The sequence below is a fragment of the Flavobacterium covae genome (genome assembly GCF_001534645.1).
GTDB lineage: Bacteria > Bacteroidota > Bacteroidia > Flavobacteriales > Flavobacteriaceae > Flavobacterium > Flavobacterium covae.
Map to the genome: position 1 here is coordinate 685,343 of NZ_CP013992.1, position 57,671 is coordinate 743,013.

The 57,671-nt window shown below is 30.5% G+C and carries 55 protein-coding genes (2 of these 55 running past the window's edge); 53 read left to right on the plus strand and 2 right to left on the minus strand.

Translation table 11 applies throughout. From position 1 onward, the window contains the following. From AWN65_RS02945 to AWN65_RS03015, 15 genes are all read left to right on the plus strand, one after another. Positions 1–1,442 carry the 3' portion of a SulP family inorganic anion transporter gene (locus AWN65_RS02945; RefSeq protein ID WP_060383806.1) on the plus strand. Its footprint begins 160 nt before the window's first position, so the window shows 1,442 of its 1,602 coding nt (coding positions 161–1,602); its start codon lies off the left edge, out of view; the stop codon is at positions 1,440–1,442. A 6-nt stretch (positions 1,443–1,448) separates the two neighbouring features. Beyond that, entirely contained in the window at positions 1,449–2,132 is a 684-nt protein-coding gene (locus AWN65_RS02950; protein WP_060381794.1) for a carbonic anhydrase family protein, read from the plus strand. A gap of 5 nt (positions 2,133–2,137) precedes the next feature. Next, positions 2,138–2,773, plus strand: coding sequence for a carbonate dehydratase (gene can / locus AWN65_RS02955; RefSeq protein WP_014166455.1), 636 nt, complete (start codon positions 2,138–2,140; stop codon positions 2,771–2,773). An 86-nt stretch (positions 2,774–2,859) separates the two neighbouring features. Then, entirely contained in the window at positions 2,860–3,537 is a 678-nt protein-coding gene (locus AWN65_RS02960) for a DedA family protein (RefSeq protein ID WP_060383807.1), read from the plus strand. A gap of 45 nt (positions 3,538–3,582) precedes the next feature. Further along, positions 3,583–3,975: a hypothetical protein gene (locus tag AWN65_RS02965; RefSeq protein ID WP_014166453.1), complete on the plus strand. Its 393-nt coding sequence runs from the start codon at positions 3,583–3,585 to the stop codon at positions 3,973–3,975. Between the two features lie 61 nt (positions 3,976–4,036). After that, positions 4,037–6,526, plus strand: coding sequence for a YbcC family protein (locus tag AWN65_RS02970; protein ID WP_060381795.1), 2,490 nt, complete (start codon positions 4,037–4,039; stop codon positions 6,524–6,526). 11 nt (positions 6,527–6,537) lie between these two features. Further along, positions 6,538–8,409: a proton-conducting transporter transmembrane domain-containing protein gene (locus AWN65_RS02975; RefSeq protein WP_060381796.1), complete on the plus strand. Its 1,872-nt coding sequence runs from the start codon at positions 6,538–6,540 to the stop codon at positions 8,407–8,409. Between the two features lie 21 nt (positions 8,410–8,430). Beyond that, positions 8,431–10,035 carry a SulP family inorganic anion transporter gene (locus tag AWN65_RS02980; protein ID WP_060381797.1) on the plus strand — a complete coding sequence of 535 codons (1,605 nt, stop codon included), beginning with the start codon at positions 8,431–8,433 and terminating at the stop codon, positions 10,033–10,035. Continuing rightward, positions 10,029–10,796 (plus strand): DUF2490 domain-containing protein, encoded by a 768-nt coding sequence (locus tag AWN65_RS02985; protein WP_060381798.1) that lies wholly within the window; start codon positions 10,029–10,031, stop codon positions 10,794–10,796. The genes AWN65_RS02980 and AWN65_RS02985 overlap by 7 nt, the downstream gene beginning before the upstream one ends. Before the next feature lie 64 nt (positions 10,797–10,860). After that, positions 10,861–12,114, plus strand: a complete 1,254-nt coding sequence (locus tag AWN65_RS02990; RefSeq protein ID WP_060381799.1) for a TolC family protein — start codon at positions 10,861–10,863, stop codon at positions 12,112–12,114. 9 nt (positions 12,115–12,123) lie between these two features. Further along, positions 12,124–13,215: an efflux RND transporter periplasmic adaptor subunit gene (locus AWN65_RS02995; RefSeq protein ID WP_060381800.1), complete on the plus strand. Its 1,092-nt coding sequence runs from the start codon at positions 12,124–12,126 to the stop codon at positions 13,213–13,215. Beyond that, entirely contained in the window at positions 13,215–14,555 is a 1,341-nt protein-coding gene (locus AWN65_RS03000; RefSeq protein WP_060381801.1) for a carbohydrate porin, read from the plus strand. The genes AWN65_RS02995 and AWN65_RS03000 overlap by 1 nt, the downstream gene beginning before the upstream one ends. An 11-nt stretch (positions 14,556–14,566) precedes the next feature. Further along, positions 14,567–17,665 carry an efflux RND transporter permease subunit gene (locus AWN65_RS03005; RefSeq protein ID WP_060381802.1) on the plus strand — a complete coding sequence of 1,033 codons (3,099 nt, stop codon included), beginning with the start codon at positions 14,567–14,569 and terminating at the stop codon, positions 17,663–17,665. 144 nt (positions 17,666–17,809) lie between these two features. After that, on the plus strand, positions 17,810–19,459 hold the full coding sequence (locus tag AWN65_RS03010) for a hypothetical protein (protein WP_060381803.1): 1,650 nt from the start codon (positions 17,810–17,812) through the stop codon (positions 19,457–19,459). A gap of 28 nt (positions 19,460–19,487) precedes the next feature. Then, positions 19,488–20,246, plus strand: a complete 759-nt coding sequence (locus AWN65_RS03015; RefSeq protein ID WP_060381804.1) for a hypothetical protein — start codon at positions 19,488–19,490, stop codon at positions 20,244–20,246. A gap of 34 nt (positions 20,247–20,280) precedes the next feature. Here AWN65_RS03015 and AWN65_RS03020 read toward each other — a convergent pair whose 3' ends face one another. After that, the gene (locus tag AWN65_RS03020) at positions 20,281–21,537 is read right to left on the minus strand and encodes an NAD(P)/FAD-dependent oxidoreductase (RefSeq protein ID WP_060381805.1); all 1,257 of its coding nucleotides are present in this window, start codon (positions 21,535–21,537) and stop codon (positions 20,281–20,283) included. A gap of 106 nt (positions 21,538–21,643) precedes the next feature. Here AWN65_RS03020 and AWN65_RS03025 point away from each other — a divergent pair, with 106 nt between their 5' ends. From AWN65_RS03025 to AWN65_RS03210, 38 genes are all read left to right on the plus strand, one after another. Next, a complete protein-coding gene (locus tag AWN65_RS03025; RefSeq protein ID WP_060381806.1) occupies positions 21,644–23,161 on the plus strand; it encodes an HAL/PAL/TAL family ammonia-lyase in 1,518 nt (505 codons plus the stop codon). A gap of 207 nt (positions 23,162–23,368) precedes the next feature. Beyond that, a complete protein-coding gene (fabG, locus tag AWN65_RS03030) occupies positions 23,369–24,100 on the plus strand; it encodes a 3-oxoacyl-ACP reductase FabG (protein WP_060381807.1) in 732 nt (243 codons plus the stop codon). An 18-nt stretch (positions 24,101–24,118) separates the two neighbouring features. Continuing rightward, complete coding sequence (locus AWN65_RS03035) at positions 24,119–25,342, plus strand: beta-ketoacyl-[acyl-carrier-protein] synthase family protein (protein WP_060381808.1); 1,224 nt, start codon at positions 24,119–24,121, stop codon at positions 25,340–25,342. 1 nt (position 25,343) lies between these two features. Further along, entirely contained in the window at positions 25,344–25,592 is a 249-nt protein-coding gene (locus AWN65_RS03040) for an acyl carrier protein (RefSeq protein WP_060381809.1), read from the plus strand. A 6-nt stretch (positions 25,593–25,598) separates the two neighbouring features. After that, on the plus strand, positions 25,599–26,477 hold the full coding sequence (locus AWN65_RS03045; protein ID WP_060383808.1) for an LpxL/LpxP family acyltransferase: 879 nt from the start codon (positions 25,599–25,601) through the stop codon (positions 26,475–26,477). Between the two features lie 15 nt (positions 26,478–26,492). After that, positions 26,493–27,392: a hypothetical protein gene (locus AWN65_RS03050; RefSeq protein WP_060381810.1), complete on the plus strand. Its 900-nt coding sequence runs from the start codon at positions 26,493–26,495 to the stop codon at positions 27,390–27,392. A 4-nt stretch (positions 27,393–27,396) separates the two neighbouring features. After that, the gene (locus AWN65_RS03055) at positions 27,397–28,530 is read left to right on the plus strand and encodes a beta-ketoacyl-ACP synthase III (protein ID WP_060381811.1); all 1,134 of its coding nucleotides are present in this window, start codon (positions 27,397–27,399) and stop codon (positions 28,528–28,530) included. Beyond that, a complete protein-coding gene (locus AWN65_RS03060) occupies positions 28,530–28,976 on the plus strand; it encodes a hypothetical protein (RefSeq protein ID WP_081078386.1) in 447 nt (148 codons plus the stop codon). Before AWN65_RS03055 ends, AWN65_RS03060 begins: the two co-directional genes overlap by 1 nt. Then, positions 28,969–29,433 (plus strand): hypothetical protein, encoded by a 465-nt coding sequence (locus AWN65_RS03065; protein WP_060381812.1) that lies wholly within the window; start codon positions 28,969–28,971, stop codon positions 29,431–29,433. Before AWN65_RS03060 ends, AWN65_RS03065 begins: the two co-directional genes overlap by 8 nt. Before the next feature lie 2 nt (positions 29,434–29,435). Then, entirely contained in the window at positions 29,436–29,840 is a 405-nt protein-coding gene (locus AWN65_RS03070; RefSeq protein WP_060381813.1) for a hypothetical protein, read from the plus strand. Next, a complete protein-coding gene (locus AWN65_RS03075) occupies positions 29,840–30,835 on the plus strand; it encodes a BtrH N-terminal domain-containing protein (protein WP_060381814.1) in 996 nt (331 codons plus the stop codon). The genes AWN65_RS03070 and AWN65_RS03075 overlap by 1 nt, the downstream gene beginning before the upstream one ends. Positions 30,836–30,838: 3 nt before the next feature. Then, positions 30,839–31,594, plus strand: coding sequence for an ABC transporter ATP-binding protein (locus tag AWN65_RS03080; protein ID WP_060381815.1), 756 nt, complete (start codon positions 30,839–30,841; stop codon positions 31,592–31,594). A gap of 7 nt (positions 31,595–31,601) precedes the next feature. Further along, positions 31,602–32,867, plus strand: a complete 1,266-nt coding sequence (locus AWN65_RS03085) for an ABC transporter permease (protein WP_235588340.1) — start codon at positions 31,602–31,604, stop codon at positions 32,865–32,867. After that, complete coding sequence (locus tag AWN65_RS03090) at positions 32,842–33,291, plus strand: acyl-CoA thioesterase (RefSeq protein ID WP_060381817.1); 450 nt, start codon at positions 32,842–32,844, stop codon at positions 33,289–33,291. Before AWN65_RS03085 ends, AWN65_RS03090 begins: the two co-directional genes overlap by 26 nt. Before the next feature lies 1 nt (position 33,292). Next, the gene (locus tag AWN65_RS03095; protein ID WP_060381818.1) at positions 33,293–34,408 is read left to right on the plus strand and encodes a beta-ketoacyl synthase N-terminal-like domain-containing protein; all 1,116 of its coding nucleotides are present in this window, start codon (positions 33,293–33,295) and stop codon (positions 34,406–34,408) included. A gap of 2 nt (positions 34,409–34,410) precedes the next feature. Next, positions 34,411–35,025, plus strand: coding sequence for a 3-oxoacyl-ACP synthase (locus AWN65_RS03100; protein ID WP_081078387.1), 615 nt, complete (start codon positions 34,411–34,413; stop codon positions 35,023–35,025). 1 nt (position 35,026) lies between these two features. Next, on the plus strand, positions 35,027–35,284 hold the full coding sequence (locus tag AWN65_RS03105) for a phosphopantetheine-binding protein (protein ID WP_060381820.1): 258 nt from the start codon (positions 35,027–35,029) through the stop codon (positions 35,282–35,284). Positions 35,285–35,363: 79 nt separating this feature from the next. Beyond that, entirely contained in the window at positions 35,364–36,557 is a 1,194-nt protein-coding gene (locus tag AWN65_RS03110; protein WP_060381821.1) for a beta-ketoacyl-[acyl-carrier-protein] synthase family protein, read from the plus strand. A 3-nt stretch (positions 36,558–36,560) separates the two neighbouring features. Next, positions 36,561–37,622: a beta-ketoacyl synthase N-terminal-like domain-containing protein gene (locus AWN65_RS03115; protein ID WP_060381822.1), complete on the plus strand. Its 1,062-nt coding sequence runs from the start codon at positions 36,561–36,563 to the stop codon at positions 37,620–37,622. A 59-nt stretch (positions 37,623–37,681) separates the two neighbouring features. Beyond that, positions 37,682–38,365, plus strand: coding sequence for a polysaccharide deacetylase family protein (locus AWN65_RS03120; RefSeq protein WP_235588341.1), 684 nt, complete (start codon positions 37,682–37,684; stop codon positions 38,363–38,365). A 12-nt stretch (positions 38,366–38,377) separates the two neighbouring features. After that, a complete protein-coding gene (locus AWN65_RS03125; protein WP_060381824.1) occupies positions 38,378–39,001 on the plus strand; it encodes an outer membrane lipoprotein carrier protein LolA in 624 nt (207 codons plus the stop codon). Next, complete coding sequence (locus tag AWN65_RS03130; RefSeq protein ID WP_127822035.1) at positions 38,991–39,587, plus strand: hypothetical protein; 597 nt, start codon at positions 38,991–38,993, stop codon at positions 39,585–39,587. Before AWN65_RS03125 ends, AWN65_RS03130 begins: the two co-directional genes overlap by 11 nt. Positions 39,588–39,592: 5 nt before the next feature. Further along, on the plus strand, positions 39,593–40,261 hold the full coding sequence (locus AWN65_RS03135) for an outer membrane beta-barrel protein (protein ID WP_060381826.1): 669 nt from the start codon (positions 39,593–39,595) through the stop codon (positions 40,259–40,261). A 3-nt stretch (positions 40,262–40,264) separates the two neighbouring features. Continuing rightward, a complete protein-coding gene (locus AWN65_RS03140; RefSeq protein WP_014166418.1) occupies positions 40,265–40,636 on the plus strand; it encodes a hotdog family protein in 372 nt (123 codons plus the stop codon). Between the two features lie 77 nt (positions 40,637–40,713). Then, positions 40,714–41,196: a hypothetical protein gene (locus tag AWN65_RS03145; RefSeq protein WP_060381827.1), complete on the plus strand. Its 483-nt coding sequence runs from the start codon at positions 40,714–40,716 to the stop codon at positions 41,194–41,196. Beyond that, on the plus strand, positions 41,196–42,377 hold the full coding sequence (locus AWN65_RS03150; RefSeq protein ID WP_081078388.1) for a DUF2062 domain-containing protein: 1,182 nt from the start codon (positions 41,196–41,198) through the stop codon (positions 42,375–42,377). Before AWN65_RS03145 ends, AWN65_RS03150 begins: the two co-directional genes overlap by 1 nt. Next, complete coding sequence (locus AWN65_RS03155) at positions 42,378–46,052, plus strand: 1-acyl-sn-glycerol-3-phosphate acyltransferase (protein ID WP_060381829.1); 3,675 nt, start codon at positions 42,378–42,380, stop codon at positions 46,050–46,052. Then, a complete protein-coding gene (locus tag AWN65_RS03160; RefSeq protein WP_060381830.1) occupies positions 46,052–47,572 on the plus strand; it encodes a phytoene desaturase family protein in 1,521 nt (506 codons plus the stop codon). Before AWN65_RS03155 ends, AWN65_RS03160 begins: the two co-directional genes overlap by 1 nt. Next, a complete protein-coding gene (locus tag AWN65_RS03165) occupies positions 47,569–49,227 on the plus strand; it encodes a C45 family autoproteolytic acyltransferase/hydolase (RefSeq protein ID WP_060381831.1) in 1,659 nt (552 codons plus the stop codon). The genes AWN65_RS03160 and AWN65_RS03165 overlap by 4 nt, the downstream gene beginning before the upstream one ends. Next, a complete protein-coding gene (locus AWN65_RS03170) occupies positions 49,224–50,510 on the plus strand; it encodes a phenylacetate--CoA ligase family protein (RefSeq protein WP_060381832.1) in 1,287 nt (428 codons plus the stop codon). The genes AWN65_RS03165 and AWN65_RS03170 overlap by 4 nt, the downstream gene beginning before the upstream one ends. Before the next feature lie 3 nt (positions 50,511–50,513). After that, on the plus strand, positions 50,514–51,326 hold the full coding sequence (locus tag AWN65_RS03175) for an SDR family NAD(P)-dependent oxidoreductase (RefSeq protein WP_060381833.1): 813 nt from the start codon (positions 50,514–50,516) through the stop codon (positions 51,324–51,326). 758 nt (positions 51,327–52,084) lie between these two features. Continuing rightward, on the plus strand, positions 52,085–52,318 hold the full coding sequence (locus tag AWN65_RS03180) for a hypothetical protein (RefSeq protein ID WP_060383810.1): 234 nt from the start codon (positions 52,085–52,087) through the stop codon (positions 52,316–52,318). Positions 52,319–52,420: 102 nt separating this feature from the next. After that, on the plus strand, positions 52,421–53,161 hold the full coding sequence (locus tag AWN65_RS03185; protein WP_060381834.1) for a hypothetical protein: 741 nt from the start codon (positions 52,421–52,423) through the stop codon (positions 53,159–53,161). Positions 53,162–53,392: 231 nt separating this feature from the next. Further along, on the plus strand, positions 53,393–53,656 hold the full coding sequence (locus AWN65_RS03190) for a DUF2024 family protein (RefSeq protein WP_060381835.1): 264 nt from the start codon (positions 53,393–53,395) through the stop codon (positions 53,654–53,656). Beyond that, positions 53,656–54,006, plus strand: a complete 351-nt coding sequence (locus AWN65_RS03195) for a gamma-glutamylcyclotransferase family protein (RefSeq protein WP_060381836.1) — start codon at positions 53,656–53,658, stop codon at positions 54,004–54,006. Before AWN65_RS03190 ends, AWN65_RS03195 begins: the two co-directional genes overlap by 1 nt. A 61-nt stretch (positions 54,007–54,067) precedes the next feature. Continuing rightward, complete coding sequence (locus AWN65_RS03200) at positions 54,068–54,670, plus strand: MarR family winged helix-turn-helix transcriptional regulator (RefSeq protein WP_060381837.1); 603 nt, start codon at positions 54,068–54,070, stop codon at positions 54,668–54,670. Between the two features lie 201 nt (positions 54,671–54,871). Then, positions 54,872–56,458, plus strand: coding sequence for a bacillithiol biosynthesis cysteine-adding enzyme BshC (gene bshC / locus AWN65_RS03205; RefSeq protein WP_060381838.1), 1,587 nt, complete (start codon positions 54,872–54,874; stop codon positions 56,456–56,458). Between the two features lie 83 nt (positions 56,459–56,541). After that, positions 56,542–56,961: a nucleoside-diphosphate kinase gene (locus AWN65_RS03210; protein WP_060381839.1), complete on the plus strand. Its 420-nt coding sequence runs from the start codon at positions 56,542–56,544 to the stop codon at positions 56,959–56,961. A gap of 622 nt (positions 56,962–57,583) precedes the next feature. Here the strand turns inward: AWN65_RS03210 and AWN65_RS03215 are convergent. Beyond that, positions 57,584–57,671, minus strand: the final stretch of a protein-coding gene (locus AWN65_RS03215; RefSeq protein ID WP_060381840.1) for a lysoplasmalogenase. It continues 572 nt past the right edge of the window; the window shows 88 of its 660 coding nt (coding positions 573–660); its start codon lies off the right edge, out of view; the stop codon is at positions 57,584–57,586.

Below are 57,671 nucleotides of genomic sequence, written 5' to 3' on the forward strand. Positions count from 1 at the left end.
TAGGTTATTTGAGTAAATCACATTTGTCTGTATCAGGACCTGCAGCTGGTCTTACTGCAATTGTTTTAACTGCTATTTCGGATTTAGGATCATTTAATGTCTTTTTATTAGCTGTTTTTATAGCAGGAATCATTCAAATAATTTTAGGATTTCTAAAAGCTGGAGCTATATCTAATTATTTCCCTAATAATGTAATTGAAGGAATGTTAGCAGGTATAGGAGTTATTATATTTTTAAAACAATTGCCTCATGCCTTTGGTTATGATAAGGATTATGAAGGTGATTTAGCATTTTTGCAACCCGATGGAGAAAATACTTTTTCTGAATTATTTTCGGTTATAGGAAATATACATTTGGGAGCTACTCTAATAGCCATTATATCTTTGTCCATTTTAGTTTTATGGCCTAAAATACCCGTGTTAAAAGATTTGAAATTAGTGCCATCAGCTTTAGTTGCCGTAGTGGTAGGAATTATCCTAAACCAAGTTTTTGTAAGTTTGGGTTCTTCTTTAGCAGTTTTAGACGATCATTTAGTAAAATTACCTGTCCCAAAATCATTTGTAGAGTTTCAAGAGAGTTTTACAATGCCTGATTTTTCACAAATTTCAAATCAAAAAGTGTGGATTGTTGGTGTTACAATAGCAGTGGTTGCTTCTATAGAAACGTTGTTGTGTATTGAGGCAGCTGATAGAATGGATAAGCATAAAAGATATACAGATACCAATAACGAGTTGAAAGCACAAGGAATTGGTAATTTAGTGAGTGCTCTTTTGGGAGGTTTGCCTATGACATCTGTTGTAGTTCGTACGACAGCTAATGTTAATGCAGGCGGTGAAACTAAAATGGCAGCCATTTTTCATGGGGTTTTGCTAATTGTTTGTGCGGTAGCCATACCTTCTGTTCTTAATAAAATTCCATTAGCTACTTTGGCAGCAGTTTTACTATTAGTGGGGTATAAATTGGCCAATCCTAAAGTAATCAAACATTTTTATGAACGAGGGAAGTATCAGTTCATTCCTTTTATTGCAACTATGATTGGAGTGGTGTTTACAGATTTACTAAAAGGAGTAGCATTAGGTTTAATAATAAGTGTGATTTTTATCTTAAAAGGAAATATGAAACGTGCTTATAATTTTAGAAAAGAAAATTATAAAGAAGGTGATTTTATTCATATTGATCTAGCGCAAGAAGTTTCCTTTTTAAATAAAGCGGCTATTAAATTAACTCTAGCTTCTATTCCTGAAAAATCTTCGGTAGTTATTAATGCGTCAGACACAGTATACATAGCACATGATGTATTGGATTTGATTAAAGAATTTAAGAAAGTTAGAGCTAAAGAAGAAAATATTAAGGTAAAATTGATTGGTTTTAAAGAAGCGTATGAATTAGAAAATACAGGAGAGGAAGAAAAACATATTTATGTAGAACACACAACTAAATGAGGTATCATGAGAACTTTAAATAAAGAATTACAGTCACAAATAAGTCCAAAGAACGCTTTAGAAATATTAAAAGAAGGAAATCAACGATTTGTAAAAAATCTAAAGATTCATAGGGATTTATTAGAACAAGTAAATGATACACGAGACGGACAATGGCCTTTTGCCACCATTTTGAGTTGTATAGATAGTCGTACTTCAGCAGAGTTAATCTTTGATCAGGGATTAGGAGATGTTTTTTCGGTAAGAATTGCAGGAAATGTAATAAATACGGATATTTTAGGGAGTATGGAATTTGCCTGTAAAATAGCAGGGTCTAAACTAATAGTGGTACTAGGACATACTAAATGCGGTGCTGTGAAAGGAGCTTGTGATCATGTAGAAATGGGAAACTTAACAGAACTCCTTTCTAAATTGCAACCAGCAGTATATGAAGAACGTATGACAAAAGAAAATAGGACTTCAGACAATAGTACATTTGTAGAAAATGTAGCGCAAATTAATGTGAAGAGAACCGTCAAGTCAATTTTACAAAGAAGTTACATTTTAGAACAAATGGTAGAAAATGGAGAAATAGGAATTATAGGCGGGATGTATAACATAGAAACAGGTTTAGTTGAGTTTTATGAAGACTACGCTTTTATAAAATCCGATTTAGATACTAATTTTAATCTAAAAGAATTAATTAAATAAAAAAAATGAGTGATTTCTATAAAAAATTATTAGATAATAATAAAAAGTGGGTAGATACAAAATTAAATCAAGATCCCAATTTTTTCAAAGATTTAGCAAAAGGACAAAATCCCCCTTTATTATGGATAGGTTGCTCAGATAGCCGTGTACCCGCTAATGAAATTACAGGAACTAAATCAGGTGAGGTTTTTGTACACCGTAACATAGCTAATATGGTGGTACATACAGATATGAATATGTTAAGTGTTCTAGATTATGCTGTCAATGTATTAAAAGTGCGTCATGTAATTGTTTGTGGTCATTATGGATGCGGAGGAGTAAAAGCAGCCATGGGAAATACCTCTTTTGGTATTATTGATAACTGGATACGACACATAAAGGATATTTATCGTTTTAATAAAGAAAAACTTAACTCTATAGAAAATGAAGAAGAACGCTTCAATAGATTTGTAGAACTTAATGTCAAGGAACAAGTATTAAACTTAGCGAAAACGTCTATTGTACAAACAGCGTGGAAAAACGGACAAGAATTGTTTTTACATGGTTGGGTGTATGGCTTGAATTCAGGATACGTAACAGATTTACAAGTAAATTTTTCTTGTAATTCTGATTTACATGAAATGTATCAACTGGATGTTTAATCATTTTTATGATTAATTTAATGAATAAAATAAGGGTGATTGTGCTAAAAATAGTACCTTCGCCCTTTTAAATGCCTAAAAAAATTATGAAAGAGTTCAATTGGTTGCAATTACTAAATCCAGAATTTTATATTCTATTAGAATTTGGTGGAATTAAAATAGGATTAATTGTCGTTTTATTTATCGTTTTTGCTGAAACAGGATTGTTAGCTGGTTTCTTTTTGCCTGGAGATAGTTTGCTTTTCCTTGCAGGAATTTATAGCGAAACATTGATGAGTCAGACATCTTTGGGGAATGACTTTATGAATGTATCTGTTTTTGCTTTCTTAGTTGGACTTATGGGACTTATTGGAAATATGACTGGTTACTGGTTTGGGGCTAAAAGCGGAAATTATTTATATAACCAGAAAGATACATTTTTTTTCAAGAAAAAATATCTATACCAAGCAAGAGAATTTTTTGATAAATATGGCAATCGAGCCATTGTATTTGCTCGTTTCCTACCTATTGTTAGAACCTTTGCTCCTGTGGTAGCGGGTATCGTTGAAATGGATAAAAAGAAATTTATGTTCTACAATATACTAGGATCTTTTTTATGGGCTTTTTCCATGATTTTTGCAGGACACTATCTTCATACATTATTTTTACAAAGTTTTGGTATAGATCTAAAACATTATATAGAGTTCATAGTAATAGGAATTGTAGCTTTTACCACTTTACCTGTTTTATGGAAAATATTTAAAAAGAAAGTACATATTGAATAAAAAACTATTAATTTTGACTTTGTTAGATTAAATAAAAAACACTCGATGTTTAAGATACTAAATAATAAAAAAGTTTTTGAAAAAAAGGGATGGATTTCATTCCTTTTGGCTTTTTTGTTATTATTATCAATATCAGGTAAAAGTTTCTCTAATGCTGAGAATTTTTTAAAAATTCCAGTAAAAATAGATAAAGAAAAGAATTCTTCTAAATCAAAAATTATTTCTGTTAACCAGAGCTTAGACGATGAAGAATTAACAGAATTAGACCTTGAAGATGATAACATTGAGGAATTTATTTTCTCTAAAGAATATGTTTTTTCGCTTCAGTTACTTTTATTAAAAAAAGACTACAATGCAATAGGTTATAAGAGTTTTAAACTCATATACAATCAACCCCTATATATACTCTACTGTAACTGGAAATACGATCTAGTTTAATTAATTCCTTAAGCGATGTATTCACATCAAAATAGAGGTATTAATTAAATATTTCCTAAAAATGAATTTAACGAATCAGCGATTCGTGGAGCATGATGTACTTCACGAACTATCGCATTACTTACCTGCGCAAAATCCATTAAAAGACTTTGTGCACCACAATACTTTGCATGCTTTTCAAAAACAATCTTTTTTTGATGCTTTACATCAAGCATCTACAGTATTTGGTTATAAAACCTATTTATCATTAGCTGAATTCAGAGCCAAATACGCTAATGGTGAAATTTCGAAAGAAATTCTAAAAAAAGTAGTATACGATCGGAAACTAGAATATTCATATAAGTTATGGGAGCATAAAGTATTAAATGAAATTTATGATGAATCCTTATCTTCAAGAATAGGTAGTGTTCGCTCTCTATGGAAAGAACACTATGCCATGAATTTAGACAAAGCAACACACGGAATCTTGTTTAGAGTATTATGTAGTTACCTAGATCAAGGAATTTCAGTATGGCCTTTTCCTGTTCATGATAAAGGATTTTTAGCTTCTATAAAAGAATTAGATAAAAATGGAATCACCGGTTTCTTTAAAACGCCAAGAGCAAAAGCATTATTACAAAGTGAAATTAGTATAGAAGAATTATTGCATATTATAGTGGGTAATGAGGCTTATTATACCCATTATTTGTTTGATCAACAATTTTCACATCCAGGTTGGAGTGGTATGGTGGCAACATTGGAGCAAAATCCTGTTTCATTATTAGCCAAAAAGAGGATTACATTACAAGAACTTATAAAGTTTGAATTGCTATTAGAAATAGATGTTTTAGATCAAAAATTTGGCAAAAATTGGAAACCAATTGCTTACAATTTACAAGAACCACTTGAAGATATTTTTTCAGCTCCTGAGTATTCTGAATATTTTGAAGTATTATCTATATGGCAAGAAGCTTTTGAATGGAGTTTTTATAACCAAGCATTATTAGGGATACAACAAACGAGTACCCAAATACGACCTAAAAAACAAACGAGTTTTCAAGCCATGTTTTGTATGGATGATAGAGAATGCTCTTTTAGACGATATATAGAAGAAGAAGATCCTAATGCTCAAACCTTTGGTACAGCAGCCTTCTTTAATTTTGAATTTTTTTATCAACCAATACAAGGGAAATTTTTTACAAAGCTTTGTCCAGCTCCAGTAACACCTAAATATTTGATAAAAGAATTACCCAGAAAGAAAAAACATGCTACAGATCTTCATTATCACAAGCGTACACATTCTTTGTTATTTGGATGGTTAATAAGCCAATCCTTAGGTTTTGCGTCAGCTTTTAAATTATTTTTGAATATTTTTAAACCCACCATTACCCCTGCAACATCAGCTTCATTTAAACATTTAAATCCAAAATCACAATTAGTAATTGAAAACGATAATGGGGTGCAACAAGATGGGTTACAAGTAGGTTTTACAGTAGAAGAAATGGCTACTCGTGTAGAAGGATTGCTTAGATCTATAGGTCTTGTAAAAAATTTTGCTCCCATAGTATATGTAGTAGGGCATGGTGCCACTAGTGTAAATAATACGCATTTTGCAGGTTATGACTGTGGTGCTTGTAGCGGAAGACCAAGTTCCGTAAATGCCAAAGTCTTATCTTTTGCAGCCAATCATCCTGAAGTACGCATTCTTTTATCAAAAAAAGGAATAAAGATTCCTAATACTACTCAATTCTTGCCAGCACTACATGATACAACTCGTGATGAAATTGAGTTTTATGATGAAAAAGTATTGACCCAAATCAATTTAGATATTCACATCCAGAACAAAAAAACTTTTGAAAAAGCTTTGGATAAAAATGCTGTTGAGCGTTCTCGTCGTTTTGAAATCATAACCAAATCAGATGATTTTAAAAAAGTACATAATTCCGTTAAACGTCGTTCCGTTTCTTTATTCGAACCACGTCCAGAACTCAATCATGCTACCAATGCCATGTGTATAGTGGGGAGAAGAACAGTATCTGAACAATTATTCTTAGATAGACGTTCCTTTTTAAATTCTTTTGATTATGAAGTAGATCCTAAAGGCGATTATTTGGCGGGAATATTAAATGCAGTAGCTCCAGTAGGAGGAGGTATTAATCTAGAATATTATTTTTCTAGAGTAGACAATCATAAGCTAGGAGCAGGATCTAAACTGCCTCATAATGTTATGGGATTAATAGGTGTTGCTAACGGAATTGATGGTGATTTACGTCCTGGACTACCCAATCAAATGATTGAAGTACACGACCCTGTTCGATTGTTAGTAGTTGTGGAACATTTTCCAGAAGTGGTAAAATATGCAATTACTAAAAATTCAGCTACTTATGAATGGTTTTATAATGAATGGGTTAATCTAGTTGTATTGCATCCAGAAACGAAACAACTTTTCCGATTTATTAAAGGCAGTTTTGAGTTATATAAACCTCTAAAGGTTGCATTAGGTGATATTCAGGACATACTTAAATATACACAAACTAGTATGGATAATTTAAAAGTAGGTATTATTAAATAAGAGGAACGGATATGTGGAATGAAATTTTAATAGCATTTGTGTTAATCCCTTTTGCTGGTTTTTTTATTAGTTTTTGGTTGCCTGAAAAAAAAGAATCAGGGTTATCTAGAGCCGCTTTAGGTACCGTTTTAGTTCAATTGTTTTCCTTGATAGTATTCTTGTTTTATTGGATATTAAAGGGCGCTAAACCATTTAATCTTTTTGAAGTAAGTTTAGTAAAAACAAATCATTATGAGTTTTTTATTGATTTCTTTTTTGATAAAGTAACCGCTGTTTATCTATTCGTAGGAGCCTTGTTAATTTCAATGGTTACCACCTATAGTCGTTACTATTTACATCGGGAAAAAGGATATAAGCGTTTTTTTATAACGGTTTTATTTTTCTTTTTTGGATATAATTTAGCTGTTTTATCAGGGAATTTTGAAACCTTATTTATAGGTTGGGAAATTATAGGAATTTCCTCCTTTTTATTGATTGCATTTTACAGAGAACGTTATTTACCGGTAAAGAATGCGTTTAAGGTATTTTCTATTTATCGAATAGGAGACGTTGGCTTATTGTTAGCCATGTGGGCAAGTCATCACTTGTTTCATGAAAATATTACCTTTATGAAGATGTATAATTATGAGTTAGTAAGCGAACATCTTCAAACGCATTCTTTTATTGGCGTTTTTATTGGTTTATGTTTAGTATGTGCAGCAGCTGTTAAATCAGCCCAAGTCCCTTTTTCTTCTTGGCTGCCTCGTGCTATGGAAGGGCCTACTCCGTCAAGTGCTATTTTTTATGGTTCCTTATCCGTGCATTTAGGCGTATTCCTTATGTTACGAACTCATCCTTTTTGGGAACATCAAACTTCGTTACGAATTGCTATTGGAGTAATGGGAGCCCTGACTAGCTTAGTAGCCACTTTTATGGCTCGAGTTCAGTCTTCTGTAAAAAGCCAAATTGCTTATAGCTCCATTTCTCAAATAGGATTAATTTTTATAGAAATAGCTCTTGGGTTAGATACTTTGGCCTTATTGCACTTTGCAGGCAATGCTTTTTTAAGAACCTATCAACTTTTGGTTTCTCCGTCTGTTGTAAGTTATCTTATAAGAGAACAATTTTATCATTACGAACCCGTAGAACACACATTTGAAGACTCTTTACCTAAACGTTTAGAATATGCACTCTATATATTAAGTATTAAAGAGTTTAATTTGGAAAAAATAGTAAATTTATTTCTATGGAAACCCCTTAAATTCATTGGTAAATTTTTGAATTTCTTGAACTTAAAAAGAATATTTCTTCTTTTTGTGCCAATTTATATAGGAGGTATACTATTACTAAAAAGCAAGATCCATTTATTAGAACAAGTAAATAATAGATTGCCTGAATTTTTTGCTTTTATAGGTTTAATCTCAGTTTTTAAATCATTTTCAGAACGAAAAAGCCCTTTTGTAGCTTGGGTTTTGATAATATTTAATCACTTTTGGATTGTTTTAGCTATTCTATTTAATGAAAAAGTTGATTTTTATGAAATTTCTCTATATCTCACAGGAATAATAATGGCTGGGATATTAGGATATATAGCACTTGTAAAATTAAGTAAAATAGAAAGTAAAACCTCATTAAATCAATATTTAGGACATGTATATGAACATCCCAAATATGCCTTTTTCTTTTTAGTTGCAGCTCTTGGTGTAACAGGTTTTCCCATTACGACTACTTTTATAGGTGAAGACCTATTGTTTAGTCATATAGAAAGTGATCAAGTAATACTTGCCTTTTTTATAGCCAGTAGTTTTGTGGTTTCAGGAATTGCAGGAGTACGTATTTATACACGATTATTTTTAGGACCACACGTAAAAACATATCATGAATTACCTTATAAATCTTCTTAAATAAAAAAATATTCATTATATATGAACACAAAAAATAAAATTAATATTCCTACTGACGGATTAGCAGGATTAAAAGAAAATTTTTCATCTGATGCCATTTCAGGTTTTATCGTTTTTTTATTAGCATTACCTCTAAGTTTAGGAATTGCTAAAGCATCAGATTTTCCACCGATAATGGGTTTAATTACCGCAATTATAGGAGGTATCCTAGTAAGTATACTATCTGGATCAAAGTTGACTATCAAAGGACCAGCAGCTGGGTTAATTGTAATTGTTGCAGGTTCTGTAGCCGAATTTGGTAAAGGAGATGCAACTTTAGGTTGGAAACTTGCTTTAGGAGCCATGGCGGTAGCTGGGGTAGTGCAAATACTTTTTGGACTACTAAAGTTAGGAAAACTAGCTGATTTCTTTCCGCTTTCGGCTATACATGGAATGTTAGCTGCAATAGGTATCATTATTATTGCAAAACAAATTCCTGTTTTGTTAAATGATGATCCAACTTTAGCAAAAGGTAAAAAACCTTTAGAATTGTTAATAAATATACCTAATTTTATTATAAATCTTGATCCAAAAGCGACTTTAATAGGTATAATTAGTTTAACGATTATGATGGGATGGCCATTTATTAAAAATACTTTTATCAAAAAAATCCCAGCACCACTTGTAGTTTTGCTTTTTGCTATTCCTGCGGAATTGTTTATGGATTTTAAACACACGGAACCACCTTTTGCTTTAGTCAAAATAGGAAATCTAGTAGAAAATCTAAATATAAATGTTGATTTCTCAGGAATATCACAAACAGGACTTTTTATAAAATATGTCATTATGTTTGCCTTAGTAGGGACTTTAGAATCATTACTGACAGTAAAAGCAATTGATTTACTAGATCCATTTAAAAGGAAATCAAACAACAACAAAGATTTAATTGCAGTAGGAGTAGGAAATGTGTTGGCAGCATTTTTAGGAGGATTACCTATGATTGCTGAGGTAGCTCGTAGTTCTTCCAATGTAAATAATGGCGCAAAAACACGTTGGGCTAACTTTTTTCATGGACTATTTATTTTATTATTCTTATTAGTGGCTGCTCCCATATTAGAAATGATTCCTAATGCAGCTTTAGCCGCAATGCTCATTACAGTAGGAATTAAATTAGCACATCCTAAAGAATTTATTCATACTTTTGAAATAGGAAAAGAACAATTAGCAATATTTTTAGTAACTATTTTCTTTACTTTATTTGAAGATTTATTAGTAGGTATCGGTGCAGGTATGCTTCTTAATATAATTATTCACTTGTATCACGGTACTCCTCTTAGTTCTTTTTTTAAAGCACCTACTGAAGTTTTGTTTGAAGGAAATGAATATCAGATAAATATTAGTAAAGCTGCAATTTTTACCAATTTTTTAGGAATTAAAAGAAAATTAGAAGAAATACCTTACGGATTTAACGTAACTATAAATCTCAAAGAAACAAAAATGGTTGATAATTCCGTTTTAGAGAATTTAGAACATTTTAAACATGATTATGAAGCCAATGGAGGAAAAGTAAATATAGTAGGCTTAGAATCTCATCAAGCTTTTTCAAATCATCCTAATTCATCTAGAAAAAAAATTACAATATGTTAAATAACGAATTTAAAAAACTATTTCTTTTTTTTGTTTTATCTTTCATAACAATTCAAAAATCATTTTCTCAAAAAGTAAACCACAACAATGATGTTTGGTTACATTATGTTGGAAAAAATATGCTTACAAAAAGGCTATCTATTACCCTTGAAGCAACTATGCGTTATGCCAATGGTTTTAATGAAAAGCAACAATGGTTTATTAGACCATCGGTAGATTATCAATTTAACAAAAGTATAGTAGGTAGTGTAGGGTATTCACATTATGATACTTATGTGTATGGTGAAACTCCTCTAAATAAAATAGATACTCCAGAAGATCACGTTTGGATACAAGGAACCTATACCGCAAATCTTGGTAATTTTAAAATTATAAATAGATTACGTGATGAATTTCGATTTGTAGGGATTCCAGTTAAAAACGCTTCTGGAGATTATGTAATAGATCATTATGAGCATAGAAACCGTTTGCGTTATATGTTTTTAGTTAATTATCCTTTAACTAAAGATACAAATGGAAAATCTAAATTGTTTTTAAACGTTGGTGATGAAGCCTTTTTAAATATCGATGTAACAGGTGCTAAAACTTTATTTCAACAAAATAGAGCCATTGCTGGTTTTGGATATAATATTAATGCACACCATCAGGTACAATTAAATTACATTCACCAAAATATTTGGAATCTAGGAAATACAATTCAAGAAAATAACCCAACATTAAGAATATCTTACCTAACAAATTTTGATTGGTATACTAAATAAAAGATTTTTGAGTTATTTATTACGATGAATAAAAAACTTATGCTATCTAAAAAAATAAATAAAAATGTTAAATAAAAAAATAAAAAGTTTTTTTTTCTTTCTTATTTTTAGTTCTATTTATTCACAAAAAGTACTCAAATTAGAAGAATGCGAATTAGCTTTAAAAAAAAATAATTTACAACTAATTGCACAACAATATAATATTGAGGTATCTAAGGCTCAGATAATCCAAGCCAAGATTTGGCAGCAACCTCTAGTGTCGGGAGAAGTAAATCTTTATAATCCTGAAAAAAAACTTTATTTTGATGTGGGTGTAACAGGGCAAAAAGCTTTTGCTATTCAACAGCTAATTTATATGGGAGGTAAAAAACGGAATGAGGTTGCTTTTGCAAAATCAAATTCTCAGCTTGCCGAGTTACAATTTGAGCAGGTCATGCTAAGTTTAAAATACCAGTTAGCACAAAGTTTTTCTAGTGTTTACTTTGATAACCAAAAAATAAAAGTCATTAATGAACAAATTGAAAAATTAGAATCATTATTAAGTGCCTATAATGAACAAGCAAAAAAAGGAAATGTTTCTTTAAAGGATGTAGTACGTTTGCAAACACTTGTTTTAGGTCTAAAAAATGACAAGATTTCCATCACAAAAGATATTATTTCTAATCAGCAAACTTTATCATTAATTACAGGTATTTCTGAAGTTATAGAACCCAATTTAAACGAAAAAAAAATATTGGATGATTATTCAGCCACCTTCTTTTCCAAAGAAGATATGAAGAAAAAACTTATCGAAAATAATCCAGAATATTTGTGGACCCAAAAAATGACCGAAAGCCAAGAATTATATCTCAAATGGCAACGATCATTAAATACACCAGATGTTACTTTAGGAGGGTCTTACGATCAAACAGGAGGAGCATTTAAAAATCAAGTAAATTTAACTTTTGCTGTTCCTCTACCACTTTGGAGACAAAATAAAGGAAATGTAGCTATAGCAAAAGCACAATTAGAGCAAAGTAAAACCAATTTAGAGTATAAAAAACAAGAACTTGAAAACAGTTTAGATACAGCATATCTAATTTGGCAGCAATATACCCAACAATATAAAACTATTTTAGAAGACGATAAAAAAGAACTAGAAGCAGTATATGAAGGAATAGTTCAAAATTTTGAAAGAAGAAACATAACCCTTTTAGAGTTTACAGATTTTATGGAAAGCTATAATGAAGCTGTCATACAAAAAAATGAAATCAAAAAACAATGGGTAATTTCAGGTATAGGAATTAATTATATAACCAATAGTCAAATTTTTAAATAACCAATAGGTATGAGATATTGTAAAATAATTATAGTAATTATAACAGGCGTTTTTTTTAACTTATTGAGTTCTTGTAAACAAGAAAAAAAAGAAGAAGTTCAAGAATCCTTTTCTCTAACAGATAAAGTATTGGCATCTACACAAATGAAAGAAGCCAAAAAAGAACAACTAAAAAATGAAATTCAATTTTTTGGTAAAATTACCGCTGATAATAACAAATACATAGAAGTATACCCCGTAGTAGGAGGAAATGTTACAAAAGTTTTTGTACAATTAGGCGATTATGTTGAAAAAGGACAGGTTTTAGCAACAATTAAAAGTACCTCAGTCGCGGGATTTCAAAAAGAGTATGATGATGCCCAAAATGAAGTAGTAGTAGCCAAAAGCAATCTAAAAGCCGCACAAGAAATGTACGAAGGAAAACTTAATACAGAACGCGATGTATTAGAGGCTAAAAGCGCCTATAATAAAGCTTTAGCCCAGTTAAAAAGAACACAAGAAACCAATACAATTTATCAAATACACGCAGGATCAATTTTTGAAGTTCGAGCTCCTATATCAGGATTTATTACACAAAAGTCAATTAATGAAAACACATTATTGCGTGACGATAAGACAGATAATATTTTTGATATAGCACAAATTAACAAAGTATGGGCCATAGCCAATATTAATGAAAGTGATATAGAACTAGTAAAAGTAGGAGAAGATGCTGAAATTACAACCCTCAGCTATCCAGACAAAAAATTTTATGGGAAAGTAGATAAAATTTTCAATATCATTAACCCAGAAACAAAAGCCATGAGCGCACAAATTGTGTTAGATAATCCTAAATTTTTGCTTAAACCCGAAATGCGCGCTAATATAAAGCTATCTTATAAAGAAAATGAATATATGATGGCTGTACCTTCCAATGCGGTTATTTTTGATAAAAGTAAAAATTTTGTGATGATTTTTAAATCAAGAACCAATATAGAAACACGTCAGGTTGAAGTTTTTAGACAAGTTGGTGATGTAACCTTTATATCAGCAGGATTGAACGAAAGAGAAAAGGTTATTACAAATAACCAATTGTTAATTTATGATGCTTTAAACGACTAATGAAAAAATCAATTTTTATTCTTGTAATGTGTTTTGCCCTAAAAAGCATTGCACAAGTTAATGATACTATAAATCATCAAAAAGGATTTACTATACACGCACAAACTACCGTTATCAATCAAACAAAAGCAGGGTTTAATGCTCCTTATTCAGGTGATAATAGTTTAGTAACAGATAATGAAAGTAAAACTTCTATGACAGGTACACTTTATCTAGGAGCTAAATTATGGAAAGGTGCAAGTATTTATCTTAATCCTGAAATAGCAGGAGGTTCTGGTCTTAGTGAAGCATTAGGGCTAGGAGGTGCTACAAATGGAGAAACATTTAGAATAGGCAATCCTGAACCAAAGATTTATGTGGCTAGGATGTTTTTTAAACAGATCTTCGATTTGAACAGAGGTGAACACAAAAAAGATATTCAAAATTATTTTCATAATCACAGTGATTTTAATCAGTTAGACGAATATATTCCAAATAACTATTTAACCTTTACAATAGGAAAGGTAAGTCTTGCCGATTTTTTTGATGATAACCGTTATAGTCATGATGCGCGTACGCAGTTTATGAATTGGGGCTTAATGGCTAATGGAGCTTGGGATTATGCAGCTAATACCCGTGGTTACACTCCCGCAATTGTTTTAGAATATGTAACACCAAAACACGAATTACGTTACGGTACCGCTTTATTGCCTTTACTAGCAAATGGTAATGATATGAACTGGAATTACCCTAAATCTTCTTCACATAATTTAGAATATACTTATAAGTTTAGTATAAATAAACGACCAGGAGCGGTACGAGCACTTACTTTTTTCAACACAACTTATATGGGCAATTATGAAAAAAGTATTGCCCTAAATCCTTTTAGTCCAGATACAAAACAAGTACGAGTGCATGGCGGAACCAAGTTCGCTTTTGGTTTGAATGCTGAACAAGAATTAGCCAATGATTTTGGTGTTTTTGCGCGTTTAAGCTGGAATGACGGAAAATATGAAACTTGGGCATTTACAGAAATAGATAGAAGTTTTAGTTTAGGAGGAGTTTTAAACGGTAATCGTTGGAATCGTAAAAGCGATGTTTTAGGCTTGGCTTATTTAGTTAACGGACTTTCAAAACCTCATCAAGATTATCTAAAAGCTGGAGGAAAAGGCTTTATGTTAGGTGATGGTTATTTAAATTATACTCCTGAACATATTGTTGAAACTTATTATTCTGCGGAGTTAGTTAAAAATCAAATGTATTTAACAGGAACCTATCAGCTTATCCTAAATCCAGGATATAATGCAGATAGACAAGGTCCAGTAAATGTTTTTTCAGTAAGAGTACATTGCCGAATTTAAAAAAATAAATTATGAACAAATTCATAAAAAATATAATTGCTTTTTCATTAAAGAATAAACCTTTTACATTTTTTTGGGTCGCAATACTTGTTATTTCTGGTTTTGTTGCTTTTAAAAATATGCCTATTGAAGCCTTTCCAGATGTAACCAATACACAAATTATTATTGTGACAGAATGGAATGGAAGAAGTGCCGAAGAAATTGAACGCTTTGTAACTACACCTGTGGAAATTGCTATGAATTCAGTACAAAAGAAAACAAGCGTTCGTAGTATTACCATGTTTGGTTTGTCAGTAATTAAAATCATTTTCGAAGATGATGTTGACGACTTTTTTGCACGGCAACAAGTAAACAATCAGCTACGAAATGTGTCGCTTCCCGATGGAGTAACTCCAGATGTACAACCTCCTTATGGACCTACAGGCGAGATTTTTAGATATACACTTCAAAGTAAAAAACGCGATAGTAAAGAATTATTGACACTACAAAATTGGGTAATCGATAGACAACTAAGAGCAGTGCCAGGTGTTGCTGATTTAGTTGCTTTTGGAGGGCAAGAAAAAACATACGAAATAAGTGTAGATCCTAATAGATTGGCAAAATACGGTGTAACCCCGTTACAAGTATATGAAGCCGTAACCGAAAGTAATATTAACGTAGGAGGAGATGTCATCGAAAAAAATGGTCAAGCTTATGTGGTTCGTGGTGTTGGTTTACTAGGAAGTATTCAAGATATTGAAAATATCATTGTTGACGATGCAGGCGGTAATCCTATTTTAGTTAAAAACCTTGCCGATGTTCATGAAAGCGCAATGCCACGAGTAGGACAAGTTGGTTTAAATGATAATGATGATGCTGTTGAAGGAATTATCGTGATGCGTAAAGGTGAAAACCCAAAAGAAGTCTTAGAGCGTGTAAAAGCAAAAATAGAGGAATTAAATACGTCTATTTTGCCTAAAGATGTTAAGATGGTGACATTCTACGACAGGGATAATTTGATGAATTTCACTACCGAAACGGTAATGCATAACATGTTTGAAGGGATCATTTTTGTAACAGTTATTGTATTTCTTTTCATGGCCGATTGGAGAACCACCATTACGGTATCTATTATTATTCCGTTATCTCTTTTATTTGCATTTTTATGCTTGAAACTAAAAGGAATGAGTGCTAATTTACTTTCTCTTGGTGCGGTCGATTTTGGAATTATTATTGATGGAGCCGTCGTTATGGTCGAAGGGGTCTTTGTGACACTAGACCACCTCGCACATCAAAAAGGAATGGATAAGTTTAATAAGCTTGCCAAAGGAAAAATTATTAAACAAACAGGAACCACCTTAGGGAAAGCTATTTTCTTTTCAAAGCTTATTATCATTACTGCTTTACTTCCCATTTTTGCTTTTCAAAAAGTGGAAGGAAAAATGTTTTCTCCTTTAGCTTATACTTTAGGTTTTGCTTTATTAGGAGCCTTAATTTTTACATTAACACTCGTACCAGTACTATGCCATATCTTTTTGAATAAAAATGTAAAAGAAAAGCACAATCCTTTTGTGAATTTTTGGGACAACTTGGTTCAAAAAGGCTTTGGTTGGACTTTTGCAAACAAGCGAATTACATTGATTGTATCCACTTCTTTAATTGCCTTGATACTTTTTTCAGCCAAATTTATGGGAACCGAATTTTTACCACAGCTTAATGAAGGGGCTTTATGGGTAGAAGCAAAATTCCCTATGAGTCAAAGCTTAACAGAAACGGTAAAAAAAACAGCCTTTTTACGTAAAGAACTACAAAAATTCCCTGAAGTAAATGGTGTTTTAAGTCAGGTAGGCCGTAGTAATGATGGTACAGATCCAAGTGGGTTTTATTACGTGCAGATGCAAGTAAACTTAAAGCCTAAAGACGAATGGAAACGCAAAATATCTATGGACGATTTAGTTCGTGAAATGGATAAAAACCTATCGCAATATCAAGGAATAGGATTTAATTATTCACAACCCATTATTGATAACGTAGCCGAAAGCGTAGCAGGTATTAATGCTTCTAATGCGGTGAAAATTTATGGTGAAAATTTAGAAGAATTAGATCGGTTAGCAAATCTGGTGATCTCTAATATAAAGAAAGTAGAAGGAATAAAAGACGTAGGGATTTTACGTAATGTAGGACAACCCGAAGTGAGTGTAATTTTAGATCGCGATAAAATGGCTGCCTATGGAGTAAAAATTTCAGATGCACAAGCAGTTTTAGAGATGGCTTTTGGAGGAAAAACAGCTACCGAAAAGTACGAAGGTGAAAGAAAATTTGATGTACGTGTTCGTTATTTAAAAGAATATAGAAAAGATGAAAAAGATATGAGCAACTTGTTAGTACCCACTATTAACGGAAGTAAAATCCCTATTAAAGAGTTTGCAACCATCAAAAAAAATACAGGACCAGCATTTATCTATCGTGATAATACCAAACGTTTTATTGGCGTTAAATTTTCAGTTAGAGATCGTGATCTAGGGAGTACCATTGCAGAAGCACAACAAAATGTATCTAAATTAAAATTGCCTACAGGATATAGCATAGGATGGACTGGCGAATTTGAAAATCAAGTACGTGCCACAACCCGTTTGGGACAAATGGTGCCAATCAGTTTAGTAGGAATCTTTGTATTATTATTTATTATGTTTGGGAATATAAAAGATTCATTATTAGTCCTAACTAACGTTCCTTTTGCTATTATAGGAGGTATTTTAGCACTGCACATTACAGGTATGAACTTTGGAATTTCAGGAGGAGTAGGCTTTATAGCCTTATTTGGAATTTGTATACAAAATGGCGTAATACTAATAGCTGAATTTCACCAAAATATAAGAGAAAGAATGCCTATTGAAGAAGCCATTTTACAAGGAGTAAAAATGCGTACAAGACCCGTAGTCATGACCGCTCTAATGGCATCAATAGGATTATTACCTGCGGCTATAAGCACAGGAATAGGTTCCGAAAGTCAAAAGCCTTTAGCAATTGTAATTATAGGAGGATTGATTACCGCAACTATACTTACCCTACTCGTTTTTCCTATTATATTTTGGTTATTCAATAGAAGTAAACAAATTAAAATAGTATAGTATATACCACGTAACTAAAAATATATTTTAAACCTAAAAATACCTCAAAATCTATTTCACTCTTGAGGTATTTTGTTTTTTAAGCTTTTATACTCCTACATCTTTTTTGAAATTAATACCTTTGAATCCAATTAAAAAAATAAAATGGAAAAAACATTTTTAATGCTTCTTGTCTCGGTTTTAGCCATTACAACAAATTATTCCCAGATAAAAATATCGCCAGAATATTCTTATAAGATAAGTGAACCATATAAGGTTTTTGATGCCCGAAATAAAGTTTATTTATCCAAAGGAAATGAAGTTATGGCAGTTAAATTAGATAGAGAAGAAATTTTAATTCAAAAATTTGATTCAAATAAACCAGCTTTTATAAAAGAAACAAAATATGAAAAGATATTCCCTAGAAACTACTCTTTCGAAGAAATTTTAGAAATAAATAACAAATATTATTTGTTTTATTCTTCTTGGGATGGCGATGCTGAAAAAGAACAATTGTTTTTTAGAGAAATTAATTTTGATAAAGGAGAGTTTTTCCCAGAATCAAAATTATTATTCCAAGTTGGAGGTAAAATAGCAGGAACATTAATGTCAAGCGGAATGGGATTTTCCTATGCAGTAGAAGACAAGTTTGACTTTTATCAATCTAATGATAAAAGCAAATTATTAATTCAGTACAGAAAAAAACCCGAAGTAAAGAGAGATACAAAGAGCTATGATATAATTGGTTTGCGTTCGTATGATAAATCACTAAATAAACTGTATTCTAATGAAGTTACGATGCCTTATACAGAACGTAGAATGGAAAATTTAGATTACCAACTAGATTCAAAAGGAAATCTGTATATGTTAGAAAAAATTTATCATGATGATTCAGCAGATGAGAAAAAAAGAAAAAAAGATGAAGAAGCAAACTATCATATAGAATTGTTAACAGTTAAAGCAGGTACTGATAAAATAAATATTTCAAAATATGAAAATGCCAACAAGTTTGTGAATAACCTTTGGATTTTAGACACAAACAAAGATCAATTAATTTGTGGTGGTTTTTATAGTGAAATAGCTAAAGGGAAATCAGATTATGATGATATAGATGGAGTGGCTTTAATTAAATTTGATAGTCAAGGAAAAACAATTTATTCAACCTTTCAGCCAATCCCTTTAGAAATCATCAATCAGTATGAAAGCAATAGAACAAGAAGAAGAAACGAAAAAAAAGAAAGAAAAGGAGATGATCCTCAGTTTAGGAATCTTGTTTTTAGAGATATGGTATTAAATCCTGACGGAAGTGTCGTATTAATAGGAGAACAAAACTATATTATTAATAACTATATTCAAGGAGTGAATGGCTCTCCAGGAGGAAATTATTATACCTATCATTACTGTAATATTTTAGTAACAAAATTAAAAGCAGACGGATCTTTAGCTTGGATGAAAAAAATACCTAAGAATCAAATGGGATTTAAAGGAAGAGGAGGGATGTCTTATAAATACTTTAGTGCAAATAATAAACATTATTTAGTGTTTTTAGATAATATTAAAAATATAGATTTGCCATTAGATAAAGAACCTGCTCTTCATAAAGATGAAAAAGGAGGATACCTGACTTCTGTAAAAATTGACGATGTTACAGGAGAGTGGTCTAAAGGAGCTATTTTAAATTCAAAAGAAGTAGAAGATTTTAAAATCTATCAGTTTTCTGTAAATAGTATCATACAAATAGCTAAAAGTACATTCATGTTTGAAGTGTATAAAAAGCGTAAAGAAGATGTTATGATTAAAGTTGATTTAAATTAGTATTATTGATTTCTAAAATTAAATAAATATGAAAAAAGTAGGATTATCATTATTGTTCATAACAAATGTTATGATGGGGCAAACAGTAAAGTTTGAAAAAGAAAAAATTAAAGAAATGGAAACTGTTCTTTTTGAAGAGACTTTTGTTACCGTTAACAATAAAAAGACTTCAACGGTTATTTTAAAAGATGGTCGTACAATTATTGGTTATTTTAAAGATATCAATAGAAAAAAAGGTCAAATAGAGGAAGTTGAGGTAAAAGACAGCGTTACAGGAAAAGTAGAAGATTTTGAAGCTTCAAAAATTTCTGAATTGTATTTATCTCCAAGTGGCTCTGAAAAATTTAGAAAAACTATGAAACATTTTACAAATATTCGTAGCATGAGTACAAAAAATCATAAAAAAGCCACTAATAAAGAAACCGTTTTTTATAAAAATCAATTGGTTTCTTTGAAAAATAAAAAAGAAGAAAAGGAATATTTGATGCAATTAATAAACCCTTCTTTTAATAGTATTATTGAAGTTTATGGAGATCCAAATGCAAATGAAACAGGAGGTGTAGCTATTGGAGGAATGAAAATGGGCGGAGGTGTTATTAAATCTTATTATGTCAAAAAAGGAGATAAAATGATTTGGTTACATAAAGATGAATTTAAAGAAACATATAACAATTTATTTGGAGATAACGCGGAGTTTATGAAAAATTACCCTTTAGATTCAGTAAAATGGGATTATTTTAGTTTCTTGATTTATGAATATACAAGAATGACTTTAGAATCTAAGTAATAATCAAAATAGAAGTTAATGAAAAACCCAAGTTTTAAACTTGGGTTTCTTTTTGCTCTTTTTCCATGTGAATCAAGTGTGCCATATTTTTAATAACACTATCGTGTTTTTTTACAAAAGGATTTGTTTCATCCCAAACATAACCTGCTAAAACAGCACATATTTTCTTTTTTACATCTGGATTTTCAGGTTGATGAAAAAATAAAGTTTGAAGATTTCCTGTATACCATTCTTTTACATAAGTGGTGAAAACATCAATACCAGATCGCATATATTGAGTAAATTCAACTTCCCAATCAATTTTTTCTCCCTTTAACTGACGATGAACTAATTTGGCAGATAACATTCCAGATTCTGTAGCAAATGCCACACCTGATGAAAATACAGGATCTAAAAATTCAGAGCTATTACCTGTTAAAGCAAAACCTTCTCCATACATTTTTTTAACAGATCTAGAATAGTTCTCTAATTTAACTGGTTCAAACAAAAAATCAAGTCGACCAAAACGTTTAATGTAATAATCTGATTTTTGAATCGCATTTTTTAGAGCCTCAGCAGTGTCATTATTTTTAGATAATGAATTAATAAATGAAGTTGGACCAACTATACCTACGCTCGTATTTCCGTTAGAAAAAGGAATAACCCAAAGCCATACCTCAGTTTCTAAAATGTCAAAAGAAATTAAAGTCCCTTCCTCACCTTCAGGTCTATTAATATCCTTTATGTGTGTGAAAATAGAAGAGTGAGGATCCAATTTAGAAGGTGTGTCTAAATCCAATAAACGAGGTAATACTCTACCATAACCACTAGAATCAATTATAAACTTAGCATGAATTTCTTTAGATTCGCCATTTTTCTCCTTTACAGTTGTTATAGAGTTTGATCCATTAAATACTACATCTAATACTTCTGTTTCAAACTCTAAGTCAATACCTTTTCGAATAACTTCTTCTGCTAATGTATTATCAAAATCTGCACGAGGAACTTGCCAAGTCCAATCCCATCCTTTATCATGTTTGACACTAAAATCAAAAATACATATTTCCTCTCCCCTTATAAACCGAGCCCCTAATTTCTTTTCAAAATTCATAGAATCCAAGGCAGAAAAAAGACCACTTTCATAAAAATGATCCATAACTCGGGGTATTAAACTCTCGCCCACAACCAGTCTTGGAAATTTTGTTTTTTCAACAACTTTTACATGGATACCATTGTTATGTAAATATGATGCTGACACACAGCCTGATGGTCCTGCGCCAATTATTAAAACATCTACAAATTCTTGTTTCATATTTGCTTTTTTCTTTATAAGAATGTGTTAACTTTGCCTTTTCAAAAGTAAATACATAATATCAAATAAAAAAGATATTATTCAATTGTTGTAAAAATTAGTTTTAATGAGCGTTATACAAGAATATCTAAAACTTGAAGAATTTATAGCCATAGTCTTTAAAAATCAAAATGTAGAGATTAGTGAAAAAGTTTTGAACAGAGTTGAAGAAAGTTTTAAATTTTTAAAAGAATTTTCGGAAAATAAAGTGATATACGGAGTTAATACAGGTTTTGGACCTATGGCACAATATCGTATAAAAGATCAGGATAGACTACAACTCCAGTATAATCTAATAAGAAGTCACGCATCAGGTACAGGTCAACCTTTAAGCCCCATTAATGTAAAATCCGCAATTCTAGCAAGATTAAATACATTATCATTAGGAAATTCAGGCGTTCATCCATCTGTAATCCATTTAATGAAAGAATTCATTAATCGGGATATTACACCATTAATTTTTGAACACGGAGGAGTAGGAGCAAGTGGCGATTTAGTACAATTAGCTCATCTAGCATTAACCCTCATAGGAGAAGGTGAAGTTTTTTATAAAGGCGAAAGAAGAACAACCAAAGAAGTTCTAGAATTAGAAGGATTAGAACCTATAAAAGTAGAACTAAGAGAAGGATTAGCATTAATGAATGGTACCTCTGTTATGACAGGTATAGGTATTGTTAATGTTCATAACGCCCGAAAAGCACTCGATTGGTCTGTTAAAATAGCTAGTGCTATCAATGAAATTGTACAAGCTTATGATGATCATTTATCAGCGGAATTAAACAATACAAAACATCATTCTGGTCAGCAAGAAATAGCCAAAATGATGCGTCAGCATTTAAGTAATAGTACATTAGTACGTAAAAGAGAAGACCATTTATATAGCGGAGAAAACAAAGAAGAAGTATTTAAAGAAAAAGTACAAGAATATTATTCATTACGTTGTGTACCTCAAATTCTAGGACCTGTATTAGATACCATTCATAATACAGCCAAAGTTTTAGAAAATGAAATAAATTCCGCAAATGATAATCCTATAATAGATGTAAAAAATAAACACGTTTATCACGGAGGTAATTTTCATGGAGACTATATTTCCTTAGAAATGGACAAGCTAAAGATTGTCATAACCAAAATGACCATGTTAGCCGAAAGACAACTAAATTATTTATTAAATTCTAAAATTAATGAATTATTACCACCATTTGTAAATTTAGGAACTTTAGGTTTTAATTTTGGGATGCAAGGCGTTCAGTTCACAGCTGTATCAACAACAGCGGAATCACAAACATTATCAAACCCAATGTATGTACACAGTATTCCAAATAACAATGATAATCAAGATATTGTATCTATGGGAACCAATGCCGCAGTTATGACAGGAAAAGTTATTGAAAATGCTTTTGAAGTCTTAGCAATTGAAATAATTACAGTTGTTCAAGCTATAGACGCATTAGGCTTTGCCGATAAAGTATCCTCTTCTACACGCGCGTTTTACGATCAAGTACGTACTGTTGTGCCTCCTTTTAAAGATGATATGATAATGTATCCCTATATACAACAAATAAAAGACTATTTAATGCAATAACCAACGTGAAAAGAAAAACGTTCGGTACTTAGTCATAATTTGTTAACAAAATAATATATTTAAGTGGTATCTATGAAAGTGAATCAAATACATCTTTCTAAATACCGCCCTAACAAAAAATAAAGAAACAGAAAGAATAGTCTAATTTGAAAAGATAAAAAAGAGTTTCTTCTGAAATATAACGATATAAATAAAGACTTATACAAAATGAAGTGTGCATTAGTTACAGGTGGCTCAAGAGGTATTGGAAGTGCAATTTGTAAAAAATTAGCGGCTGAAAAGAACTACCATATTTTAATTAATTACCAAGGTAATCAAGAAGCAGCCTTAACAACGTTGAAGGAAGTTCAGGCTCTAGGAGCAACTGGAGAAATACTAAAGTTCAATGTAGGAAACCATGCAGAAGTAACACAAGTCTTAACACAATGGCAAGATGAAAACCCTAATGCTATAGTAGAAGTTCTTGTTAATAATGCAGGCATTACGCGTGATGGATTATTTATGTGGATGACTCCAGAAGATTGGAATAACGTTATCAATACCAGTTTGAATGGTTTTTATAATGTAACCCATTTCTTTATTCAAAAAATGTTACGTAATAAATACGGTCGGATCGTAAATATGGTTTCTGTTTCTGGTGTAAAAGGAACTCCAGGACAAACTAATTATTCCGCAGCCAAAGGAGCAGTAGTGGCTGCTACAAAAGCATTAGCACAAGAAGTAGCTAAAAGAAATATTACGGTAAATGCTGTAGCACCAGGATTTATTCGTACTGATATGACTGGTGATTTAGATGAAAAAGAATTAGTAAAAATGATTCCAGCTAATCGTTTTGGAGAAGCGGAAGAAGTAGCTGCTTTAGTAAGTTTTTTAACTTCTAAAAATGCGGGATATATCACAGGAGAAGTGATTAATATTAATGGCGGTATTTATTCTTAATAATAGCTTGTAGATAAAATGGAAAAAAGAGTAGTTATAACAGGTATGGGGATTTACTCTTGTTTAGGAACTTCTTTAGCAGAAGTTAAAGAATCATTATATCAAGGTAAGTCAGGTATTGTTTTTGATGCAGAAAGAAAAGACTTTGGTTTTCAGTCAGCACTTACAGGTATGGTTCCTAACCCTGAATTAAAAACATTATTAAATAGAAGACAAAGAATTAGTATAGGACAAGAAACTGAATTTGCATACATGGCCACTATAGATGCTTTAAAAAATGCAAATATAGATGACGCTTTCTTTGATACGAATGAAGTAGGAATCCTTTATGGTAATGATAGCGTATCAAAGGCAGTAATAGATGCTACGGATATTGTAAGAGAAAAAAAAGATACGGCTTTAATAGGTTCAGGAGCTATATTTAAGTCGATGAACTCCACTGTAACGATGAATTTAGCAACTATTTTTAGATTGCGAGGAGTAAATATGACCATTAGTGCTGCTTGCGCAAGCGGCTCTCACTCCGTTGGTTTAGGATTTCATTTGATTAAAAGTGGGTTACAAGACATAATCATTTGTGGAGGAGCTCAAGAAATTAACAAATACAGTATGGCTAGTTTTGATGGATTAGGTGTTTTTTCTCCAAGAGAAAAAGATCCCATAAAAGCTTCTAGGCCATTTGATAAAAATAGAGATGGTTTAGTTCCTAGTGGTGGTGGAGCCACTTTAATACTAGAAAGTTATGAGTCTGCCATAAAAAGAGGAGCACCCATTATTGCTGAGGTTGTAGGTTATGGTTTTTCGTCTAATGGAGGTCATATTTCTACTCCAAATGTAGATGGTCCTTCAACAGCCATGCGTAGAGCTTTAGAACAAGCAGGCCTAAAAGCAGATGAAATACAGTACATTAATGCACACGCAACCTCTACTCCTTTAGGAGATGCAAATGAAGCAAAAGCCATTTACGAAGTGTTTGGAAGTAAACCTTATGTAAGTTCAACCAAGTCTATGACAGGGCATGAATGTTGGATGGCGGGAGCCAGTGAGTTGATTTATTCAACCCTAATGATGCAAAATGATTTCATTGCTCCTAATATTAATTTTGAAGAGCCAGATGAGGATTCAGCAAAGTTAAATATCGTAAAAGAAACTATAAATAAAAAATTTGACCTATATTTGTCAAATTCATTTGGGTTCGGTGGAACAAATTCTGCCGTTATAGTTAAGAAATTTAAAGTATAAAATGGAATCAGTAGTTATTTTAGAAAAAATTAATGAAATTTTAGTAGACGAATTTGAAGTAGATGTAGAAACTATTTCACCAGAAGCAAATTTAAAAGAAACACTAGGATTGGATAGTTTAGACTATGTTGATTTAGTGGTCTCTATAGAAGCTAATTTTGGTGTTAAATTAGTAGAAGCAGATTTTGCAGGTGTTAATACTTTTCAGGATTTTTATCATTTAATTGAAACAAAAATAGCACAAAAATAATTGCTTATGAGCCAATGGGATGGTAAATCCAAAGGGACTCTTTTAGGTTATAAGATTTTTGTATTTTGTATAAAAAAGCTCGGAATTCGAACAGCTTATGCCGTTCTTTTTTTCGTAGCTTTTTATTATTTTCTTACACAATTTAAATCTAATAGAGCTATTTTTTATTATTTACACAATCGTCAAAAACAAAATAAATTTCAAGCCTTTCTTAATATCTACAAAAGTTATTTTGTTTTTGGACAAACATTAATTGATAAAGTAGCTATTTCTGCAGGGTTAAGAAATAAATTTACCTATGAGTTTGATGGTATCGAAATTTTAAAAAAACTATTAGCCCAAAAAAAGGGAGGAGTACTAATTAGTGCTCACGTAGGTAATTTTGAAATAGCGGAACACTTTTTTGGAGAAATAGATCTAGAATGTCAGATTAATCTAGTAACCACAGATTTAGAACACTCTATTATTAAACAATATTTAGAAACGGTTACCCAAAAACCATCTGTAAAATTTATAATAGTAAGAGACGATTTATCTCATATATTTGAAATTAATCAAGCATTAGCTAATAACGAATTAATCTGTTTTACAGGTGATCGCTATTTTGAAGGAAGTAAATGTTTTGAAGAAGAACTTTTTGGAAAAAAAGCTCTATTTCCTGCTGGTCCCTTTTTAATAGCATCTAGGTTAAAAGTTCCCGTTGTCTTTGTATACGTAATGAAAGAACCCAAACTACATTATCATTTGTTTGCAAGAATAGCCCAAGTAAAACAAAGAGATGAAAAAGGTTTACTAAAAGCTTATACAGAAAATGTAGAAGAAATACTTAAGAAATATCCTTTACAATGGTTTAATTATTTTGATTTTTGGAAAGCTAATTCATAGTAGTGTTTAAGAATAATGAAAAAAATTTTAATAGTACATTTTAGTCAATCAGGACAGTTAACACAAATTATTAAAAACATTACAGCTCCATTAATAGGAAATCAAGATGTTGAAGTTAACTATTATGACGTAGCAATAGAAAAAGAATTCCCTTTTCCTTGGGACAAAGCCTCTTTTTTTGATGCTTTTCCAGAATCATTTTTACAAATACCATATCCGTTAAAGGATTCTCAAAACGCAATTTTACATCAAAAATATGATTTGGTCATACTAGCATACCAAGTTTGGTATTTAAGCCCCTCCATTCCCATAAATTCTTTTTTAAAGAGTGATGAGGCAAAAAAAATATTAAAAAACACCCCTGTTGTAACTGTTATAGGAGCAAGAAATATGTGGGGCTTAGCACAAGAAAAAGTAAAAAAACAATTACAAGATTTAGGTGCTATTCTAAAAGGAAATATAGCTTTGGTAGATCGAAATAATAATTATATTAGTGTTATTACCATTGTTCAATGGATGTTTTCAGGGAAAAAGGAAAAATACTTAGGAATTTTTCCTGAACCAGGAGTATCTAAAAAAGAAATAGAAGATTCTAATAAATTTGGAACAATCTTATTATCCTTTTTAAAAGATAATACAATTAACCTACAAGAAGAATTAATAAAAAAAGGAGCTGTTGAAATTCGCCCATTTCTACTAGAAATGGATCAAAAGGCTAACAAAATGTTTAATATTTGGGCTAATTTTATTATCAAAAAAAAACAATCCAGACCTTTTTGGTTGAAACTCTTTAATTATTATTTATTTGTTGCTATTTGGTTCATTTCACCATTAGTATATTTAATATATTTGTTTAAAAAACCATTTATAAAAACTAAAATTAAAAAACTAAAATCCTACTATCAAGGAGTATAAATATATGTTTGACGTTTACATTACTCGATCTGGAAAATTTTTGCCTAATAACCCTATATCTAATGAAGATATGGAGACCTATTTAGGATTAATTAACAACAAACCATCTAAAGCGCGTCGTATTATTTTGCGTAATAATGGAATTATATCACGTTATTATGCTTTAGATACACAAGGGATACCCACCCATTCAAATGCTGATTTAACACAAAAAGCAATTGAAACCCTTTTAGACCATGCATTTGATGTAAATGATATTCAACTTTTATCCTGTGGAACTTCTACTCCTGATCATTTATTACCGTCACATGCCGCTATGGTACACGGATTACTAAAAAATAAACCAATAGAAATTAACTCTTCTTCAGGAGTATGCAATGCAGGAATGATAGCCTTGAAATTTGCCTATATGTCTATAAAGTCAGGCAATACCGTAAATGCAGTAGCTACAGGATCAGAAAGAGTATCAACTTGGATGTTGGCCAATCGTTTTGAAAGCGAAATAGTAAACCTGAAAAATTTAGAAGAACAACCTATTATAGCCTTCAAAAAAGATTTTTTACGTTGGATGTTATCTGACGGAGCAGGTGCTTTCTTATTAGAAAATAAACCTAGAGGAGAATATTCTTTAAAGATAGAATGGATGGAGTCCTATTCGTATGCTCACGAATTAGAAGCCTGTATGTATGCAGGTGGAGATAAAAATGAAGACGGATCTATTAAACCTTGGAGTGACTATCCAACAAACGAGTGGCTAGAGCAATCTGTTTTTTCAATCAAACAAGATGTTAAGTTATTAGATGCCCAGATTCTAGTAAAAGGAGCCATAAGTATGAAAAATGCACTAGATAAAAACAAAATAAATGCAAACGAAATTACTTATTTCCTACCACACGTATCCTCTCATTATTTTGTCAAAGGATTAGCAGAACAACTACAAAAAGTAGATGTTAATGTACCAATGGAAAATTGGTTTATGAATTTACATAAAGTAGGAAATGTAGGCTCGGCTTCAATTTATTTAATGTTAGAAGAACTAATGAACTCAAAACAACTGAAAAAAGGAGATACCATCCTATTATCAGTTCCCGAAAGTGGAAGATTTTCATATTCGTATGCTTATTTAACTGTTTGCTAATGACCATTACACAATTCCCAATACTAGACAAAAAAATTGTGGAAAATTTAATACCACAAAAATTTCCTTTCGTAATGATAGATAAACTAATCGCTTACGAAGAAGGAAGTGTAATAGCAGGATTAACAGTGACTATAGATAACATATTTACTAGCAATGCTATTTTTCAAGAGTCAGGATTAATTGAGCACATGGCACAATCAGTAGCCATTTACACAGGTTATCAATATTTCTTAAAAAATGAACCAGCCCCTACGGGTTATATAGGTTCCATAAATGGAATAAACATCATAAAATTACCTGAAATAAATGATCAAATAACGACACAGGTTGTGGTTTTACATGAGTTTATGGGGGTTACGCTAGTAGAAATAAATTCGTCCGTAAATGGAAAAATAATAGCAACAGGCAAGATGAAAACAGTAATTGCAGAATCTAATGAATAATATTCAGGAAGTAATTGAAATACAAAATTTTTTACCACATAGAGCTCCTATGCTAATGGTAGATTATATCCTAAATTTATCAGAAACTACTGTAAAAACTATTTTTAAAATACAAGAAGACAATATTTTTCTAAAAAATAACTTTTTTGTTGAAACAGGAATGCTTGAAAATGCGGCACAAACCTGTTCAGCTATTGTAGGACAGACTTTTTTTGTTGATGAAAATAAACAAATAAAAGAAAATGTAAAACTAATAGGTTTTATTAGTGGAATAAAAAAAGTACAGTTGTTTAATATACCCAAAGTAGGACAAACAATTATTACAGAAGCTCAATTAAAATCCCGTTTTGACGGTGATAATTATTGTATTTGTACAATGAATTGTATATCCAATACAGAGGATGAAACTCAGCTTTTAGAAGCTGAAATTAATTTATTTATTCAACAAACTCACTAATTATGAAAAAAGAAGAAGTGCCTCAAGATCAAAGTAATCTTTCTAAACATAACATGAAAGAACTTTGTTACGCAGTAGATAAAGACGGATCTTATACAACCGCTTTAAGTAGTGGTTGGGAACCCAAAACCATTGCATTAGAGCATTCTATGAAAGATATTGAAGAACGAGTTGCACAGGCTAACGAAGCAGTGAAGCAAGGAACTCAAAGTCCAATTGTTTATTTTATGGAACACCATAAAATGGATTGGGTTACGCTTGCAGGTTATGTTAATATGTGGACTTGGCGAGTAAAACGACATGCAAACCCCTCTGTTTTTAAAAAATTAAGCCAAAAACAATTACAGCGTTATGCAGATGCGTTTGAAATAACAATTGAAGAATTGAAAAGTTTTAGAGGAATATAATGGAGATTCGTTTTACACATCATCAATCAGCTCATTGTGAAAATGGTGTAGCATCTAATTTGTTAAAGTTTAATGGGATTAATCTTAGTGAACCCATGGTTTTTGGTATTGGTTCAGGTTTGTTCTTTTTTTATTTTCCATTATTAAAAGTTAATCATGCACCTGCTATTAGTTATAGACCAATGCCCGGAAGTATCTTTAATAAAGCAGCCAGAAGATTAGGAATAAAAGTAAAAAGAACACGCTTCTCAAACCCTCAAAAAGCCCAGCAAGCACTAGAATCTAATTTAAAAAATAATATTCCTACAGGTTTACAAGTAGGAGTATACCATCTTACCTATTTCCCTGATGAATATCGTTTTCATTTCAATGCTCACAACCTAGTGGTATATGGCAAAGAAAATAAAAGCTATCTAATTAGCGACCCTGTTATGCAAACGGTTACCACTTTGAGCGAAAAAGAATTAGAAAAAGTACGTTTTGCAAAAGGAGCTTTAGCTCCCAAGGGACACATGTATTATCCCGTAAATATCCCAAAACAAATACAATTAAAACCAGCTATTGTTAAAGGAATTAAAAATACATGTAAAGATATGTTAGCCCCATTGCCATTTATAGGAATTGCCGCAATGCGTCGTTTGGCTAAACACATTCGGATTTGGCCCACTAAAAGAGGTGTTAAAGTAACGAATCATTACCTAGCACAAATGGTACGGATGCAAGAAGAAATCGGAACAGGAGGCGGTGGTTTTCGATTTATTTATGCAGCATTCTTACAAGAAGCTTCTATTATTTTAAAAAATCCTTATTTAGCCGAGTTATCAAAAGAAATGACAACAATAGGTGATAAATGGAGAGATTTTGCTGTAATGGCAGCAAGAGTGTACAAAAATAGAAGTAATCAGCACGATGTGTATAATACTCTAGCTAATGAATTAGAGGCACTAGCACAATTAGAAGAAAATTTTTTTAAAAAACTTAAAAAAGCAGTGTAATTAATGAATAAAGAAATCATACATATTACGAAGCTTTATAAACAATATAAAGGAGCTGATTTTTTTTCAGTAAACGACCTAAACTTATCAATTGCTGAAAATGATATCTTTGGTCTTTTAGGACCTAATGGAGCAGGTAAAACAACATTGCTTTCTATCTTATGTGGTTTAGTAAAACCTACCTCAGGTACTTTTACTATAGATGGATTAACATACTCAAATGATGCCCAAAAAATCAAACAAAACATAGGAGTGGTACCACAAGAATACGCCTTATATCCTACTTTAACAGCCCGTGAAAATTTATTGTATTTCGGTAGTATGCTAGGTCTAAAAGGAAATGAACTAAAAACAAAAGTCGATCAATTATTAGAACACCTTGGCTTGTTAAAGTTTGCCCATAAACGAGTTGAAACGTTTTCAGGAGGGATGAAACGAAGAGTGAATTTGATAGCTGGTATTTTACATGATCCTAAAGTCCTTTTTTTAGACGAACCTACTGTAGGTGTAGATGTACAATCTAAAAATGTCATTATTAATTTTTTAAAAGAATTAAATACAAAAGGAACAACCATTATTTATACCTCTCATCATTTAACAGAAGCACAAGATTTTTGCAATAAAATTGCTATTATTGATAGAGGAACCATTTTTGCAGAAGGAACACCAGATGAATTAATACAAAAAACACCAGATGCCTACAATTTAGAAGATGTTTTTATTGCTTTAACCGGAAAAGAATTAAGAGATAATGTATAAACTTTGGATGTCTATATACAAGGAAATAATATTACTGAAACGCGATTTTGGCGGTTTGGTAATATTATTTGTAATGCCTTTAGTATTAATAATTACCATTACACTCATTCAGAATGAGGCTTTTAAAACAGTTTCAGATACTAAAATACCTGTTCTTCTAGTAGATTTAGATCACGGAACCATTGCCGAAAATATCATTCAGAGTTTAGGAAAAAGTGGCGCTTTAGAGGTAATAACCCAAAATGAGAGAATAAAATTAAACGAAGAAAAAGCAAAGGAATTAGTCTTTCAAGGAAAATATCAATTAGCAATAATAGTTCCTGAAAATTTAAGTAATGATTTAGAAACCAAAGTAAATCAAAATGTTGAAAAAATAATGAGTAGTTTCGGAGTAACAGAAGCTCCTCAAAACCAAACTCAAAAAAATATTAGCTCAAAAGAAATTAAATTATATTTTGATCCTGCTTCACAGTTAAGCTTTAAAAACAATATAAAAAATGCTATTGATAAAATGGTAGCTACTATCGAAAATAAAACAATCTATACCTCTTTTCAAGAACAAATAGGGGAGACAGACGAACCTATTTTTGAACAAAAAAACTTTATTACTTATAAAGAAATAATACCAAAAATAAATAACAAAGAAATAATACCTAATTCAGTACAACATAATGTTCCTGCTTGGACATTATTTGCTATTTTTTTCATCGTAGTTCCCTTATCTATCAACATAGTCAAAGAAAAGAGTCAAGGAACATTTATCAGACTAATTACTAACCCCGTTTCTTATAGCACCGTCATATTAGGCAAAACAATTACCTATTTAATCATTTGTGTGATTCAGTTTTGGTTAATGATGCTTATAGGTCTGTACATATTCCCTTATTTAAATTTACCTCAGTTAGATATAAGTGGGCGTTTTTTACTAATGAATTTAGTTACAATATGTGCAGGTTTAGCAGCCATAGGATTTGGAATTTTGTTGGGTACTATAGCTACAACACAAGAACAATCAGCACCTTTTGGAGCCACTTCAGTAGTTATCCTTGCCGCTATAGGAGGAGTTTGGGTTCCCGTTTTTGCCATGCCAAAAATAATGCAATATATTTCACATATTTCCCCAATGAACTGGGGATTAAACGCGTTTTACGATGTACTTTTAAGAAATACAGGATTATTATCTATCCTGCCCAATTTAATCCTTTTAATATTATTTTTTATTTTAACAGTTACAATAGCCATTGTGTATGATAAAAAGAAAAGAGCTGTGTAAAGAAATTCCTCAGCTAACAGTAGCTCATGATATACGTATTCGATTTAACGAAACAGATCCTTTAGGAATCGTTTGGCACGGATATTATATTACTTATTTTGAAGATGGAAGAGAAGCTTTTGGTCGACAGCACGGAATTTCTTATCTAGATGTACAAGCTAATGGTTATACAACTCCCATTGTAAAATCATCATGCGAACATAAATTATCATTGCGATATGGAGATGTCGCTAGGATAGAAACTACCTTTGTAGATACCCCCGCCGCCAAAATGATTTTTAGATATAAAATTTTTGATAACAATAATAATATCGTTTGTACAGGAGAAACAGTCCAAGTTTTTTTAGATGCTAACGGAGATTTATCATTAAGTCTTCCCGCTTTTTTTAAAGAATGGAAACGCAAATGTGGTTTAATAGAATAAAATGAAACGTTGTTATATAACAAAAACCAACTGTATTACTCCTTTAGGTAATTCCGTTGAAAAAAATTGGTTAGCCATACAATCAGAAGAAACAGGTATAAAAAAGCATTCACAAATAGGAATGCTAAAAGATTTTTATGCAGCTATCATACCCGATAACTTAATAGACCAATCAATAAAAGCTAATTCAAAAATAGAACGTACCTTAATTCAAGTATTACAACCAATTTTAGATACAAATAAAATAACAGAAAAAACAGCTTTTATTTTTTCCACCACTAAAGGAGATATTGTTCAGTTAGAAAATACATCTAACAGTCTTACCGAAGCTTTTTTAAGTACTTTAGCAAAAAAAATAGCCCATTTTTTCGGGTTTAAAACAGAACCCATAGTTGTTTCTAATGCATGTGTATCAGGCGTACTAGCTGTTTCTGTAGCCAAAAGACTTATACAAGGAGGATTGTATGATAACGCATACGTGGTGGCTGCAGATGAAGTTACTGAATTCGTATTATCAGGATTTAACTCATTTCAAGCAATGAGTGACGAACCTTGTAAACCATACGATGCTAATAGAACAGGAGTAACATTAGGCGAAGCAGCCGCAGCAATTTATATAACCTCTTTACAAGAAGAAGTTAAACCTAATGACTTTGAAATACTAGGAGAAGGAGCCGTAAATGATGCCAATCATATATCAGGTCCTTCTCGCACAGGAGAAGGACTTTATAGAAGTATACAATCCGCATTAAAAGAAGCTACTATTTCCAGTAATTCCGTAGATATAATTTCAGCCCATGGAACAGCTACCCCTTATAACGACGAGATGGAAGCAATAGCCTTTAATAGACTAGAGTTGCAAAATAAACCCCTAAATAGCTTAAAAGGGTATTACGGACATACACTAGGCGCTTCAGGATTGTTAGAAACGATTATGACTATCGAAAGCGCAAAGCACAATACATTAATCGTTTCAAAAGGATATAAAACCTGTGGAGTAACGCAACCTATTAATGTAATTACCCAACCATTAAAAATGCCTATTAATGTTATATTAAAAACAGCATCAGGTTTTGGAGGATGTAATACCGCTATAGTATTAAAAAAAATAAAGTAATTTTGGAAACTAAATTATATATAAAAAAAGTTTGTACAATTACATCCAAAGGATTAGTTGTAGATGGACAAAAACTAATGATTAACGATCAGAATTCATTTGTAGAATTTGCAAAAAAAATTTATAAAAAATATGAAATCAATTATCCAAAATTTTTTAAAATGGATAATTTAAGTAAGTTGGCTTTTCTAGCATCTGAAATTGTATTAAGAGAAGAAATTAAAAAAGAACAAGAAAATAACATAGCTATTGTCTTTGCAAACCAATCAGCTAGTTTAGATACAGATGTTAAACATCAAGAATCTATTGCAGACAAAGAAAATTATTTTCCAAGCCCAGCCGTTTTTGTTTATACTTTACCCAATATATGTATAGGCGAAGTAAGTATAAAACATAAGTTAAATTCAGAAAATGCCTTTTTTGTTTTTGACCAATTTCAACCATCGTTTATATACACCTATACAAAACAATTGTTGGATTTAGGAAAAGCAGATAAAGTACTCTGTGGTTGGGTAGAATTATTTCAAGAAAACTATAAAGCAGTAGTTTATTTAGTAGATAAAAAGAATACAGGTACTGTACACCAAATAGATAATATAAAACAAATTTTTAATTAAGATGGAAGCATTAAAAGGAGAGCTAAAAGCTAAAATTATTGAAGTATTAAATTTAGAAGATACAACAGTAGAAGATATTCAAGATAACGATCCATTATTTGGAGACGGTTTGGGTTTAGATTCAATTGACGCGTTAGAACTAATCGTTCTATTAGATAAAGAGTATGGAATAAAGTTAACAGATCCAAAAGAAGGAAAAACTATTTTTGCTTCGGTTGAAACAATGGCAGAATTTATTGCAAAAAATAGAACAAAATAATTTTGAGGCTGTTTGAAATTCTTTTAAACAGCCTTTTTAAACTCCTTTTGTTAATTAATTACCATAAACTTTCGTTTAAATGAAAATTGCTATAACAGGTATGGGAATAATTTCTTCTGTAGGAAATACAGTAGAAGAAAATTATGAAGCACTTTTGAATAAAAAAGCAGGAATTTCCCAAATTCAAAATTTTGAAACCCTTCATAAAGATGCCATTAAAGTAGGTGAAATAAAATTAAATAATAAAGAATTATCTACCATGTTAGGTTTATCTGAGAATAATAATTTTTCTCGTACAGCCATGTTAGGTGCTTATGCCGCTAAAAAAGCAATTGAAAATGCGAGTATCTTTGATCTTAACGAATACAAAACAGGACTCATTTCTGCAACTAGTGTAGGAGGAATGGATATGACAGAAAGATATTATTATGAATATTTTAAAAATCCAGCATTACAAAAATACATAGAGGCACATGATGCAGGTAATTCTTCTCATAAAATAGCAGATTATATTGGATTAAAAGGATTTGTCTCTACTGTAAGTACCGCTTGTTCATCAGCAGCAAATGCCATTATGTTAGGAGCTCGAATGATTGCTTCAGGTCAGTTAGATCGAGTAATTGTAGGCGGTACAGATGCCCTGTCAAAATTTACAATTAATGGTTTTAAAACATTAATGATCCTTTCAGATACTTATAATACCCCTTTTGATGATGAACGAAAAGGACTCAATTTAGGTGAAGCAGCTGCTTTCATTGTTCTAGAATCGGATAGAATGATCACAAAAACAAATAAAAAAGTGTTAGCCTATCTTACTGGATTTGGAAATGCTAATGATGCGTACCACCAAACAGCTTCATCAGAAAATGGAGAAGGAGCCTTTTTAGCGATGCAAAAAGCATTTAAAAAAGCGACTATTACACCTGATAAAATTGATTATATAAACGTACACGGTACAGCCACACCTAATAATGATTTGTCTGAAGGAAAAGCTATCATAAGAGCATTTGAAGGATACAAAATACCTCAATTTAGTTCTACTAAGGCTTTTACAGGTCATACACTAGCCGCCGCCGCCGCTATTGAAGCAGTATATAGTATTCTTGCCCTTCAGAATAATAAAGTCTTTCCAAATTTAAACTTTAAGACTCCAATGAAAGAATTTGATTTAATTCCTCAAACAGAAGTACTAGATAAAGAAATAAACTATGTATTATCTAACTCATTTGGTTTCGGAGGAAATTGTTCAACCCTAATTTTTTCAAAAAAATAACCAATGAAAACGTGTTATATAAATGGTGTTGGGAGTGTATCCGCTCAAAAAACACACGAAGGAAATTTTTTGAATGAAATAACAATTCATGACAATCAAAATGTATTATTTGCCCTTCAACCTTCTTATAAAGAAATAATTCCACCCGCGATGATTCGTAGAATGGCTAAAGGAGTAAAAATGGGTATTTTTGCATCTAATAAAGCATTGGAAGAAGCAGGTATAAATTATCCTGATGCTATTATTACAGGAACAGGTATGGGATGCGTAGAAGATTCTGAAAAATTTTTAAAAGCAATTATAGATAACCAAGAACAATTTTTAACACCTACTTCATTTATTCAGTCTACTCATAACACAGTAGCAGGACAGATTGCTCTAGGACTCCAATGTAAAAGTTATAATTTTACGTATGTTAATGGAGCTGTGTCTTTTGAAACCGCTTTATTAGATGGGAAAATGCAAATAGAAACAGGAGAGGCAGAATCAGTTTTAGTAGGAGGAATAGATGAAACCTCTTCTCATACATTAGAACTTTACAAGTTAGTAAACATAATAAAAAAAGAAGAAGACAAACCTTTCTCTATCAAAAATACAAAAACAACAGGTGTAGTTTTTAGTGAGGGAGCTACCTTTTTTACACTTTCTAATCAATTAAAAGAATCGACCTACGCAAAGGTAGAAGCAATAAGCCTACAAAATATATTAGATAAAGAAGAAATTCAAGATTTTGTACGTAAATTCCTTTTAGAACAAAAAATAGACTTAGAAGATATAGATGCTTTAGTTTTAGGATATAATGGCGACGTACATTACGATGTGTTTTATGATAAAGTAGCCTCTATGTTTAGTTCTACATCGCAACTATACTATAAAAATATATCAGGAGAATATAATACAGCTTCTGCTTTTGGATTGTGGATTGCCTCCCATTTGATTAAAAAACAAGAAATTCCCGAAGTCTTACAATGGAATGGTATAAAACCAACCAGCTTAAAAAAAGTTTTATTATATAATCAATATCAAGGAAGAGATCATAGTTTAGTACTGTTGTCACAATGTTAAAACATATCTACCTAAGTTTTTTATTTTTCCTATTATTGCCTTTGTTTATATATTGGCAAATGCCTTGGTGGGTATACCTTATCCTGATTCATATATATATAAGTTGTACAGCTTGGGGAGCATTTGATATCCGTTTAGGTTACTTTTTGCCCACCATCAATAGTTTCAAAACAAATAAAAAAATAATAGCCTTAACATTTGATGACGGGCCTACGGAATTTACCCCCAAAATACTTGATTTGTTAAAACAACATCAAATAAAAGCTACTTTCTTTTGTATAGGAAAACAACTAGAAAAATATCCGAAAATAGCCCAAAGAATAGTAGCAGAAGGCCATATAATTGCCAATCATACCTATTCACACTCAAATCGAATGGGTTTTTTTAGGAAAAAAAAAATATTAAAAGAATTCGATCAAACCGACCAACTTATACAAGAACTAACGACTCAAAAAAATAAATTTTTCAGACCCCCTTTTGGTGTTACAAATCCTCATATAGCAAGAGCCGTTCGTGAAAAAAACTATCAAGTTATTGGTTGGACCATTCGTTCATTAGATACTGTTATTGAGGATGAAAATAAGATTTTAGATAGAATCATTTTCAGATTAGAAAAAGGAAAAATTATACTACTTCATGATATTTCTCAAAAAACAGTAAATGTTTTGGCACGATTATTGGTATTCTTGAGTGAAAATCAGTATGAAACCATTACTATAGAAGAGTTAGAAAACAATAATTAGAAAAAGAGTATAATGATAAAAAAAAATATACTGATACTATTCGCTTGTTTGTTCTTTGTAAGCTTTAAAGCACAAGAACAAAAAATGACAGATTCTGAAATTATTAATTTTAAGAATTTGATAGAAAAAGAAAATAAAAATATTAAAACGATAAAAACAGACTTTATACAATATAAACATCTAGATTTTTTATCAAAAGATATTGAAAGTGCAGGTAAAATGTATTTTAAGCTACCCAATCTACTGAATTGGCAATATAATAAACCATACCAATACAGTATTGTTTTTAAGAATAATAAAGTTTTTATCAATGATCAAGGGAAAAAAAGTACAGTTGACGGAAAACTATTTGAAAAAATCAATAAAATGATTATTGGTAGTGTAAGTGGTAATATGTTTGATGATAAAGAATTTATAATTTCGTATTTCAAAACAAAAGAAGAATATCTTGTAAAATTAGTATCAAAATCAAATCAAGTAAAAAAATACATCAAACGAATTGAATTAATATTTCCAAAAGAAGATCTAAGCGTTTCACAAGTTAAATTAATAGAACCTACAGATGATTTTACGAGGATAGTATTTAAAAATAAACAAGTAAATGCAAAGTTTAACGATGAGGTTTTTGATAATTAGTATATGTATAATTTTTTTTCAAAGCTGTAAAGTATACGAGCCTCTTCCTAATTCTGTAATAGAACAAAAAGAGCAAACGATCGTAAATCCTTATTTTGCAAACCCTGAACTGGATTATGTATACAAAGCTCAGATAGAAGTATACGGAAATGCTTTAAGCGGTTTGTTAGTTGTTAAAAAAATAGACCAAAATTTACATAGAGTCGTTATGACTACTGATTTTGGAAATAAATTATTAGATTTTACTATAGGAGAAAAAGAAGTAAAACTAAATTATGTAGTAGAAGATCTGAATAAAAAGATCGTATTAAAAATACTAACAGATGATCTAAAATTATTAGTTCAAGAAAAACATATAACTAAAACAGAAAGAAAAAACAAAGAAGAAAAAGTTTTAGAAACAAATCAAAACTATTTTTACTTTAAAAATAATACAAATCAGTTGTTTAAAATAATACAATCTTCAAAAAGGAAAGCTAAATTTTCGATAGTTTTTGATGTTAAAAACATAAATTTTGCGGACCAAATTTTTTTAGAACATTATAATTTTGATATAAAAATAATTTTAAAACAAATAATTAAATAATAAATATGAAAAGAGTATTTATAGCATTAGCTTTATTTATTGCAGGAGTAAGCGGAGTTCAAGCTCAAGTAACTTTTAACCCTATAGTTCGTGGAGGTTTAAATGTTTCCCGTTTTACTAATGGAGAATTAGGATTTCAATATTCTTATACTTATGATGCAAACACAGGACAAACTATTAAAAATGAAAATAGTAATCTTTTTTCGTCAAAAGTTGGTTTTTATTTAGGTCTTGGAGCGTCGTTAAAATTCAATAAACTTTATACGTTACAGCCAGAGCTAAACTATTCATCTCAAGGAGCTAGCGCAAAAATAGTTTATAATCCCAGAACGAATAAATTAGAGGATGGAAACTTAGATGTTTCTTATTTAGGAGTACAAGCTATAAACAAATTTAATTTTAAGAAATTTAATTTGCATGTAGGACCTGGATTAGATTTTATCACGAGTAAGAACTTTAAAGCTGAAAATGATGTAGATTTAACTCTTTCTATGGGAGCAGGTTATGACATTACTAAAAACTTTGGGGTAGAAGCTAGGTTTAAAGTAGGAGTAGCACCAGTAGTTCAAACGACACATTCTACGTACAGCGGAACTTCTTTCTCTTCTAGAACAGAAAATCACTCAAATGCGCTTTTCTCTTTTGGAGCCTATTATAAATTTGATATAAAATAATAAATGCTTTTAAACGGTTTTTATAACGTTAATCAGTTAGATCAGTTAACAGATAATAAATATCTGGCGCAAGTAACTTTAAATCCAAGACATGAAATTTTTAAGGGGCATTTTCCAGGAAATCCTGTAACCCCTGGGGTTTGTATGATGCAGATTATAAAAGAACTTTTAGAAGAAATTCTTCATACTGAATTAAGAATGACAGCCTCTTCAAATGTGAAATTTATGGCTATTATTAATCCAGAAACAAATCCTGAATTAGTTTTAGAGTTAGATCTGTCAGGAGATTTGGATACCGAAATAAAAGTAAAAAATACAACAAAGTTTGGTGATACCGTAGCGTTAAAATTAACAAATACATATCGTAAAGCTTAAATAAATTTTTATCGACTTAAGTTTAGTTTGTATTTTTGCAAACTACTTAAGTCGTTTTTTATTTTAATAAAAATTATATGAACCCTCTTTTTATTTCAGGAATTACTTTTTTATTAGTATTATTTCAGAATTTTTCAGATTTGCGCAATCAATATGAATATGCCTCTAAATCAAAAAAAAATACTGAAAACTTTTACGAACTACTTCAAAAAACAAATGGGGATTCTCCCGTATTAATGGCTTATAAAGGAGCTGCTATTTTATTAAAATCACGTTTTGCAACTAATAAAGAAGAGCGAAAAGAACAATTCATATTAGGAGTAAAGACAGTAGAACAAGCCGTAAGCAAAGATGAAAATAATGTTGAAATCCGTTTAGTTAGACTTAGTATTCAAGAACATACTCCTAAGTTCTTAAAATACAAGAGTAATATAGAAGAAGATAAAAAAAAAATATTGGAAGGCTTTAATAAACAAAATGTCGCTCTAAAAGAATATATACATCGTTATATTGCTCAATCTAAGGTTTTTATGGATTCTGAAAAATCTAAATTAAAATAATGATTTCCAATTTATCGTTGTCTGAACGCATCAATAATTTAAAATTGTGCGTCATTATTCCTACATACAATAATCATAAAACTCTTAAGAGAGTAATAGATGGAGTATTAAATTATACTTCAAAACTCATTGTTGTAAATGATGGATCTACAGATAGTACATCATCTGTTTTAAAAACCTACGCTAAGACTATTACAGTAGTCAATCTACCTAAAAATAAAGGCAAAGGAAATGCTTTGAAAAACGGATTTAAAAAAGCACTCGATTTAGGATACGACTATGCTATTACAATTGATTCTGATGGACAACATTATCCAGACGATATTCCTGTTTTTGTAAAAGCATTAGAAGAATCAAATAATCCTGTTTTATTTATTGGTAGCCGAAACATGAATCATGATTCAGTACCTAAAAAAAGTAGCTTTGGTAATCGTTTTTCTAGCTTTTGGTTTTGGTTTGAAACAGGTATTCAGTTAACAGATACACAATCAGGTTACAGATTATACCCACTTTATGCCATTCCCAAAACATTTTATACAAATAAATTTGAATTTGAAATAGAAATTATTGTACGAACAGCTTGGAATGGTACTGCTGTTCAAAACATTCCCATTCAAGTTTTATACGATCCTACCGAAAGAGTTTCTCATTTCAGACCGTTTAAAGATTTTACCCGGATCAGTATTTTAAATACAATATTGGTCTTAATTCTATTTTTGTACATAAAACCTCGTGATTTTTTAAGAAATTTTAAAAAAAAAAGTTTTAAAACATTTCTAAAAGAAGACCTTTTTTCTACCCAAGATTCTGCTACTAAAAAATCGCAATCAATAGCATTAGGTGTTTTTTGTGGCGTTGCTCCCTTTTGGGGGTTTCAGACTGCTATTGTAATTACCTCTGCTGTGCTATTGCGATTAAATAAAACTTTAGCTTTTGCTTTCTCAAACATTAGTGTGCCTCCTATGATTCCTATTATTATCTATAGTTCGCTAAAAATAGGAAGCCTATTTGTAGAAAAAGAAGCACCTTTTAAACTTGTTAACGTTTTTGATTTTTCGCAACTCAAAGAACACTTTTTTCAATATCTTATAGGAAGTTTTATCCTAGCATTCATAACAGCATTTATTTTTGGAGTTGGAAGTTATTTAGTACTTTCGCGTCGGGAAAATAATAGGGTATAAATGCACTTTTTTTTTATTAAAATTCATGAATTCGTTCAAAAGAACCGGATTCTAACATTCTTGTCATCATTAGCGTTTTTAGTGATAATAACTTTTTTTGCTTTTCAAATTAAATTCGAAGAAGATATTACACGTGTTTTACCAAAAAATGACAAAGCAGATGTAACTTCTAAAATTATTAAACAATTAAAATTTGCGGATAAAATTACCGTTATTATTGAAAAAGAAAGAACAGGCTCTGTTGAAGATTTAACACAAGCGGCTCATGTTTTTATAGACAGCCTTCATTTGGTAAAACCTTATATAAAAGGAATTCAAGGAACGGCTGCAGAAGAAAATATTAACCAAGTTTTTGAATTTATCTATCAAAATATTCCCTTATTTCTAGAAGAAAAGGATTATAAAACAATTAGACAAAAAATCCAATCTGATAGTATAAAAGTATTGGTAGAAAATAATTATAAATCCCTAATTAGCCCATCTGGTCTAATTACTCGTGATTTTATCATAAAAGATCCATTAGGAATTGCTTTTATAGGATTAAAAAAAATGCAACAATTGGCCATAGGAGATGAGTTCATCATAAAAGATGGTTATTTGCTAACTCGTGATCAAAGCAAGTTATTATTATTTATAAATCCTCGAAATGGTGGGAGCGAAACCGAAAAAAATGCTGAGTTTGTAGATTTATTAAAAAACATCCAATTAGCAATTAACAAGAATTATAAAAATAAAGTACAGTTATCGTATTTTGGCTCTCCTATTATTGCGGTGGCTAATGCTAACCAAATAAAGACGGATATTATTACTACAGTTCTCTTATCTATGGGAACACTTATGTTGATTCTTATCTTATTTTTTAGAAAAATAACAATTCCTATAATCATCTTTATACCTACTATTTTTGGTGTTTTATTTGCTATTGCTTGTCTTTATTTTTTACGACAAACGATTTCCGCTATTTCATTAAGTGTAGGAGCTGTTTTGTTAGGAGTAACTATAGATTACTCGCTTCATATTATGACGCATTATAGATATAATGCAGATATAAAACAGTTGTATAAAGATACGGCTAAGCCTTTAATAATGAGTAGCTCAACAACGGCAGTCGCTTTTTTATGCTTGTTATTTGTGAAATCAGATGCACTTAAAGATTTAGGGATATTTGCTTCTATAAGTGTTATGATATCCGCTTTGTTTTCACTGTTAATCATCCCTCACTTGTATAAACCTAAAAGCAATGGCTTATCTCATGCAGGAATCTTAGATCGTTTGTCAAAAATACCTTTCGAGAAAAACAAATTCTTGATTATAGGAACATTTCTATTGCTTCTTATAAGTTGTTTTACCTTCAGCAGAGTAAGCTTTAATAATAATTTAAGTGACTTAAATTTTATTCCAAAAGAAGTAAAAGAAGCTGAAAAAAAATTAGAAGAATCTACACGTTTAACTTCTAAAGCCATTTATATCGTTGTATACGGGAAAAATGAGAAAGAAGTTATTAATACAAACACAAGATTAAATGCTATTTTAACTCAGCAAAAACAACAAAAAAATATTTATAACTACAGTTCATTAGCAGGGTTATTACCTTCAGAAGTAGAACAAGCGAATAAGATTAAAAAATGGAAATCTTTTTGGTCAAATTCTGTTTGTCAAAAAGTGCAAAACGAATTAGTACAAAATGGCAAAACCTTTGGGTTTAAACCCACAACTCATCAAGCTTTTTATACTATAATCCGTTCGGATATTAAACCCATTCAATTACGTGATTTAAAACAGTTATTGCCTGATTTGACGGATGAATATGTGGCTAAATCATCTAACTTTTATACGATTGCTACAGTCGTAAAAATAGATAAAAAAAAGAAAGAAAAAATAATTAAAACCGTTGAAGATTTAACAAACGTTATAGTTATAGATCGTCAGCAACTAAATGAAACTTTTCTAGGAAAACTACGGGATGATTTTAACAATCTAATTAACTATTCTTTTATAGCAGTCGTTATTATTTTGTTTGTTTTCTTTAAACGTATTGAATTAGTCTTAGTAAGCTTATTACCTATTATAGCTACAGGATTCGTTACCGCGGGTTTAATGGGGATTTTTAATATTCCATTAAATATATTTAGTACCATCGTTTGTACCTTAATATTTGGGCATGGAGTAGATTTTACTATTTTTATGACAAGTGCTTTACAAAAAGAATATACCACAGGTAAAGATGAAATGCCTGCTTATCGTATTTCAATTATTTTAGCAGCGTTAACCACTATTTTGGCCATTGGAGCCTTAGTTTTTGCTAAACATCCAGCCTTAGTTTCTATTTCATCAGTATCCTTGTTAGGCGTTATCAGTGCATTATTAATAACATTTGTTTTTTATCCAATAGTTTTCAAATGGTTGTTTTTTAATCGTCCTAAAAAAGGAAAAATCCCCATTCGTTTTTTTACTCTTATAATTTCTATAATAGCGTTAACATATTATGTTCTTGGAGGGATTTTCTTATCTACCATAGGCCGTTTTTTAATGGGTATTTTGCCCTTAAAAAGAGAAACAAAAATGATGTGTTTTAGAAAAATGATGGTTCTTTTTTTTAAAACCGTATTACATACAAACCCTATCGTAAAAAAGAAAGTTATAAATCCTAATAGAATTAATTTTAGCAAACAAGCTATTGTAATAGCCAATCATGTATCCGTTTTAGATACTTTAGCATTAGGTATGCTAAGCCACAAAATGGTATATCTTGTAAATGATTGGGTTTATAAATCGCCTATTTTTGGCAAAGCAGTAAAAGCCATGGGATATTACCCTGTTTCTAAAGGAATAGAAGGAGGATTAGAGCATTTACGCGATAAGATTAAAAAAGGTTATTCCTTGATGATTTTTCCAGAAGGAACTCGTTCTGAAGATAATGTAGTAAAACGCTTCCATAAAGGAGCTTTTTACTTAGCCGAAGAATTTAAATTAGATATTTTGCCTGTATACTTACATGGAAATGCAGAAACATTGCCTAAAGGTGATTTTATGATTCATAATGAAAGTATTACAGTAGTAGTGGGTAATTATATATCATATCAAGACAAAAGCTTTGGAGAAGATTATATTGCTAGGACAAAAAAAATAAATAAATTTTATAGACTAACGTTTGATAAAATACGACATGAACTAGAAAACGAAGATTTTTTCCGTAGAAAACTCATAGACGGGTATCTGTATAAAGAAGAAGACATTTATAAAAAAGTTTTAAAAGACTTTGATTTAAATAAAGAGCATTACCATACATTGTTTACCACTATAGCAGAAGATGCTAAAATTTTGCATTTTGCCAATGATTATGGTCAGTTAAATACAATTCTTACTTTGCAGTATCCTAAACGTAAAATTCAAACTTTTTTTCATTCATTAGAAAAATTTGAAATAGCATCTACTAATTATTTAAACAAAATAAGAAATATACAATATTTAAATCCTCAAGATATTTTGAAACCGTATGATTGTTTATTAATTTCGACCTCATCTTTTGATGAAAAAGAATTATTTCCTCACTTAGAAAAACTTAACAAAGTAGTATTGTTTGAAACTGATCTGTATGTTGAATATATTTTAAACAATGGATTTGAACTTTCAAAAGAAATAGGTAAAATCAAAATTTTTAATAAAGTAGTCTAGTGAAAAAAAAGTACGATGTTGTTATTGTTGGAAGTGGATTAGGAGGATTGGTATCTGCTATTATTTTAGCAAAAGAAGGCAAAAAGGTTTGTGTTTTAGAAAAAAATAATCAATATGGAGGTAATTTACAAACCTTTGTGCGAGATAAAACCATTTTTGATACAGGTATTCACTATATAGGTGGTTTATGTAAAGATCAAAATTTACATAGTTATTTTAAGTATATAGAAATAATTGATAAGTTAAAGCTAAAAAAAATGGAAGAAGATGCTTATGACTATATTACTTTTGATAACGATCCTAATAAATACCCTCATGCCCAAGGATATGAAAATTTTATAAAACAATTGGTCTCCTTTTTTCCAGAAGAAGAAGAAGCGTTACAGGCATATTGTCAAAAAATGCAATATGTATGTAATTCCTTCCCCTTGTATAACTTAAAAACAGAGGGAGGTTATCAACAAGAAATCTTATCTATAAACGCAAAACAATATTTTGATGAACTCACGTCTAATGAAAAATTAAAAGCAGTATTGCTAGGCTCTAATTTTCTTTATGCAGGCGTACCTAACAAAACCCCTTTTTATGTACACGCCCTATCAGTTAACTCTTACATTCAAAGTGCGTGGCGTTGTATAAACGGAGGAAGTCAGATAACCAAACAACTTATAAAAATAATCCGCAAATATAACGGTGAAGTTTTTAAACATCAAGAAGTAAATAAATTTCAAGTAAAGGATCAAAAAATCGTTTCCGTTTCAACTAAAAATGGAGAAGAGTATTTTGCAGAAACATTTATTTCCAATATAGAGCCCAAAACCACCTTAAAATTAGTGGGAGAAGAATATTTTAGAAAAGCCTATTTTACACGAATTCAAAATCTTGAAGCTCAAATTGCCCCATTTAGCATTTATATAGTTTTTAAACCCCAAACATTTCCTTATTTAAATCATAATTGCTACCATTTTAAAGATCACAAGCGAATCTGGCAAGCCAGTGAGTATACAGAACAATCATGGCCAGAAAGTTATATGTTATCAATGAATATCGCTTCGGATAATCAACAATGGGCTGAAAGTCTTACAGCCTTAACCTATATGCGTTTTGAAGAAGTAGAAAAATGGAGTACCACTCATAATACCGTCTCAGAATCAAAAGAAAGAGGTGAAGATTATGAAATTTTTAAAAAACAAAAAATTGAAATTTTTTTAAATGAAATTGAAAAAAAAATTCCCAACATACGATCTTCTATTAAATCAGTGTATGCATCTACTCCTTTGTCTTATAGAGATTATATAGGAGGACAAAACGGTAATTTGTACGGATACGTAAAAGATTCTAATAATCCTATGCTAACCTTTATTTCGCCTAAAACAAAAATAGAAAATCTTTTTTTTACAGGACAGAGTGTTAAAATGCACGGCGTATTAGGGGTAACAATAGGAGCAGTAGCTACTTGTGGAGAGATCGTTGGAACCGAATATTTAATAAACAAAATAAATGAAGAAATTTTAAAATGAGTGATTTTAAAAAACATATATGCTTTTTTTTCTTTATTTCGATTTTTTATTCGTGTGGAATTAATAGATCACTTCATCATGTTCCATTAGAACTTCCTAAAGAAAGTGATAAACCTACAGTAATTCGTTTGTCCGATACGCTAATAACCCATCAACAAGGATATTTAGTAAGAAATGCTCATAAAATTTGGGAATTATATATTCAAGGAAACCCTTCTCAATTAGGATTGCTTTCAGGAGCCTTAGCCGAAGATTTAGTAAAAAAACAAGAACGAATTTTTTTAAATCACCTAAGAAAAATTGTTCCTTCTAAATTTAAACAAAAACTATTACGTACTTTTTTAAGATGGTACAACAGAAAACTCTATTTGAATATAAAAGAGGAATACAAAACAGAAATATATGGAGTATCCCAATATACCGATACTTCTTTTAATTATATGGCATCACCTTATTTAAGAAGTTTATATTTACATGGAGCACATGATATAGGACACGCTGTACAGGATTTAGCATTAGTAGGATGTACTTCATTAGCTGTTTGGGGAAATAAAACAATGGATGGAGAATTGCTAATAGGTAGAAATTTAGATTTTTATGCTGGAGATGATTTCGCTGAAGACAAGGTAATCAGTTTTGTTAATCCAGAAAAAGGAATCCCTTTTGCTAGTGTTAGTTGGGCGGGTATGATAGGTGTACTTTCAGGAATGAATAAAGAAGGACTAACCGTTACCATAAATGCCGGAAAATCTAAAATGCCATTAGTAGCTAAAACACCCATTTCTCTTCTTACGAGAGAAATATTACAATACGCCACAACTATAGATGAAGCAATAAAAATAGCAAAACAAAGACCCGTTTTTGTGTCAGAGTCTATCTTAGTAAGCAGTGCAAAAGATAAAAAAGCAGTAATTATAGAAGTATCTCCTAATAATTTTGGCGTATACGAAGTACAAAACACCAATCAATTAGTTTGTTCGAATCATTTTCAGAGTTCATCTTATCAAAATGACAAAAGGAATATAAAACATATAAAAGAAAGTCATTCTTTGTATCGTATGGAAAGAATACAAGAATTATTAGCAAATGAAGAAAAAATGACTCCCGAGAAAATAGCTCAAATTCTTAGAAATAAAGAAGGTTTAAAAGAGCAGCTAATAGGTTACGGAAATGAAAAAGCTATTAATCAACTTCTAGCACATCATGCCGTAATTTTTAAGCCAGAAAGTCGTATAATGTGGGTATCTTCTAGCCCCTATCAATTAGGAGCCTTTGTAGCTTATGATTTAAATAAAGTTTTTGATCAACAAAAAACAAAAGTCACTCATTTACCTGAACTAACCATTGCTAAAGACTCTTTTCTAGATACAAAAGCGTATGCTGATTATCAACTCTACAGGAAATATGATAAACTACTAGATAAAACAATTAATGAAAAAGAAACTCTAACACCTGATTTTATTAGGAAATACCAAGAATTAAATCCTAATTTGTGGTCTGTTTATTATAAATTAGGACTTTATCAATACTCTCATAAATTTTATACAGAGGCATTATATAATTTTGAAAAAGCACTTACTTTAGAAATTACAACCCTATTAGATCGAAATAAGGTTCAAAACTATTTAAAAAAAACAAAAAAGAAATTATCATGATACCAGAAATAGAAGTATTATCACCTCTTGCAATTAAAAAATTTCAAGAGCAAAAATTAAGAGAATTACTGGTATATTTAAACACACATTCAACATATTATAAAAATATGTTTGATCATTATCAGGTAGATATAAAACAAATACAAACACTAGAGGACCTACAAAAATTACCGTTGACCTCAAAAAATGATTTACAACAACATAATGAAGATTTTTTGTGCGTACCTAGACATAAAATTATTGATTATAGCACCACTTCAGGAACACTAGGAAACCCTGTTACTTTTGGTTTAACAGATTCAGATTTGGATCGATTAGCATATAATGAAGCACTGTCTTTTGCCTGTGCAGGCATACAAGAAGGCGATGTGGTACAATTAATGACTACGATGGATCGTCGTTTTATGGCAGGATTGGCTTACTTTATGGGCTTGCGGAAATTAAAAGCAGGTATTATTCGAGTAGGAGCAGGGATTCCTGAACTCCAATGGGATTCCATCCTCAAATACCATCCCAAATATTTAATTGGAGTACCTTCCTTTTTATTAAAAATGATCGAATACGCAGAAAAACAAGGAATAGATTATCAAAAATCAAGTGTAAAAGGGGTTATTTGTATAGGAGAATCATTGCGTAATCAAGATTTTTCACCTTCTCTTTTAACCCAAAAAATTACTAAAAAATGGAATGTCCCATTGTACTCTACATACGCTTCTACCGAAATGAGTACAGCATTTACAGAATGTAAAGAATTTCAAGGAGGACATCATCATCCAGAGTTAATTATTACAGAGGTATTAGACGAGTGTAATAACCCAGTTACTGAAGGATCGGGAGAATTAGTTATAACAACTCTAGGAATAGAAGGAATGCCTTTATTGCGTTTTCAAACGGGAGATATTGTACAACTCCACACACAACCCTGCGCGTGTGGTAGAAATACACAAAGAGTAGGGCCTGTTATAGGAAGAAAACAACACATGATTAAGTATAAAGGAACAACCCTATATCCACCCGCTATGCACGATTTGATGACTTGCTTTGAATCTATAAAAAGTCATTTGATTGAAATATCAACAAATGATCTAGGGACAGATGAAATTATAATTAAGATTGCATCAACGGATACAACAGAACGATTTTTGACCGAAATTAAAGATCACTTTAGAGCTAAACTAAGAGTCTCTCCCAAAGTTGAAGTTTTACCTATGGAAGAATTACAAAAAATAATTTTCCCTCCTATGAGCCGTAAACCCATTACATTAATAGACAAACGAAATTAAAAAATGAAAACTATTCTAATAACAGGAGCTTCTAGTGGTATAGGAGCCGCTACAGCAAAATATTTTGCAGAAAAAGGATGGCATGTTATTGCTACCATGATTTGTTTAGAAGAAGGCAAAGAAATAGTGGATCTACCAAATATAAGTAGCTATTTGCTTGATGTTACAAATACAGAAAGCATAGAAAAAGCAAAGGAAGAAATACTTAAAAACCATCCTGTTATTAATGTTATTATAAATAACGCAGGTATTGGCTACCGCTCATTTGTTGAATTTTCAGAAGATAAAGGTATAGATAATATTGTTTCCATAAATTGGTTAGGATGTGTAAAAGTTTGTCGTGCTTTTATACCTGTTTTTAGAAAGCAAGGCTTTGGACATTTTATAAACGTTACATCTATTGCCGGTTTAGTGAATTTACCTTTAGGAAGTTTTTATCATGCTACTAAATGCGCAGTAGAAAGTTTTTCAGAATGTATGTCGTATGAACTGATGAACTTTGGAATAGGAGTAAGCACTGTGCAATTTGGAAATGCTCCCACTGCTTTTCAAAAAAATGTGGTGAAAAGTAAAAATACAGGTATAGATGTATATGATCTTATGATGGATAAAATTTCAGGGATATTAATCAAAAAACAATCAAAAAATACAAATTTGATAGAAGAAGTCGTACAAACATTTTTTAAAATAGCAAATACTCCACGTGTAAAATTTACCCGTTATACCGTTGGTTTTGATGCAAACGCCATGAGTACCCTGCGTTCTGTATTAGGATATCGACTTTTTAACAAAATAATAAGAAAACAGGTGTTGTAAAAATACCTGTTTTTTTTAAAATCTTTCCTAATATCCCCAAACCTCTCTATAAAATTAGCAGTTTTTATACTCTCATTTTTCATAAAATACGTTACTTCCTGTATTTAATAGATAATACCATTTAAACTTAAAATATACTGGATTAAAAAGTAAAATTCTCGATCTTTTTATTCATTTTAAAACAACTCGAACAAACAGTTGAGTATATAATTGAAATCATCGTTAGTTCGAGCGCGAAGCGCATCGAGAACCAATACTAATTTTTATTGCTTTACAAACTTTTTAATACATTACCTTTTTTAAATCAGATTACACATTAGAAATTTAGTACAGATAAAATGATTTTGAATCTAAAAAAGTACTTCCTCTTTTATCCTAAATGTTCACCTTATTCATTTTAAAATTTTGTAAAGAGATCAACAGTTTTAGAAATTGTTAGCCCCGCTGCCGCATATATTAACATAATAAATATGTTATAATCTAAATAATACAAATCTAATGGAAGTAAAACTATATCCGTAAGAAAAAAACGCGTCTTTTTAACATTCCTTTTCCTTATTATTTCATCACAAGTCTAATGCAATTAAGTTCTAAATAAATTATATCCAATAAAAATGGTCTTTTTATAAAGTATTTTACCCAAGATATTTTCATTTAACTTGTAGTTTGAAAAAAATATAAAAAAATATTTTATTTAATTAGGAATCCTAACTATATTTGTACCAGCAATAGTGCTAACAATAAAATCAATTAATAAAATGGAAAAATCAATTTTTTATCATGCAGGTTGTCCTGTTTGTATTAGTGCAGAACACGATATTGTAAACCTTATAGGTGAGGCTAATGTTGAAATTGTACATCTTGGTGAAGATCGTAATCGTATTACAGAAGCAGAAAAAGCAGGTGTAAAATCAGTACCCGCTTTACTCACAGTAAACGGAAATGTACTTCATATAAATTTTGGAGCTACTTTAGCTGATGTAAAAGGGTAAATTTTTTTAGCCTATTTAATTAGGAGTCCTAATTGCTTATTGATATTTCAAAAATTAGGATTCCTATTTTTAATCTTTTTAATAATTTAAAATCATACAAAAATGAAAAATTTATTTATTTCTTTCGGATTTTCTCTTTTCACATTTTATGGTTTTGCCTGCGATAAATGTGGTAAATATGATAATGATAACTTTAAAATTCAAAAAGTAAATGTAAAGCATTCAGCTGAAATAGGAGCTACTATTTGGGAAATAACAGTTAAAGGACAAGCAGGAAAAACAACACCTAGACCAGTAGGTCAACTTAATGGAGCTCCTGTTTTGGGATATGTATTTCCTACAACTTTAAAACCAACTGATGTTGGATTTGGTAAAACAGAAGGAATTGTAGCATTAGCTTTGACATCTCATCCAGATTTTGATGATACGCCATTATGGGATGAAAATGCAGATCGTAATTTTCAAAATGATGGAATAATATGGCATCCACATTGGGTAGTTCTAACAGAGGATAAGCGTGTTCAAGGAGGATTGTCTGTAAAAGAATTTGATCCTAAAGATAAGACAATTATTTTGCCGTCAACCAATCCTGGTATGCCTATGTATATGGATTCGCCTGGTTTCCAGGTTGTAACTAAAGGAAATACAATTAAAGTGATTGTTCCAGATTATAGAATAAACAATAAAAAAGATTTCTCGTATGATGGCGTAACGGTTTATATGCAGGTTAAGGCTAATGATAATGGTGGCCACGAAGGAGGAGGAGATAAGCCTATGTTGGGTGTTTATAAAGTATATTCTATAGCCAGTGAAAAATTATCATTACCTTTTAAAGTAAAATAATTATCTTATTTCATACGTTTAGAAATTTAATAAGAATCTTAATAATAAATTAATATCGTTGAGGTCATAGTTTACCTTAAATCTAGAAAATAAAATAAAAATGTTTTTGATTTATTAACTGTTTTAAAAAATACTAAAATAATAATTAAAGACATTATACTAGATATTCGTATTACAACCTTTCATGAATACTGTGTAGTTAAATTATGACCTCTATAACACCTAATAAAAATGAAAATAGCAGTTTGGGACACCTATGTAACAAAAAAAGAAGGAGATGTTATGCACTTTGATATAATTGTACCTCAAGAAATTATAACAGATCCAGCCATCGTTTATGATTATGGTAGAGAATATTTAAAAACGAAAGGACAAGAAGGACAAAAATTAACTTCAGAAGAATGTAAATTTTGTCATATAGATTTTCTTGAACCTAAATGGGAAGAAGAAATAAATAAAAAAGGATATTTTATTATAGAAATAGAAAATTGCTAATGAAAGATACTATACACTTACTCTTTTCTTACGGTACTTTACAATTAGAAAAAGTTCAGCTTGAAAATTATGGAAGAATTCTAGCAGGTCAAAAAGATGTTTTGAAAGGATATAAAATTGAAAATTTGTTAATAACAGATCCTAAAGTTTTGGCTAAAAGTGAACTCGAACAGCATCCAATAGCAGTAAAAACAGAAAATAAATCAGATTTCATTAAAGGAATGATATTTGAAATATCCTCTGCCGAATTAGAAGAAACAGATAGATATGAAGTAGATCAATATCAAAGAATAGAAGAAACTTTTGAATCGGGAAAAAAAGCTTGGATATATGTAGAAAAGACATTCTAAATATAAACCTGAATAAAAAAAGGTCAAGTAAAAAGGATTAAACCTTATATGTTTTAAATAAATGAAATATTCAGTATTTAATTTGGACGATCAAAATCAAAAGATAGAAAGTCGTATAGTAGTTGCTTTAGAACGTATTTCAGAAGCATTTAGAGTCTTGCTATGGAAAGAAAGTAAAGAAAATTCTCTGAGTCCTATTCAAATTCAAATTTTAATTTTTATCTGTTTCCATTCTGAGGAAAAATGTAAAATAAGTTATTTAGCAGAAGAGTTTAATATGACCAAAGCCACTATAAGTGATAGTGTTAAGATTTTGATAGCTAAAGGTTTATTGATTAAAAAAGTCGATTTTTCAGACACTAGAGCTTTTTTGCTATCATTAACAGAAGAAGGGAAGAGAGTTGCTTCAAAAGGATCTTTTTTTGCTTCTTTTATGCAAAAACCTTTTGAAAGTTTATCAAAAGAAGAAAAAACAATATTACTAAATAGTTTATTAAAATTGATATATGATTTGAATAAAACCAATGTAATAAACATCCAAAGAATGTGTTTTAGCTGTTTTTATTACACCTTTGAAAAAGAGTTGCATTATTGTAAACTGATGGATGTTAGGTTAGCAGATTCAGATATTAGAATTGATTGTCCAGAATACAAATTAGCATAAAAATAAGAGTCTTCAATATATTAAAAATGATGTAAATGAGAAGAAAAGAGGTTGTTAAAGGTTTTAAATTTAGATCTTGACAGCCTCTTTTTACTTCGTGAGTTCTATAAAAAAATGAGTACAGATAGAAATCATTTTTTAAGAAGATGTTAAAACCTAAAAAGAAAAGAATCTATTTGCTATTTTTACCTAAAAAAAGATATGCCAACAGATTGTATAACTTTTCAAAACTCGGGTTATTTTACGCCATTAATTATTGATTATTTAAATGAAGAAAAAGCCATACAGTCATTCTATAATAGATCGCCTAAAATTGAAAATTTTTTAAATCAGATAGAAGAAAAATCAAGTAATTATAATTTAAAAAATCGAGCAGTTTTAATAAAATCTTTGTTAAAACAAAATCAAGGTATTGATATTAGTCAACTTACCCTTGATAATATACATTCATTAAATCAGCCAGAAACGTTTACAATTACGACAGGTCATCAACTAAATTTATTTACAGGACCTTTGTATTTTATATATAAAATTATTTCTACCATTAAATTGTGTAACGAATTAAAAGTAAAATATCCAGAATACCGTTTTGTGCCTATTTATTGGATGGCAACTGAAGATCACGATTTTGAGGAAATTAACCATTTTAAATATAATAAAAAGACAATTAGCTGGAACAAAAAATCTAAAGGACCTGTAGGAAGGCTATCCACGGAAGGACTAGATGATGTTTTCGAAGAAATAAAGACATTCTTAGGAACCAGTGAACACGCTAAAAAACTTACTTTACTTTTTGAAAAATCCTATTTAGAACACGATAATCTAGCGAATGCAACACGTTATTTAGTTAATGAACTATTTAAAGAATACGGACTAGTCATTTTAGATGGAGATGACAAAGAGTTAAAACAACTTTTGATACCTGTTATTAAGGAAGAATTACTTCAACAAACATCTTATAAAAAAGTTACAGAAACATTATCTAAATTATCTTATGACATTCAGGTAAATCCAAGAGAAATAAACCTTTTTTATATGGAAGATCATTTGCGCGAACGTATTCTTTTTGAAAATGGAGTTTATAAAATAAATAATACACAGCTTGTTTTTTCTGAAACTCAAATTTTAGAAATACTTCAAAAAGCACCAGAAAAATTTAGTCCTAACGTTATTTTAAGACCTTTGTATCAAGAATTGATATTACCTAATTTATCGTATGTAGGAGGAGGAGGAGAGATAGCCTATTGGATAGAATTAAAAAAAATGTTTGAAGCATTTAAGATAACCTTTCCAATTTTGTTACTTCGTAATTCAGTAGTTATAGCTTCTGAAAAACAATGTAAAAAAGCAGATAAATTAAAATTAACTTGGTTTGATTTGTTTCTTAAACAAGCTGAATTAGTAAACTATAAAACAAGACAATTTTCAGAATTTAAAATAGATTTTTCAAAAGAAAAGGAACATTTAAGAAAACAATTTGAAAATCTTTTAGATATTGCAAACAGAACAGATAAAACATTTATAAAAGCAGTAAAAGCCCAAGAAGTAAAACAAATAAAAGGATTAGAAAATCTAGAAAAACGTCTTTTAAAAGCAGAAAAAAAGAATCAGAATGATAAACTAATGCGTATTGTGGATTTACAAAATATATTATTTCCTAATAAAAGCTTGCAAGAAAGACAGCTCAACTTTAGCATGTTTTACATAGAATATGGCGAAAACTTTATTGCTACTTTATTAGAAAAGCTAAATCCGCTTAGTAACGAATTTAATACCATCGTTTTTTAAAAAAACTTAAAAAATAAACTTTTAAACTCTTAAACTTTTAAACTAAAGTTTGTACTTTTGCACCAAAATTAAAAAAATAAAAAATGGCAGGAAATAGAACTTTTACAATGATTAAACCAGATGCTGTTGAAAAAGGACACATTGGTGGAATTTTAAATATGATTACTGAAGGCGGTTTTAGAATTGTTTCTATGAAATTAACTCAGTTAACAGTTGCAGATGCACAAAAATTTTATGCTGTACACGCTGAAAGACCATTCTACGGTGAATTAGTAGAGTTTATGTCTCGTGGTCCAATTGTTGCAGCTATCTTAGAAAAAGATAATGCAGTAGAAGATTTCCGTACTTTAATTGGTGCTACTAACCCAGCAGAAGCTGCTGAAGGAACTATTCGTAAAAAATATGCTACCTCTATTGGAGAAAATGCAGTTCATGGTTCTGATTCTGATGAAAATGCTGCTATTGAAAGTGCTTTTCATTTTGCAGGAAGAGAAATGTTTTAATCAAACATATTTTTAAAAACATTGTGGGTGTCTAAAAAGTAGTACCTTAAAATAAGATCTAGTTTATTGCTTCAACGATAAGACAAGAACGATATAAGTACTATGTAATTTTATTTTCTACCTTTGGTTGAAATGATAATAAGAAAACTTTTAAGACACCCTCATTGTTTAAACTACCTATCTTGATATTGGAGATCTTCTCATTTAATTCTCCGAGCCACGTAAAGTCTCTCTTTAAAAATATCATTTTATACCTCATTACCTCAGGATCTATTTTTCTGCGTATTTATATGTATTCTTATATAAGATTTAACCTGTTTTCAAGAAACTTGTTTAGGCTTATATTGCATAATATACAGATTTTTATTTAAATGATAGTTTAGGTTCAGATTATGGATTGAAAATTTATTACAGATAAAAATAACCATTTTCTATCTTCAATGCAAAAACTACATCTACGAAAAAAAAACAGGGATTTTTATCGCCTCAGCTTTTTACCTTCATCATAAATTTTAATACATAGTTTTGAGTTGATTTTTGTATCTGTTTATTTGATGAAATTTAAACCCAAATTTCACAACGAAGTCTAATGCGTAATTTGGGTTAAATAGGAAAAAGAATGCTATTTATTTTTGTTTAGACCTAAAATTCCTTTAGTTATAAGGAATTGAGCAACGATATATGTTAGCATGATTAGAAAACCAGATTTG

What these genes read in the sequence shown, in the direction of transcription:
- AWN65_RS02950 (WP_060381794.1), top strand. Translation starts at nt 1,449, where the DNA reads ATGAGAACTTTAAATAAAGAATTACAGTCACAAATAAGTCCAAAGAAC.
- can (WP_014166455.1), top strand. Translation starts at nt 2,138, where the DNA reads ATGAGTGATTTCTATAAAAAATTATTAGATAATAATAAAAAGTGGGTA.
- AWN65_RS02960 (WP_060383807.1), top strand. Translation starts at nt 2,860, where the DNA reads ATGAAAGAGTTCAATTGGTTGCAATTACTAAATCCAGAATTTTATATT.
- AWN65_RS02965 (WP_014166453.1), top strand. Translation starts at nt 3,583, where the DNA reads ATGTTTAAGATACTAAATAATAAAAAAGTTTTTGAAAAAAAGGGATGG.
- AWN65_RS02970 (WP_060381795.1), top strand. Translation starts at nt 4,037, where the DNA reads ATGAATTTAACGAATCAGCGATTCGTGGAGCATGATGTACTTCACGAA.
- AWN65_RS02975 (WP_060381796.1), top strand. Translation starts at nt 6,538, where the DNA reads ATGTGGAATGAAATTTTAATAGCATTTGTGTTAATCCCTTTTGCTGGT.
- AWN65_RS02980 (WP_060381797.1), top strand. Translation starts at nt 8,431, where the DNA reads ATGAACACAAAAAATAAAATTAATATTCCTACTGACGGATTAGCAGGA.
- AWN65_RS02985 (WP_060381798.1), top strand. Translation starts at nt 10,029, where the DNA reads ATGTTAAATAACGAATTTAAAAAACTATTTCTTTTTTTTGTTTTATCT.
- AWN65_RS02990 (WP_060381799.1), top strand. Translation starts at nt 10,861, where the DNA reads ATGTTAAATAAAAAAATAAAAAGTTTTTTTTTCTTTCTTATTTTTAGT.
- AWN65_RS02995 (WP_060381800.1), top strand. Translation starts at nt 12,124, where the DNA reads ATGAGATATTGTAAAATAATTATAGTAATTATAACAGGCGTTTTTTTT.
- AWN65_RS03000 (WP_060381801.1), top strand. Translation starts at nt 13,215, where the DNA reads ATGAAAAAATCAATTTTTATTCTTGTAATGTGTTTTGCCCTAAAAAGC.
- AWN65_RS03005 (WP_060381802.1), top strand. Translation starts at nt 14,567, where the DNA reads ATGAACAAATTCATAAAAAATATAATTGCTTTTTCATTAAAGAATAAA.
- AWN65_RS03010 (WP_060381803.1), top strand. Translation starts at nt 17,810, where the DNA reads ATGGAAAAAACATTTTTAATGCTTCTTGTCTCGGTTTTAGCCATTACA.
- AWN65_RS03015 (WP_060381804.1), top strand. Translation starts at nt 19,488, where the DNA reads ATGAAAAAAGTAGGATTATCATTATTGTTCATAACAAATGTTATGATG.
- AWN65_RS03020 (WP_060381805.1), bottom strand. Translation starts at nt 21,537, where the DNA reads ATGAAACAAGAATTTGTAGATGTTTTAATAATTGGCGCAGGACCATCA.
- AWN65_RS03025 (WP_060381806.1), top strand. Translation starts at nt 21,644, where the DNA reads ATGAGCGTTATACAAGAATATCTAAAACTTGAAGAATTTATAGCCATA.
- fabG (WP_060381807.1), top strand. Translation starts at nt 23,369, where the DNA reads ATGAAGTGTGCATTAGTTACAGGTGGCTCAAGAGGTATTGGAAGTGCA.
- AWN65_RS03035 (WP_060381808.1), top strand. Translation starts at nt 24,119, where the DNA reads ATGGAAAAAAGAGTAGTTATAACAGGTATGGGGATTTACTCTTGTTTA.
- AWN65_RS03040 (WP_060381809.1), top strand. Translation starts at nt 25,344, where the DNA reads ATGGAATCAGTAGTTATTTTAGAAAAAATTAATGAAATTTTAGTAGAC.
- AWN65_RS03045 (WP_060383808.1), top strand. Translation starts at nt 25,599, where the DNA reads ATGAGCCAATGGGATGGTAAATCCAAAGGGACTCTTTTAGGTTATAAG.
- AWN65_RS03050 (WP_060381810.1), top strand. Translation starts at nt 26,493, where the DNA reads ATGAAAAAAATTTTAATAGTACATTTTAGTCAATCAGGACAGTTAACA.
- AWN65_RS03055 (WP_060381811.1), top strand. Translation starts at nt 27,397, where the DNA reads ATGTTTGACGTTTACATTACTCGATCTGGAAAATTTTTGCCTAATAAC.
- AWN65_RS03060 (WP_081078386.1), top strand. Translation starts at nt 28,530, where the DNA reads ATGACCATTACACAATTCCCAATACTAGACAAAAAAATTGTGGAAAAT.
- AWN65_RS03065 (WP_060381812.1), top strand. Translation starts at nt 28,969, where the DNA reads ATGAATAATATTCAGGAAGTAATTGAAATACAAAATTTTTTACCACAT.
- AWN65_RS03070 (WP_060381813.1), top strand. Translation starts at nt 29,436, where the DNA reads ATGAAAAAAGAAGAAGTGCCTCAAGATCAAAGTAATCTTTCTAAACAT.
- AWN65_RS03075 (WP_060381814.1), top strand. Translation starts at nt 29,840, where the DNA reads ATGGAGATTCGTTTTACACATCATCAATCAGCTCATTGTGAAAATGGT.
- AWN65_RS03080 (WP_060381815.1), top strand. Translation starts at nt 30,839, where the DNA reads ATGAATAAAGAAATCATACATATTACGAAGCTTTATAAACAATATAAA.
- AWN65_RS03085 (WP_235588340.1), top strand. Translation starts at nt 31,602, where the DNA reads ATGTCTATATACAAGGAAATAATATTACTGAAACGCGATTTTGGCGGT.
- AWN65_RS03090 (WP_060381817.1), top strand. Translation starts at nt 32,842, where the DNA reads ATGATAAAAAGAAAAGAGCTGTGTAAAGAAATTCCTCAGCTAACAGTA.
- AWN65_RS03095 (WP_060381818.1), top strand. Translation starts at nt 33,293, where the DNA reads ATGAAACGTTGTTATATAACAAAAACCAACTGTATTACTCCTTTAGGT.
- AWN65_RS03105 (WP_060381820.1), top strand. Translation starts at nt 35,027, where the DNA reads ATGGAAGCATTAAAAGGAGAGCTAAAAGCTAAAATTATTGAAGTATTA.
- AWN65_RS03110 (WP_060381821.1), top strand. Translation starts at nt 35,364, where the DNA reads ATGAAAATTGCTATAACAGGTATGGGAATAATTTCTTCTGTAGGAAAT.
- AWN65_RS03115 (WP_060381822.1), top strand. Translation starts at nt 36,561, where the DNA reads ATGAAAACGTGTTATATAAATGGTGTTGGGAGTGTATCCGCTCAAAAA.
- AWN65_RS03120 (WP_235588341.1), top strand. Translation starts at nt 37,682, where the DNA reads ATGCCTTGGTGGGTATACCTTATCCTGATTCATATATATATAAGTTGT.
- AWN65_RS03125 (WP_060381824.1), top strand. Translation starts at nt 38,378, where the DNA reads ATGATAAAAAAAAATATACTGATACTATTCGCTTGTTTGTTCTTTGTA.
- AWN65_RS03135 (WP_060381826.1), top strand. Translation starts at nt 39,593, where the DNA reads ATGAAAAGAGTATTTATAGCATTAGCTTTATTTATTGCAGGAGTAAGC.
- AWN65_RS03140 (WP_014166418.1), top strand. Translation starts at nt 40,265, where the DNA reads ATGCTTTTAAACGGTTTTTATAACGTTAATCAGTTAGATCAGTTAACA.
- AWN65_RS03145 (WP_060381827.1), top strand. Translation starts at nt 40,714, where the DNA reads ATGAACCCTCTTTTTATTTCAGGAATTACTTTTTTATTAGTATTATTT.
- AWN65_RS03150 (WP_081078388.1), top strand. Translation starts at nt 41,196, where the DNA reads ATGATTTCCAATTTATCGTTGTCTGAACGCATCAATAATTTAAAATTG.
- AWN65_RS03155 (WP_060381829.1), top strand. Translation starts at nt 42,378, where the DNA reads ATGCACTTTTTTTTTATTAAAATTCATGAATTCGTTCAAAAGAACCGG.
- AWN65_RS03165 (WP_060381831.1), top strand. Translation starts at nt 47,569, where the DNA reads ATGAGTGATTTTAAAAAACATATATGCTTTTTTTTCTTTATTTCGATT.
- AWN65_RS03170 (WP_060381832.1), top strand. Translation starts at nt 49,224, where the DNA reads ATGATACCAGAAATAGAAGTATTATCACCTCTTGCAATTAAAAAATTT.
- AWN65_RS03175 (WP_060381833.1), top strand. Translation starts at nt 50,514, where the DNA reads ATGAAAACTATTCTAATAACAGGAGCTTCTAGTGGTATAGGAGCCGCT.
- AWN65_RS03180 (WP_060383810.1), top strand. Translation starts at nt 52,085, where the DNA reads ATGGAAAAATCAATTTTTTATCATGCAGGTTGTCCTGTTTGTATTAGT.
- AWN65_RS03185 (WP_060381834.1), top strand. Translation starts at nt 52,421, where the DNA reads ATGAAAAATTTATTTATTTCTTTCGGATTTTCTCTTTTCACATTTTAT.
- AWN65_RS03190 (WP_060381835.1), top strand. Translation starts at nt 53,393, where the DNA reads ATGAAAATAGCAGTTTGGGACACCTATGTAACAAAAAAAGAAGGAGAT.
- AWN65_RS03195 (WP_060381836.1), top strand. Translation starts at nt 53,656, where the DNA reads ATGAAAGATACTATACACTTACTCTTTTCTTACGGTACTTTACAATTA.
- AWN65_RS03200 (WP_060381837.1), top strand. Translation starts at nt 54,068, where the DNA reads ATGAAATATTCAGTATTTAATTTGGACGATCAAAATCAAAAGATAGAA.
- bshC (WP_060381838.1), top strand. Translation starts at nt 54,872, where the DNA reads ATGCCAACAGATTGTATAACTTTTCAAAACTCGGGTTATTTTACGCCA.
- AWN65_RS03210 (WP_060381839.1), top strand. Translation starts at nt 56,542, where the DNA reads ATGGCAGGAAATAGAACTTTTACAATGATTAAACCAGATGCTGTTGAA.